General features: G+C 66.8%; 51 protein-coding genes and 1 pseudogene (2 of these 52 running past the window's edge). 12 read left to right on the top strand and 40 right to left on the bottom strand.

Annotated features, from left to right (window positions below):
- A protein-coding gene (locus K4043_RS08285) for a family 20 glycosylhydrolase (protein ID WP_265308918.1) crosses the window boundary here: on the top strand, nt 1–1,031 show its 3' end. Its footprint begins 1,306 nt before the window's first position; the window shows 1,031 of its 2,337 coding nt (coding positions 1,307–2,337); the start codon falls outside the window, past its left edge; the stop codon is at nt 1,029–1,031.
- 65 nt (nt 1,032–1,096) lie between these two features.
- Here the strand turns inward: K4043_RS08285 and K4043_RS08280 are convergent, their stop codons facing one another.
- Both K4043_RS08280 and K4043_RS08275 read right to left on the bottom strand, forming a co-directional pair.
- Nucleotides 1,097–1,486: a VanZ family protein gene (locus K4043_RS08280; RefSeq protein WP_265308916.1), complete on the bottom strand. Its 390-nt coding sequence runs from the start codon at nt 1,484–1,486 to the stop codon at nt 1,097–1,099.
- Nucleotide 1,487: 1 nt separating this feature from the next.
- The gene (locus tag K4043_RS08275) at nt 1,488–2,672 is read right to left on the bottom strand and encodes a class I SAM-dependent methyltransferase (RefSeq protein WP_265308915.1); all 1,185 of its coding nucleotides are present in this window, start codon (nt 2,670–2,672) and stop codon (nt 1,488–1,490) included.
- Nucleotides 2,673–2,728: 56 nt separating this feature from the next.
- Here K4043_RS08275 and K4043_RS08270 point away from each other — a divergent pair, with 56 nt between their 5' ends.
- A complete protein-coding gene (locus K4043_RS08270; protein WP_265308913.1) occupies nt 2,729–3,466 on the top strand; it encodes a pteridine reductase in 738 nt (245 codons plus the stop codon).
- 31 nt (nt 3,467–3,497) lie between these two features.
- Here K4043_RS08270 and folK read toward each other — a convergent pair whose 3' ends face one another.
- Nucleotides 3,498–3,989, bottom strand: coding sequence for a 2-amino-4-hydroxy-6-hydroxymethyldihydropteridine diphosphokinase (gene folK, locus K4043_RS08265; protein WP_123730177.1), 492 nt, complete (start codon nt 3,987–3,989; stop codon nt 3,498–3,500).
- 84 nt (nt 3,990–4,073) lie between these two features.
- Between folK and K4043_RS08260 the strand changes: the two genes are divergently transcribed.
- Nucleotides 4,074–4,808 (top strand): 20S proteasome subunit A/B, encoded by a 735-nt coding sequence (locus K4043_RS08260; protein WP_265308912.1) that lies wholly within the window; start codon nt 4,074–4,076, stop codon nt 4,806–4,808.
- Here K4043_RS08260 and K4043_RS08255 read toward each other — a convergent pair whose 3' ends face one another.
- From K4043_RS08255 to K4043_RS08240, 4 genes are all read right to left on the bottom strand, one after another.
- Nucleotides 4,809–6,323 carry an ATP-binding protein gene (locus tag K4043_RS08255; RefSeq protein WP_123730175.1) on the bottom strand — a complete coding sequence of 505 codons (1,515 nt, stop codon included), beginning with the start codon at nt 6,321–6,323 and terminating at the stop codon, nt 4,809–4,811.
- A gap of 4 nt (nt 6,324–6,327) precedes the next feature.
- On the bottom strand, nt 6,328–6,768 hold the full coding sequence (locus K4043_RS08250; RefSeq protein ID WP_121039864.1) for a response regulator: 441 nt from the start codon (nt 6,766–6,768) through the stop codon (nt 6,328–6,330).
- Nucleotides 6,765–8,585, bottom strand: coding sequence for an ATP-binding protein (locus K4043_RS08245; RefSeq protein ID WP_265308910.1), 1,821 nt, complete (start codon nt 8,583–8,585; stop codon nt 6,765–6,767). The genes K4043_RS08250 and K4043_RS08245 overlap by 4 nt, the downstream gene beginning before the upstream one ends.
- 174 nt (nt 8,586–8,759) lie before the next feature.
- On the bottom strand, nt 8,760–9,134 hold the full coding sequence (locus tag K4043_RS08240) for a BON domain-containing protein (protein WP_121039870.1): 375 nt from the start codon (nt 9,132–9,134) through the stop codon (nt 8,760–8,762).
- Between the two features lie 171 nt (nt 9,135–9,305).
- On the opposite strand from K4043_RS08240, the gene K4043_RS08235 reads away from it, so the two are divergent.
- Entirely contained in the window at nt 9,306–10,346 is a 1,041-nt protein-coding gene (locus tag K4043_RS08235; protein WP_265308908.1) for an oxidoreductase, read from the top strand.
- Between the two features lie 5 nt (nt 10,347–10,351).
- On the opposite strand, the gene gnd is transcribed toward K4043_RS08235, so the two are convergent.
- From gnd to K4043_RS08200, 7 genes are all read right to left on the bottom strand, one after another.
- On the bottom strand, nt 10,352–11,254 hold the full coding sequence (gene gnd, locus K4043_RS08230) for a phosphogluconate dehydrogenase (NAD(+)-dependent, decarboxylating) (protein ID WP_265308907.1): 903 nt from the start codon (nt 11,252–11,254) through the stop codon (nt 10,352–10,354).
- A gap of 9 nt (nt 11,255–11,263) precedes the next feature.
- Complete coding sequence (locus tag K4043_RS08225) at nt 11,264–12,538, bottom strand: hypothetical protein (RefSeq protein ID WP_265308905.1); 1,275 nt, start codon at nt 12,536–12,538, stop codon at nt 11,264–11,266.
- A 22-nt stretch (nt 12,539–12,560) separates the two neighbouring features.
- Nucleotides 12,561–13,181 (bottom strand): DUF2242 domain-containing protein, encoded by a 621-nt coding sequence (locus tag K4043_RS08220; protein WP_265308904.1) that lies wholly within the window; start codon nt 13,179–13,181, stop codon nt 12,561–12,563.
- Between the two features lie 129 nt (nt 13,182–13,310).
- Nucleotides 13,311–15,488: a carboxy terminal-processing peptidase gene (locus K4043_RS08215; protein ID WP_123730170.1), complete on the bottom strand. Its 2,178-nt coding sequence runs from the start codon at nt 15,486–15,488 to the stop codon at nt 13,311–13,313.
- 238 nt (nt 15,489–15,726) lie between these two features.
- Nucleotides 15,727–16,740, bottom strand: a complete 1,014-nt coding sequence (gene lipA / locus K4043_RS08210; protein WP_123730169.1) for a lipoyl synthase — start codon at nt 16,738–16,740, stop codon at nt 15,727–15,729.
- 18 nt (nt 16,741–16,758) lie between these two features.
- Nucleotides 16,759–17,466, bottom strand: coding sequence for a lipoyl(octanoyl) transferase LipB (gene lipB / locus K4043_RS08205; RefSeq protein WP_265308903.1), 708 nt, complete (start codon nt 17,464–17,466; stop codon nt 16,759–16,761).
- On the bottom strand, nt 17,454–17,732 hold the full coding sequence (locus K4043_RS08200; RefSeq protein ID WP_123730167.1) for a DUF493 family protein: 279 nt from the start codon (nt 17,730–17,732) through the stop codon (nt 17,454–17,456). The genes lipB and K4043_RS08200 overlap by 13 nt, the downstream gene beginning before the upstream one ends.
- Before the next feature lie 193 nt (nt 17,733–17,925).
- Between K4043_RS08200 and K4043_RS08195 the strand changes: the two genes are divergently transcribed.
- Nucleotides 17,926–18,990 carry a lipid A deacylase LpxR family protein gene (locus K4043_RS08195; protein ID WP_123730166.1) on the top strand — a complete coding sequence of 355 codons (1,065 nt, stop codon included), beginning with the start codon at nt 17,926–17,928 and terminating at the stop codon, nt 18,988–18,990.
- 110 nt (nt 18,991–19,100) lie between these two features.
- Here the strand turns inward: K4043_RS08195 and K4043_RS08190 are convergent, their stop codons facing one another.
- The 9 genes from K4043_RS08190 to K4043_RS08150 form a co-directional block, all read right to left on the bottom strand.
- The gene (locus K4043_RS08190; RefSeq protein WP_265308901.1) at nt 19,101–20,321 is read right to left on the bottom strand and encodes a D-alanyl-D-alanine carboxypeptidase family protein; all 1,221 of its coding nucleotides are present in this window, start codon (nt 20,319–20,321) and stop codon (nt 19,101–19,103) included.
- A 105-nt stretch (nt 20,322–20,426) separates the two neighbouring features.
- Nucleotides 20,427–21,740 (bottom strand): septal ring lytic transglycosylase RlpA family protein, encoded by a 1,314-nt coding sequence (locus tag K4043_RS08185; RefSeq protein WP_123730164.1) that lies wholly within the window; start codon nt 21,738–21,740, stop codon nt 20,427–20,429.
- Nucleotides 21,737–22,882 (bottom strand): lytic murein transglycosylase B, encoded by a 1,146-nt coding sequence (gene mltB / locus K4043_RS08180; RefSeq protein ID WP_265308899.1) that lies wholly within the window; start codon nt 22,880–22,882, stop codon nt 21,737–21,739. Before mltB ends, K4043_RS08185 begins: the two co-directional genes overlap by 4 nt.
- A 600-nt stretch (nt 22,883–23,482) precedes the next feature.
- Entirely contained in the window at nt 23,483–24,583 is a 1,101-nt protein-coding gene (gene rodA / locus K4043_RS08175) for a rod shape-determining protein RodA (protein WP_265308898.1), read from the bottom strand.
- Nucleotides 24,584–24,748: 165 nt separating this feature from the next.
- Complete coding sequence (gene rodA, locus K4043_RS08170) at nt 24,749–25,861, bottom strand: rod shape-determining protein RodA (RefSeq protein WP_123730161.1); 1,113 nt, start codon at nt 25,859–25,861, stop codon at nt 24,749–24,751.
- The gene (mrdA, locus tag K4043_RS08165; protein WP_265308896.1) at nt 25,858–27,921 is read right to left on the bottom strand and encodes a penicillin-binding protein 2; all 2,064 of its coding nucleotides are present in this window, start codon (nt 27,919–27,921) and stop codon (nt 25,858–25,860) included. The genes rodA (K4043_RS08170) and mrdA overlap by 4 nt, the downstream gene beginning before the upstream one ends.
- Nucleotide 27,922: 1 nt before the next feature.
- Nucleotides 27,923–28,408, bottom strand: a complete 486-nt coding sequence (mreD, locus tag K4043_RS08160) for a rod shape-determining protein MreD (RefSeq protein ID WP_019186042.1) — start codon at nt 28,406–28,408, stop codon at nt 27,923–27,925.
- Nucleotides 28,405–29,532 carry a rod shape-determining protein MreC gene (gene mreC / locus K4043_RS08155; protein ID WP_265308895.1) on the bottom strand — a complete coding sequence of 376 codons (1,128 nt, stop codon included), beginning with the start codon at nt 29,530–29,532 and terminating at the stop codon, nt 28,405–28,407. Before mreC ends, mreD begins: the two co-directional genes overlap by 4 nt.
- Before the next feature lie 156 nt (nt 29,533–29,688).
- Nucleotides 29,689–30,735: a rod shape-determining protein gene (locus tag K4043_RS08150; protein ID WP_019186044.1), complete on the bottom strand. Its 1,047-nt coding sequence runs from the start codon at nt 30,733–30,735 to the stop codon at nt 29,689–29,691.
- 275 nt (nt 30,736–31,010) lie between these two features.
- Here K4043_RS08150 and K4043_RS08145 point away from each other — a divergent pair, with 275 nt between their 5' ends.
- A complete protein-coding gene (locus tag K4043_RS08145) occupies nt 31,011–31,949 on the top strand; it encodes a carbohydrate kinase family protein (RefSeq protein ID WP_123730158.1) in 939 nt (312 codons plus the stop codon).
- A gap of 258 nt (nt 31,950–32,207) precedes the next feature.
- On the opposite strand, the pseudogene K4043_RS08140 reads toward K4043_RS08145, so the two are convergent.
- The 3 genes and pseudogenes from K4043_RS08140 to K4043_RS08130 all read right to left on the bottom strand — a co-directional run bounded on the left by K4043_RS08140 (nt 32,208) and on the right by K4043_RS08130 (nt 34,672).
- Nucleotides 32,208–32,764, bottom strand: a pseudogene (locus tag K4043_RS08140) (HAD-IA family hydrolase).
- 35 nt (nt 32,765–32,799) lie between these two features.
- Nucleotides 32,800–33,531, bottom strand: a complete 732-nt coding sequence (locus K4043_RS08135) for a hypothetical protein (RefSeq protein ID WP_265308893.1) — start codon at nt 33,529–33,531, stop codon at nt 32,800–32,802.
- Between the two features lie 94 nt (nt 33,532–33,625).
- Nucleotides 33,626–34,672: an MBL fold metallo-hydrolase gene (locus K4043_RS08130; protein ID WP_265308892.1), complete on the bottom strand. Its 1,047-nt coding sequence runs from the start codon at nt 34,670–34,672 to the stop codon at nt 33,626–33,628.
- A gap of 130 nt (nt 34,673–34,802) precedes the next feature.
- On the opposite strand from K4043_RS08130, the gene K4043_RS08125 reads away from it, so the two are divergent.
- Complete coding sequence (locus K4043_RS08125) at nt 34,803–35,423, top strand: TetR/AcrR family transcriptional regulator (protein WP_265308890.1); 621 nt, start codon at nt 34,803–34,805, stop codon at nt 35,421–35,423.
- A 148-nt stretch (nt 35,424–35,571) separates the two neighbouring features.
- Here K4043_RS08125 and K4043_RS08120 read toward each other — a convergent pair whose 3' ends face one another.
- A complete protein-coding gene (locus K4043_RS08120) occupies nt 35,572–37,512 on the bottom strand; it encodes a M1 family metallopeptidase (RefSeq protein WP_265308889.1) in 1,941 nt (646 codons plus the stop codon).
- Nucleotides 37,513–37,674: 162 nt separating this feature from the next.
- Nucleotides 37,675–38,436: a bifunctional demethylmenaquinone methyltransferase/2-methoxy-6-polyprenyl-1,4-benzoquinol methylase UbiE gene (ubiE, locus tag K4043_RS08115; protein WP_070471930.1), complete on the bottom strand. Its 762-nt coding sequence runs from the start codon at nt 38,434–38,436 to the stop codon at nt 37,675–37,677.
- 78 nt (nt 38,437–38,514) lie between these two features.
- Between ubiE and K4043_RS08110 the strand changes: the two genes are divergently transcribed.
- The 3 genes from K4043_RS08110 (at nt 38,515) to K4043_RS08100 (ending at nt 39,895) form a co-directional block, all read left to right on the top strand.
- A complete protein-coding gene (locus K4043_RS08110; RefSeq protein ID WP_019186053.1) occupies nt 38,515–38,967 on the top strand; it encodes a nucleoside deaminase in 453 nt (150 codons plus the stop codon).
- 254 nt (nt 38,968–39,221) lie between these two features.
- Nucleotides 39,222–39,500 (top strand): hypothetical protein, encoded by a 279-nt coding sequence (locus K4043_RS08105; RefSeq protein ID WP_123730152.1) that lies wholly within the window; start codon nt 39,222–39,224, stop codon nt 39,498–39,500.
- A 62-nt stretch (nt 39,501–39,562) separates the two neighbouring features.
- Complete coding sequence (locus tag K4043_RS08100) at nt 39,563–39,895, top strand: hypothetical protein (RefSeq protein ID WP_123730151.1); 333 nt, start codon at nt 39,563–39,565, stop codon at nt 39,893–39,895.
- Nucleotides 39,896–40,063: 168 nt separating this feature from the next.
- Here K4043_RS08100 and K4043_RS08095 read toward each other — a convergent pair whose 3' ends face one another.
- The 3 genes from K4043_RS08095 to smeD are packed head-to-tail and all read right to left on the bottom strand — an operon-like array spanning nt 40,064 to nt 45,794.
- Complete coding sequence (locus tag K4043_RS08095) at nt 40,064–41,464, bottom strand: efflux transporter outer membrane subunit (protein ID WP_184997208.1); 1,401 nt, start codon at nt 41,462–41,464, stop codon at nt 40,064–40,066.
- On the bottom strand, nt 41,457–44,603 hold the full coding sequence (gene smeE / locus K4043_RS08090) for a multidrug efflux RND transporter permease subunit SmeE (protein ID WP_123730149.1): 3,147 nt from the start codon (nt 44,601–44,603) through the stop codon (nt 41,457–41,459). Before smeE ends, K4043_RS08095 begins: the two co-directional genes overlap by 8 nt.
- A 12-nt stretch (nt 44,604–44,615) precedes the next feature.
- Nucleotides 44,616–45,794, bottom strand: a complete 1,179-nt coding sequence (smeD, locus tag K4043_RS08085; protein WP_265308884.1) for a multidrug efflux RND transporter periplasmic adaptor subunit SmeD — start codon at nt 45,792–45,794, stop codon at nt 44,616–44,618.
- A gap of 231 nt (nt 45,795–46,025) precedes the next feature.
- Between smeD and K4043_RS08080 the strand changes: the two genes are divergently transcribed.
- A complete protein-coding gene (locus K4043_RS08080) occupies nt 46,026–46,694 on the top strand; it encodes a TetR family transcriptional regulator (protein ID WP_123730147.1) in 669 nt (222 codons plus the stop codon).
- A gap of 455 nt (nt 46,695–47,149) precedes the next feature.
- On the opposite strand, the gene hslU is transcribed toward K4043_RS08080, so the two are convergent.
- The 8 genes from hslU to K4043_RS08040 all read right to left on the bottom strand — a co-directional run bounded on the left by hslU (nt 47,150) and on the right by K4043_RS08040 (nt 54,777).
- A complete protein-coding gene (gene hslU / locus K4043_RS08075; RefSeq protein WP_121039962.1) occupies nt 47,150–48,523 on the bottom strand; it encodes an ATP-dependent protease ATPase subunit HslU in 1,374 nt (457 codons plus the stop codon).
- A gap of 148 nt (nt 48,524–48,671) precedes the next feature.
- Entirely contained in the window at nt 48,672–49,223 is a 552-nt protein-coding gene (gene hslV / locus K4043_RS08070) for an ATP-dependent protease subunit HslV (protein WP_019183676.1), read from the bottom strand.
- Nucleotides 49,224–49,314: 91 nt separating this feature from the next.
- A complete protein-coding gene (xerC, locus tag K4043_RS08065; RefSeq protein WP_265308883.1) occupies nt 49,315–50,205 on the bottom strand; it encodes a tyrosine recombinase XerC in 891 nt (296 codons plus the stop codon).
- Between the two features lie 22 nt (nt 50,206–50,227).
- Nucleotides 50,228–50,905, bottom strand: a complete 678-nt coding sequence (locus K4043_RS08060; RefSeq protein WP_265308882.1) for a DUF484 family protein — start codon at nt 50,903–50,905, stop codon at nt 50,228–50,230.
- The gene (dapF, locus tag K4043_RS08055) at nt 50,902–51,756 is read right to left on the bottom strand and encodes a diaminopimelate epimerase (protein WP_265308880.1); all 855 of its coding nucleotides are present in this window, start codon (nt 51,754–51,756) and stop codon (nt 50,902–50,904) included. Before dapF ends, K4043_RS08060 begins: the two co-directional genes overlap by 4 nt.
- Nucleotides 51,749–51,994: a lipoprotein gene (locus tag K4043_RS08050; RefSeq protein ID WP_265308879.1), complete on the bottom strand. Its 246-nt coding sequence runs from the start codon at nt 51,992–51,994 to the stop codon at nt 51,749–51,751. Before K4043_RS08050 ends, dapF begins: the two co-directional genes overlap by 8 nt.
- Before the next feature lie 110 nt (nt 51,995–52,104).
- Nucleotides 52,105–52,536 carry a YbaN family protein gene (locus K4043_RS08045; protein WP_265308877.1) on the bottom strand — a complete coding sequence of 144 codons (432 nt, stop codon included), beginning with the start codon at nt 52,534–52,536 and terminating at the stop codon, nt 52,105–52,107.
- A gap of 123 nt (nt 52,537–52,659) precedes the next feature.
- Nucleotides 52,660–54,777: a S9 family peptidase gene (locus tag K4043_RS08040; protein ID WP_265308876.1), complete on the bottom strand. Its 2,118-nt coding sequence runs from the start codon at nt 54,775–54,777 to the stop codon at nt 52,660–52,662.
- A 111-nt stretch (nt 54,778–54,888) separates the two neighbouring features.
- On the opposite strand from K4043_RS08040, the gene K4043_RS08035 reads away from it, so the two are divergent.
- A complete protein-coding gene (locus K4043_RS08035; protein WP_265308875.1) occupies nt 54,889–56,085 on the top strand; it encodes a pyridoxal phosphate-dependent aminotransferase in 1,197 nt (398 codons plus the stop codon).
- Nucleotides 56,086–56,251: 166 nt separating this feature from the next.
- On the opposite strand, the gene K4043_RS08030 is transcribed toward K4043_RS08035, so the two are convergent.
- A protein-coding gene (locus tag K4043_RS08030) for a prolyl oligopeptidase family serine peptidase (protein WP_265308873.1) crosses the window boundary here: on the bottom strand, nt 56,252–57,123 show its end. It continues 1,225 nt past the right edge of the window; only the last 872 of its 2,097 coding nucleotides appear in the window; the start codon falls outside the window, past its right edge; it ends in the stop codon at nt 56,252–56,254.

The raw sequence follows: 57,123 nt of genomic DNA, 5'->3' as shown, positions 1-57,123 counted from the left end.
ACTACCTGCAGACCAACTCGCCGAACGAACCGCCGGGCCGCCCGGCGACGATTCCGCTGGCGCGCGTGTACGGCTTCGAGCCGGTGCCGGACGCACTGGCCAGGGACAAGCAGCATCACATCCTCGGCCTGCAGGCCAACATGTTCACCGAGCACACGCGCAGCTACGCACGCCTGCAGCACAACCTGTTCCCGCGCCTGGCCGCCGTGGCCGAGACCGGCTGGTCGCCGCGCGAGCGCCGCGACTATGCGGATTTTCTGGCGCGCCTGCCGGCGCAGCTGCAGCGCTACCAGGCCATGGGCATCGCGTATGCGCAGACGCCATTCCAGGTGGAACTGGACAGCACGGACGACCGTGCCACCGGCACCGCGACGCTGGCCCTGCGTACCCCGCTCGGCTACGACATCCACTACAGCGTGGATGGCAGCGCGGTCACCGCACAGTCGCCACGCTACACCGCCCCGCTGCAGCAACCGCTGCCGGTGGCGCTGCAGGCGGCAACGTTCTTCAACGGCCAGGCGTTGGCCAAGGCGGCCAGCCGCTTCGACATCACCGCCGCATCGCTGCTGTCGCGGACCGACGAACATCTCGCGCAGTGCCCGGGCGAAGGCCAGCTGCTGCTGCGCCTGGAAGATGACGGCCCCGCCGATGGCGAGCGCGCGATCTTCAACGTGGACATCTTCAATCCGTGCTGGTTGTGGAAGGACGCGGATGTGGATGGCATCGCCACACTGCGCGTGCGGGCCGGGCAGATCCCGTACTACTTCCAGTTGGCCCACGACGAGCCGAACCGGCGCTTCGCGCCCAAGCGCAGCGCACACGGAGAAATGGACATCCTCGGCGGCCAGTGCGATGGCAAGCCGCTGGCCAGCGTGCCACTGCCGGCCGCGCCGGGCGCCGATGGCTTCATCACGCTGGAGGCGGCGCTGCCGCGCTCGTTCAAGGGCACCCAGAGTCTCTGCGTGCGCTTCACCGGCGATACCCGGCCGACGATGTGGGTGCTGGATGAGATCACGCTGTTGCCGCGGTAGTTCGGGCACCGGGGTGCCGGCCAGCGGCCGGCACTACCCGTCATGCGTGGCCGGCGTCACACCCATCAACCGCGCAGGCGTACCAGTAGATCATGCAGGGGGGTGAACACGATCGCCATGCCGGCCAGCACGCCCATGCTGTTGGCCAGCGCATCCATGGGATCGGCCATGCGGTTGACGGTCAAGGCGCCCTGCGCGAATTCGATGCCGATGCCCAGCGCGACCAGGGCGACTGCGGCCCAGATCAGCGCCGCACGCCGCTGGTAGATCTGCACGGCGGCTGAGGCCAGCAGGAAATACGCGAGGAAATGCTCGACCTTGTCGCTGTTCTCCGGCAACGGGATCGGCGGCGGCGGGATCAGGCAGACCACGATGGTCCCCAGCACCGCCAGCCACCACAACGCCAGCCAGAACCGCGGCCAGCGCAGCGGCTTCAACACCGGTGTCGCCGCCACCTTACAGACGCCAGGTCAGATCGCCGAGTTCGAAGGCGGCTTCGAAATCGACATCGCGCTGGAAGCCCATCACCTGGAAGCGCTCGCCCATCTCGGTCGGCAGCGTCAGCTTTTTCACCTGATCGCGCAGGCGCACGCGGCCGATCTCGTCGGTGCGCGCATCGGCTTTTTCCAGCAGCGCATCCAGTCCGTTGCCGAGCAGGAAGCTGGCCTGCGTGCAGTAACCGGCCAGTTCGAATCCGGCACCGGTGCCCGACTCGGCCAACGCGGTGAAGTCCACCGAGGCGGTCAGGTCCTGCAGGCCCGGCCAGCGGTACAGATCGTTGTGCACGTGGTGGCGGTAGAACGCGCGCACCGTGCCGTCGTCGCGGTCGTCCTGGTAATACTCGTTGCGCGGGTAGCCGTAATCGACGAACAGCATCGCGCCGCGCTTCAGGCCGCCGGCGATCGCCTGGATCCAGTACGGCAACTGCGGCAGCAGTTCGGAGCGGTAGCCATCGGCGAAGGGCTTTTCACGGTAGCGCTCGACGTGCCGCACCGCCGCCGAGAGCATCGCATCGGCCGGCTGCGCGCCACGCACGAACGCGCCCTGCGCATCCAGCTCGACGGTTTCCTCATAAACCATGCCGTCACGGGCGAGGAAGCGCGGCGTCGGCAAGGCATCGATCACTTCATTGGCGAAGACCATGCCATCCCAGTCGTCGTCGAACGGGCGGTCCAGCCACTCCACCAGGGCGAACACCGGCGGGATCAGCGCCTTTTCCAGGCGCTCGCGCTGGCGCTCGCGCAGGTCCGCGCTGGGCTCCAGGATCGCGTAGCGCTCGGGCAGCGCGTCCAGTTCCAGCATGCGCTTGAGCAGCACTTCGGCGAACGCGCCGCTGCCGCCGCCGACCTCCATGAACCGCGCTTCCGGGCCGAGCTGCTGCATCACCGGGGCGATCGCGTTGGCCAGGGTCGCGGCGAACAGCGCGCCGATTTCCGGCGAGGTGGTGAAATCGCCGGCGGCACCGAACTTGCTGGCACCGGCGCTGTAATAGCCCCAACCGGGCGCGTACAGGCTCAGCTCCATGAAGCGGGAGAACGGCATCGCGCCGCCGTTGGCGAGGATTTCAGCACGCAGCGCCGCAGCCAGCTCGTCGCTGTGGGCCAGGGCGTCGGATTCAGGGGTGGGCAGTGGGGAATGCATGGCGCGGGCGATTGCGGTGACAATGCACAGCATAGCCTGAGCAGGGAGTACCCCCGATGACCGATACCGCCCCCGTGGCGCTGATCACCGGTAGCGCGCGCCGGATCGGCGCGGCCATCGCCCGCCAGTTCCACGCCTGTGGCTGGTCGGTGGTGCTGCACGCCCACACCTCCACCACCGAGCTGCAGCAGATGGCCTTCGACATGGACATGCTGCGGCCGGGCAGCGTGCTGGCCCTGCAGGCCGACCTGCGCGATGCCGATGCCCTGCCCGATCTGATCGACCAGACCGTGGCCCAGTTCGGGCGGCTGGACACGCTGGTCAACAACGCCTCCAACTTCTACCCCACCCTGCTCGGCCAGATCACCGCCGCGCAGTGGGACGACCTGTTCGCGGTCAACGCGCGCGCGCCGCTGCTGCTGGCCCAGGCCGCCGCGCCGCACCTGCGCCGCCAGCAGGGCAGCATCGTCAACCTGACCGATCTGCACGGCACCCAGCCGATGCGGGACCACCCGGTGTACGCGGCCGCCAAGGCAGCCCTGGAAATGGTCACCCGCTCACTGGCGCTGGAGCTGGCGCCCAAGGTGCGGGTCAACGCGGTCGCCCCCGGGGCCATCCTGTGGCCGGAACAGGGCAAGGACGATTTCGCCCGGCAGGCGTTGCTGGCGCGCACGCCGCTGGCCCGCACCGGCACGGTGGAGGAGATCGCCGAGGCGGTGTACTGGCTGGCCACCGAGGCCGCGTTCGTCACCGGGCACACGCTGCGCGTGGATGGTGGGCGGACGTTGTCGTAAACGCCGATTGCACCGCCCCGGTAGTGCCTGATTACCCGGGCCCCAGCTCCATCGTGTCGAATGGCTCGCCGAACTGCCGATGGGCGCGCCACAGCGCCTCCAGGGTCAGTCCGCTGACGGGGTCGCGGAAGTCCGGCGCGATATCGGCCAGCGGCTTGAGCACGAACGCGTGCTTGAGCTCCGGGCGCGGGATGCGCAGATGGCCGGGGCCTTCCACGATCAGGTCGCCGTAGAACACCACATCGATATCCAGGGTGCGGTCGCTGAAGCGCGGGCCGCTGCGGTCACGCCCGTGGGCATCCTCCAGCGCGTGCAGCCAGTCATCCAGCGTCTGCAGCGGCAGATCGGTCTCGATCGCCACGGCGTTGTTGAGGAAATCCGGGCCGTCGAAGCCGACCGCAGCAGTGCGGTAGGCCGGCGAGACCGCGATCGTGCCGAAGCGCGCGCGCAGCGCCTCCACCGCGGCGTGAAGGTGCTGTTGCGGCTGCAGGTTGCTGCCCAGGCTCAGGAGCGCAGTGGTCATGGTATTCAGCGTACGTGGGGCGAATCCACACGGGGCCAACAGGGCCAGCGCATAGAATCGGGGTGCACATCATAGGACACCGACATGACCTATTGCGTCGGCATCGAGGTGGACGAAGGCCTGGTCTTCGCCGCCGACACCCGCACCAACGCCTCGCTGGACGATGTCCGCGTGCACCGCAAGCTGCACGAGTTCGAATTTCCCGGTGAAGCCGCCTTCGTCATCATGGCCGCAGGCAATCTTGCGACCACCCAGCTGCTGATCTCGCGCCTGCGCCGCGATGTGGAGGAACACCGCCCGGAGAACCTCCGCGCCTACCGGCATCTGTTCGAGGTGGCCGAGTACGTGGGCCGGGTGCTGCTCGACAGCCAGGTCAAATCCAGCACCCATGAGGCGGGCCAGGATGGCATCGTGACCCAGGCCACGTTGATCCTGGGCGGTCAGATCGGCGGCGAGCATCCGGGGCTGTACATGATCTATCCGCTCGGCAATGCGATCGCGGCCTCGCCGGAGACCCCGTTCCTTCAGATCGGCGAGTCCAAGTACGGCAAGCCGATCCTGGACCGCATCCTGCGCCCGCAGACCCGACTGGAAGACGCGGCGCGCACCGCCATCGTGTCCTTGGATTCCACCATCCGCTCCAACCTGTCGGTGGGGCTGCCGGTGGATCTGGTGCTGATCCGCAGGGATGACCTGCAGATCACCCAGCGCATGCGCCTGGCCGGTGACAGCCCGTTGTACGCCGAGATCCACGGCAGCTGGTCGCACAAGCTCGAACAGGCTGTCGCCAGCCTGCCGCCGTTCCCGTGGGAAGCCTGATCAGGCGGTCTGCAGCGCTTCGGCGACCGAACGGAACACCTGCTGCATCTCCAGCGGCTTGCGCAGCACATGCACGTTGATGCCGGGCGGAAACACCGCCAGCGGCACGGTGACGTCGGCTTCTTCCAGCACCAGGGCCGGGCCGCGGTAGCCCAGCGTGGCCATCTCACCCAGCAGATGGCTGGCCGAGAGCAGCTTGGAGCCGGCATCGGCGATCACCAGTGCCGGCATGCTCTCCTGCTGCATCCAGCGCAGCGCCGCGGCGCCATCGGAGGCCAGCTGCAGGTGATAGCCCTGGCTGGACAGGGCATTTCCCAGCAGCGACAGCCGCGTGGCTTCGCCATCCACCACCAGGATCGACTGCCCGGCACCGGCGATGGTCGGCGCGTCCACGGTGTCGGCTGCATCGGCCGCCGCCTGCATCGGCAGCAGCACCTCGAAGCGCGTGCCCACCCCTGGCGTACTGTCCACCTGGATGGTGCCGTGCGCACCTTCGACGATGCGCTTGCAGGAAATCAGGCCGAGCCCGGTGCCGGTCGCCTTGGTGGTGAAGAACGGATTGAAGAGATTGGAGAGCGTCTGCGCATCCATGCCGATGCCTTCGTCGGACACCGTGATCTGCAGCCAGTCCTCGCCCTGGGTATCGGCGGCAGCCGCCGCGCGCAGCGTCAGCCGGCCACCATCGGGCATCGCCTGGATGCCGTTCAAGGACAGATTGAGCAGGACCTGCTGCAGCTCGGTGTAGTTGGCATCCACCGCCAGGCCTTCGGCCACCTCCAGGTGCAGGGTGACCTTGGCCGGCAGGTTGCTGCGCAGGAGCAGCTCCACGCCTTCGAACAGATGGACCAGGCAGATGTGTTCGCTCGTATTGCGCGAGCCGCGCACGAAGGACAGCATCGACTCGGCCATCTCATGGCCGCGTCGACCGCACTCGGCGATGATGTCGGCCAGATGGTGCAGTTGCGGATCGTCGGTCCGGGCCTTGAGCAGGTCCGGCATGATCAGCAGCGGTTGCAGGATGTTGCGCAGGTCGTGGCTCAGGCCGGCCGCCAGCAGCGACAGGCTTTCCAGGCGCTGCGCGCGCATCAGCTCGGCTTCCACCCGCTGGCGGTCGATCGCGCTGCGCGCTTCGCGCACCGCACGCGCCACCGCCGAGGGCAGGCGCGCCGGCTGGTGCTTGATGATGTAATCGTTGGCGCCCTGGTGCAGGGCGGCCACGGCGTTTTCCTCACCCATCGTGCCGGACACGAAGATGAAGGGCACCTCCGGCAACGCCGCGCGCACGATCTGCAGCGCCTCATTGCCGGAGAAGCCGGGCATGCTCAGGTCCGACAGCACGATGTCCGGCGCGGCGCGCTCCAACGCCTCCCGCAGTTCCTGCGCGCTCTCGACCCGCTCGAAGCTGGCCTCAAGACCAGCGTCGAGCATCTGCTCGCACATCAGTTCGGCGTCTTCCGGCGAATCCTCGATCAGCAGGATCCGCAGGGCACCCAACGCAGGGCCGGTCAGCGGCATGGGCTTACTCGACCTCCGGTGCCTGGTTGATCAGACCCCAGAACTTGCCCAGGGTCTGCACCGCACCGAAGAACTGGTCCACGTCCACCGGCTTGACGACATAGGCGTTGACGCCCATGTCCCAGCTGCGCGCCAGATCGCTCTCCTCGCGCGAGGAGGACAGGATCACCACCGGCAGCCGCTTGAGCTCTTCGGTGTTGCGGATTTCCTTGAGCACTTCCAGGCCGTCCATGCGCGGCATCTTGATGTCCAGCAGCAACACGGCCGGCAGGCCTTCATCGCGGTTGGCGAACGCGCCACGACGCAGCAGGTAATCCATCGCTTCCACGCCATCTTCAACGTGCACGATCGGATTGGCCAGGCGGGCTTCCTTCAGGGCGTCGATCGCCATCTCGGCGTCGGCAGGGCTGTCCTCGGCGAGGAGGATGGTACGGAGAGCGGTCATGCGGCGGAGCCCTTGTTGATTGCGTCGAGCGCGGGGGGAAGTACGAAGTGGAACGTGGCGCCCTGGTCGACCGCCGACTCGGCCCAGATACGGCCGCCGTGGCGGGTCAACACGCGGCGGACACTGGCCAGGCCGATGCCCGTTCCCGGGTAATCGCTGGCTTTGTGCAGCCGCTGGAACACCCCGAACAACTTGCCGGCGTAGGCCATGTCGAAGCCTGCGCCGTTGTCGCGGACGGTGAACAGGTGGCTGCCGTCGGGCTGCAGTTTGTAGTCCACCTCGATCCGGGCCGGCTTGCGGTTGGAAGAATACTTGATCGCGTTGCCGAGCAGATTCAGCCAGACCTGGCGCATCATGTTTTCGTCGGAGACGATGATCGGCAGTGGCGCGATCTTCCAGTCCACGTGGTGCGGCACGCCGCTGCCCTCGGACTCGCTCTGCTGGTTGGCATCGAGCATGGCGCGGGTATCGGCCACCAGCGACTGCATGTCCACCGCCTGCAGCCGCATGGCGGCCCGGCCAAGCCGCGAATAGACCAGCAGGTCGTCGATCAGGGCGGCCATGCGTCGGGCGGAATTGGAGATGACCCCCAGGTAATGCAGGGATTTTTCGTCCGCATCCTCGCCCAGGTGACGGGTCAGCTTGTCCGAGAAACCCGCCACATGGCGCAGCGGCGCGCGCAGGTCGTGCGAGACCGAGTAGCTGAAGGCTTCCAGTTCGCGGTTGACCTCGGAGACCTGCTCGACCTTGCCTTCCAGCTGACGGTTCAGCTCTTCCACCCGCAGCTGCACGGCGCGCTGGACGGTGACGTCGCTGACCGTCATCAGCACGACCTCGTCGTCCTTGTCCGGCAGCGGCATGCGCCGCGCATTGATCAGCATGATCCGCACGACATCATCGGCGGTGCGCTGTTCGTGTTCGTAATCCCACAGTTCGCGGCCGCGCAGCAGCACATCGGTCAGGCGCTGGCGGACCACCGCATCGGCCCAGGCACCCTCGCCGATGCTGTCCAGCGCCAGGCCTTCAGCCGAGGCGTCTTCGTCCAGGCCGTACAGTTCGGCGAACGCCGGGTTGTGCATCTGCACGCGCAGGCTGCGATCGAGCAGTACGATCGGCTCGCGCACGGTATGCAGCACCGAGGCGGCGCGGCCGGCCGAGCGCAGGGAGGCACGTTCGGCCGTCTCGCGATGGCCGATCTGACGGTGCAGCAGCCACAGCACCAGGCCCAGCAGCAGCAGCTGCACCACCAGCGCCGACCAGGACACCAGTTCGCCCTGCCGCTGCTGTGCGGCGAACAACGCCGAGCGCTTCTTGAGCAGGCGCTCTTCGCTGGCCTGGAGGTCTTCCACCAGGTTGCGGATCGGGTAGCGGGAGGTCAGATCGGCCACCAGCTGGCGCTGATCTTCCGTCGGCGACGAACGTGCAAGTTGCTTGGCCAGTTCAATCCGGCGCTCCAGCATGGACTGGATGCGGCCGATCCTGAGCAGCTGCTCAGGATTGTCGCGGGTGAGTTCGGCGAGCCGTTCAAGCCGGGCAGGCAGCTGGTCGCCACGGGCGACGCGCTCGCGCAGCCCTGGCGAATCGATGCCCTTGGACATCGTCAACGCCGCCGACTCCACATCCAGCACATCGGCCTGGAGCTGGTACACCGCTACACCGACCTCCTGGGTGTGGGTGACCCAATTCATGGCATCGACGTTGTCGTCGGCCAATTTGCGCAGGGTCAGCCAAGGCACCACGATGATGGCCACGGCCGCCAGGGCCAATGCCGGCAATCGCCAGCGGTCCCAGATTTGATCACTGAACACCAGCGCCATAGTCCCTCTTCAGCTCGGTGCCATCGACGACCCGACGCACCCGGGAGGTCCGGCAGTGCGCTGCCCACCGGCGATGGCGAAGCGGTGAATATACTCCACCCGTTTGTGAATACGGGGCAGAACAAAAAAAGCGCGCCCGAAGGCGCGCTTTGTTCAGCGATGCAGCGTGTGGGCTCAGCGTGCAGCGGTCGCAGCAACCTTGAGGTTGGCAGCGTCGACGCGCTTCACACCCTTGATCTGCTGGGTCACGCGCACGGCCTTGTCGTGCTCGGCCTGGCTGGCCACGGTGCCGGTGAGGGTGACCACGCCATTGACGGTCTCCACCTTCACTTCGGTACCCGGGACGTTCTTGCTGGTCAGCAGGTCGGTCTTGACCTTGGTGGTGATCCAGCTGTCGGTGACCGGCTCGGCCGAGTCGTGCTTGTCGGCATGGGTCATCGCGGCATGATCGGTGGTCTTCGGCGGATCCTTGGCCATGGCAGTCGAGGTGCCCAGCACCATGCCCAGGGCCAGCGAAGCAGCAAGCAGATTACGGGTCGTGTTGGTCATGTTCGAATTCCTTTGCGGAGAGTGGGGCCAGTGTCGGTGCAGGGCCGTGGACAGGACGTGGGCGCCACATAACGCTGCCGTGAACCACTCAGGTTGATGCGGAATGGTTCAGATTTCCGCCCCGCAGGCACAACCGTTACGCTGTCCAGCCTCGATATGTTGGAGCGCACCATGGCCGCTGAACTGCAGGTGGGACTGATCGGCTATGGCTTGGCCGGCAGCGTTTTCCACGCACCACTGATCATGCATACGCCGGGCCTTGCGCTGCACAGCATCGTCAGCTCGCAGCGTGATCGGCTGCTGCGCAGCTTCACCGATGTGCGCATCTGCGACGACCCGCAGTTGCTGTTCGACGATCCCGCGCTCGATGCGGTGGTGATCGCCACGCCCAACGACGCGCATGCCCCGTTGGCACGCGCCGCGCTGGCCGCCGGCAAGCACGTACTGGTGGATAAACCGTTCGCCCTGAGCGTAGCCGAAGCCGAATCCGTGGTGCGGGCCGCGCAGGAGGCCGAACGGGTCGTCACCGTGTTCCAGAACCGTCGCCATGACGCCGACTTCCTCACCCTCAAGCAGGTGATCGACGAGGGCAGCATCGGCCGCGTCGCCGAATGCCATTCCCATTTCGACCGGTTCCGCCCGCAGGTTCGCGACCGTTGGCGCGAAAGCGATGCGCCTGGCAGCGGGTTGTGGATGGATCTGGGGCCGCACCTGCTCGACCAGATGCTGCAGTTGTTTGGTTGGCCCGATGCCATCAGCGCAGATCTGATGGCGCAGCGCGAGCATGCGCTCGGCACTGACTATTTCCATGCGGTGCTGCACTACCCGCGCCATCGCGCGATCCTGCATGCCGGCTCGCTGGTCGCCGCGTCCGGTCCGCGATTCATCGTGCATGGTGACGCCGGCAGCTACCTCAAGGACGGGCTGGACGTGCAGGAAGATCAGCTGCGCCGCGGCATTGCCCCGGGCGCGCCGGGCTGGGGACTGGATCCGCAGCACGGTCACTTGGTGCGGATCGATGCCGACGGACACACCCAACGCAGCACCGTGGACAACGTGCCCGGCGATTACCGGGCGTTCTATGCGGCCTTCCGCGATGCGGTGCTCGGCGTGGGCGCGGCCCCCGTCAGCACCGCGCAGGCGCTGCAGCTGATGCGCCTGCTCGAGGCCGGGGCAGAGAGTGCACGCAGCGGGCGGCGTGTCGCGCTCTGACGCGGTCAGGTCGTCTTGATCGCGTGACCACCGAACTCGTTGCGCATCGCGGCCAGCAGGCGGTCGCTGAAGGAGTTCTTCTCGCGCGAGCGCAGGCGTTCGAGCAGTGACAGCGTGATCACCGGGGCCGGCACGTCCAGGTCGATCGCCTCGGCGACGGTCCAACGGCCCTCGCCGGAGTCTTCGACGTACGGCGCGATGCCATCCAGCTGCGGGTTGCGGGCCAGTGCATCGGCACTGAGATCGAGCAGCCACGAACGCACCACGCTGCCGTGCTGCCAGGCCTTGGCCACCTGCGCCAGATCGAGATTGAAATCGGTCTTGTGCTGCATCAACGCGAAGCCTTCCGCGTAGGCCTGCATCATCCCGTACTCGATGCCGTTGTGGACCATCTTGCAGAAGTGCCCTGCCCCGCTCGGCCCCACATGCGCCCAGCCACGGTCCTCAGCCGGCGCCAGCGTGCGGAAGATCGCCCCGATCCGTTCGACCGCCGCCTGGTCACCGCCGATCATCAGGCTGTAGCCCTCCTGCAGGCCCCACACGCCACCGCTGGTGCCACAGTCGATGTAGGTGACGTCCTCGCCCTGCAGCTGTTCGCTGCGGCGCATGGAGTCCTTGTAGTACGAATTGCCGCCGTCGATCACCACATCGCCCTCGGACAGATGCGGCGAGAGGGAGGCCAGGGTCTGGTCGACCACACCGGCCGGCACCATCAGCCAGACCACGCGAGGGACCGGCAGCGCGGCGAGCGTCGCGGCGATCGAGGCGCTGACCTCGAAACCGCGTTCGGCCGCCGCGGTACGTGCCGCCTCACCGGGATCGACACCGATCACGCGGTGCCCGCCGCGATGCAGGCGCTCGGCCATGTTGGCGCCCATGCGGCCCAGCCCGATCATTGCGATATCCATCAATCACCTCTACTCCGTTGTCGTGTTGTCTTGCAGGAAGGCTGTCGGCGGGGAATCGCACTGGCGAAGGCGTGCGTCGATCCAGCGCCGATACAGCGTGGTATGCAGGTTGTGCAGGGCCAGCTCGATCGCGAACGGTGTCCGCGGATTGCGATCGAGCAGGCGGGCGATGTGATACCCGATAGGACGTATACCCCGAGGATGCACGTAAATCAGGAACCCCTGGTAGAACGGATCGTCCAGCAACGCATCCAGTTCCTTCAGCAGCGGTTGCTGCTCGGCCGGAACCTCGCGCCGCCAGATCGGATCGCGCTCGATCAACAGCCGCTCGAACCGGCGCGGCCCCGGGCCCGGCATGCGTTGGGCCAGCGCCCAGATGCGCCGGTTGATCTGGTCGTAATAGGCGAATCCCTCGTGCTCGCGCAGCGCGCGTGCCGCCGCATCGCTGACATCCACCACCACGAAGTTCTCGGCCTGGTTGTTGATGTCGTCCAGGTACTTGCGCTCGAACACGTGCTCGATGAAGCCGGGCGTGCCGACGAAGGCCTGCCGCCCGCGCAGGGCGGTCTTCTTCGCCTTGCCATCGGCCAGGAACTCACCGGCGTGTCGGCCGAGCAGGATGCTGTCGGTCTCGTGCAGGGTCAGAAAGGTGCCGATGGAGAGCTCATCGGCGGAGAACTCGCGATCAAACGCGGCATCGCCGTAGAGCTCGCGCTGGGTCGCCAGTTGCGCGACCTGGCGGCCAACTCCGCATTCGGCCCGCACAAGCCCCTCGTAGAAGGTCTGCAGTGCCGCACTGTTTGCACCGGCCGGCTGATAGCCGCGGCCGAAGCTGCGAAACCGCTCCCAGCCCTTGGCCTGAGCGCCGCCGGCACCGAAGCCGATCCAGCCCAGCTGCAGCGCGGAGAAGCGGAAGCCGTCGTTGTCCTGCAGCGCGGTGGTAGCGCGGCGGGTGGCAGCGCCGAGCGTGAAGGCATACGCACAGACCGTGGCCGGGTCATCGAACAACGTGGGCAGCCACGCCTGCCGCTGGTCCGCCGACCACTGGCGCGGCAGCTGCACGCGCAGGTCGCCGGCGCGGTGCGCCTGGCGCAGATCGGCGCGTTCGCAGACCGGACCACCGTGCACGACCGGCGCGGCGATATCAGCGGCTTCGATCTGCCATCCCAGGTCCGTGAGCACGCCCTGCGCGCAGGACGCCGCGCTCCACGCGCTGCCCGCCGGGATCAGCCCCAGCAGCGCCGCGAGCGCACAGCGACGCCAGCGCCGCGATCCTGCTGCCATGACCTGCCGCACCGCCGCCCGCTCAGTGGAGGGAGGCCGGGGTATCGCTCACCACCGTAGCAGGCGTCGCCTCGACCGCGGCGGCAGGCGCCGGTGCCACCGCTGGTGCAGGCTCGGGCACTGCAGCGGCCGGCAGATACTGCTGCAGGCGTTCGAAGAAGCGACGGTAGAAGCTCGCATCCTGCACCGTGCTGCTGGCCACCTTCACCAGCGAATCGTCATTGCTGCCAAACGGCAGCGACACCGAGCCGAGCGCCCCCACGCCGACACTGGCCGAGGTCGGGCTCTTCTTGAGGGCGTAACGGTCCTGCACCGCGCTGACGAACACCAGTGCCTGGTCCCCGCGCGGCGCGCAGGAGATGCGCAGCACCAGTTGCTCGTGCTCGTCGTCCTTGGGCTGGAAATTCTTGTTGCCTTCCACCGCATCATCGCCGGCACGGGCAATCGCGTAGCCCTGGCTGAGCAGCGTCCGGCGCGCGGCTTCGCAGGCCTGGCCCGGTGCGCCGGGCACGGTACGCGAGTAGGTATCCCCGGAGTCGAACGACTCGCGGATCAGGGTGCTGTCAGCGGCGCGACCGCCACAGGCAGTCAAGGCGGCGACCACCGCCAGCAGCGGGATCGAACGTACACGACGAAAGCGCATGGCCGCTCCTGCGGAAATCCAGCCTCCAAGGATAGACCTGTGTGCGTTGGCGGGAGGTGGATACGCACAGGCCGCCCCGAAGGGCGGCCTGTGGAGTTGTCATCGGTTCAGCTGGCGGCTGCGGGGCGGTCAGTCCGCCCAGCGGCCCACCGCCGTCGACTGCGGCAGCACCTGGGCCGACAGCGGGCGGTCGGTTTCCAGCAGATTCACCGCATCGGCGAGGATCGCGGCCGATTCACGCAGCAGCGGATCCGGACGCTTCTCGGCGGCCTTCTCGCGGGCGGCATCCTTGACGATGTCGCGCTCGTTGCCGGTCAGGCCGTCGTCATTGCTGTCATCGGCCAGCGGATCCAGATCCAGACCCAGTTCCTTGCGGATGGCCTGGCGGTCGGTGCGCTGCTTGTCCTGCTTCTCACGCTCGGCGCGGCGCTCGGCCTCGTTGAGCGAGATGTACTTCTTGGCCTTCTCGGCACGGAACTGCTCGACGTCCTCGTTCCACCACTGGAACTCCTTGTCGGCGGCGATGCGCGTGTCGTGGCGACTCTCCAGCTTGGGCAGCAGCGGGCCGAAATTGCCGTACTGGGTGTGCGGCACGGCGGCGATGCGGGTCCACGGCAGGGCATTGTCGTAGGTGCTTTCACCGTACTCGCTGGCGTCCACGCTGGCCGGGAAGGCCAGATCCGGGACCACACCCTTGTGCTGGGTGCTGCTGCCGCTGACGCGGAAGAACTGGGCGATGGTCAGCTTGACCTGGCCGAAGCGCTGGGTCTCGCCACTCGGCCAACGGTCGAGGTCGACGATGTTCTGCACGGTGCCCTTGCCGAAGGTGGTCTCACCGATCACCAGGCCACGGCCGTAATCCTGGATGGCGCCGGCGAAAATTTCCGACGCCGAGGCCGAGCCACGGTTGATCAGCACGGCCAGCGGGCCGTCCCACGCCACCACTTCGCTGCGGTCACTGTTGACGGTGACGCGGCCACCGGACTCACGCACCTGGACCACCGGGCCCTGTTCGATGAACAGACCGGTCAGCTCAATGGCTTCATCCAGCGAACCACCGCCGTTGTTGCGCAGATCCAGCACCACGCCATCGAGCTTGTCGGCCTTGAAGCCGGCCAGCAGTTTGGCCACGTCGCGGGTCGCAGACGCGTAGTCGGCGGCGTTGCGGCGGCGGCCTTCGAAATCCTGGTAGAAGGTCGGCAGTTTGATCACGCCGACCTTGCGGGCCGGCTCCCCGTCCTTGGCCGGGATGGTCAGGGTCTCGCCCTTGGCGGCCTGTTCGGCCAGACGCACCTTCTGGCGGGTCAGCACCAGGGTGTGGTGCTTGCCGTCGACGCCTTCTTCGGCCGGAATGAACTCCAGACGGACCTGGGTATCGCTCTTGCCGCGGATCTTGGCCACCACATCATCGATGCGCCAGCCGATCACGTCTTCCAGCGGACCGGACTTGCCCTGGCCCACGCCGACGATGCGGTCGCCCGGCTTCAGCGTGCCGTTGACGGCCGCCGGACCACCGGCGATGACCTCGCGGATCACCACCATGTCGTCCTGCCGCTGCAGCTGCGCGCCGATGCCTTCCAGCGACAGCGACATCGCCTGGTTGAAGTTCTCGGCGGTGCGCGGGGTGAAGTAATCGGTGTGCGGATCCACGGCGCTGGTGTAGGCGTTGAGGAAGAACTGGAACACGTCCTCGCCCTTGAGCTCATTGACCGACTTTTCCAGCGTGGCGTAACGCTTGTCCAGCGTCTTGCGGATCTCGGCCGGCTGCTTGCCGGCCAGCTTCAGGCGCAGCCAATCGTTCTTGACCGACTTGCGCCACAGATCGTCCAGTTCGGCGCTGCTCGCGGCCCACGGCACGTCCTTGCGGTCGTACTCGAACTTTTCATCGGTGCTGAAATCGAAATCGGTCTTGAGCAGCTTGCGCGCATAGCCGACACGCTCACCCACGCGCTGCTTGTAGACCGCGAACACCTGGAACGCCGGCTCCAGCTCACCGCCGCGGATGGCCGTGGCGATGTTGGCTTCGAACGGGGCGAAACGGGTGATGTCGGCCTGGGTGAAGAACTGCTTGCTGCTGTCGAGCGACTCCAGGTAGCGCTTGAAGACGTCCTTGGAGGTCGCCGCATCCAGTGCGCGCGGCCGGTAGGCGTATCGGCTGTCCGAGAGCAGTCCGTAGACCAGCTTGGAGGTGGTCACCTGGTCGGCCGTGGCAGCCGAAGGCAGCGCGGGCGAATCGGCGTAGGCGGCCAGTGCCATCGGCGCGGTGAGCGCCAGGGCCATCAGGAATGCGGGGGCTTTGAATTTCATGGACTAGCTCGTGGCACCTTGCCAAGGGAGAGACTGCGTGCATTACAGACACCACGACAGTGCCGAAAGTTGCCGCGTTTGTCACCGGGGCCTTCAGCCTACCGAGGCCGTTGGAGAAATTTGTGAATACCGGCGGGATCAGCAGGCAGGCACAGGCCTGCGGCCATCCGCGGTTCAGGGCCGCGGCCGGGGAAAGACGTGTGGGATTGGCAGAACGGGCCCCGAAGGGCCCGTGGGATCAACCGGCGACGCCGGCGTCGGCCGCCTGGCGGTCGGCGTGGTAGGACGAGCGCACCATTGGACCGGAGGCAACGTGGCTGAAGCCCAGCGCATTGCCGTACTCCTCCAGTGCCTTGTATTCCTCGGGGGTCCAGTAACGCAGCACCGGGTGGTGATGCGCGGTCGGCTGCAGGTACTGGCCGATCGTGATCATGTCCACGTCATGCTCGCGCAGGTCGCGCAGCGTGGCCTGGACCTGCTCCAGGGTCTCGCCGAGGCCGAGCATGATGCCGGACTTGGTGGCGATCTCCGGGTGCTGGGCCTTGAACTTCTTGAGCAGGGTCAGCGACCACTGGTAGTCCGCGCCCGGCCGCACATTGCGGTACAGGTCCGGCACGGTTTCGATGTTGTGGTTGAACACATCCGGCGGGTTGGTCGCCAGGATCTCCAGCGCGCGCTCCATGCGGCCCTTGCCACGGAAATCCGGGGTCAGCACTTCGATCTTGGTCCTGGGCGACTTGGCACGGATGGCACCGATGCAGTCGGCGAAGTGCTGGGCACCGCCGTCGCGCAGGTCATCGCGATCCACGCTGGTCACCACCACATACTTCAGGCCCATGTCGGCCACGGTCTGGGACAGGCTGGCCGGCTCGTTGGCGTCCGGCGGCTTGGGCCGGCCGTGGGCGACGTCGCAGAACGAGCAACGGCGGGTGCAGACCTCGCCTAGGATCATGAAGGTCGCGGTGCCGTGGCTGAAGCACTCGTGGATATTGGGGCAGCTGGCTTCCTCGCAGACCGTGACCAGGCGGTTCTCGCGAAGCTTGGCCTTGAGGTTCTGCACGGCGTTGCCGGAGGGAATCCGCACGCGGATCCACGACGGCTTGCGCAGCACCGGCACGTCGGCGAACTGCACCGGCGAGCGGCCGATCTTGTCACCGCCGATCTGTTTGACGCCCGTCTGCAACGGGGCGGCGGACGGCGTGTCGCCCTGCACGACCTGCAGGGGAATGAGGCGAGCGGTGGTTTCAGTCATGGCCTTGGTCGGCGGCGTTCATGCCGCGTCAGTCAAATCGGGTAATTCAGCGGCCGGCTCGAGGGCCAGGCCGAACTGGCGGGCCAGATGGCCCAGCAGCACAGGCGTGACGGCCGCCATGCCGGACGGTCCCCCCAAGTCTACCACCGAGGTCACCTGCAGCCCTTGATAGCCACAGGGGTTGATCCGGCGGAACGGTTCCAGGTCCATGGCCACATTGAAGGCCAGGCCATGGAAGGTGCAGCCGCGGCGGACGCGGATGCCCAGCGCAGCGATCTTGGCACCGCCCACATAGACGCCCGGGGCGCCATCAAGGCGCTCGGCGCCGATGTTCCACTCGTCCAGGGTATCGATGAGGGCCTGCTCGATCCGGCAGACGTAGTCGCGCACGCCGATCCCCAGCCGCCGCAGCTGCAGCAGCGGGTAGACCACGATCTGGCCGGGGCCGTGATACGTCACCTGGCCGCCACGGTCCACATGCAGCACGGGAATATCGCCCGGGGCGAGCACGTGCTCGTCCTTGCCGGCCTGGCCCAGGGTGAACACGGGATCGTGCTCGACCACCCACAGCTCGTCCGGGGTGTGTTCGGTCCGGGCATCGGTGAAGCGCTGCATGGCGTGCCACACCGGGGCATACGGCTGGCGGCCGAGGTCGCGGACAATGGCAGGCTGCGGGGCCCGGTCGCCCGGGGCCGCCGCGGTGGCGCAGCTGGTTACAGCGTCCACTTCACTTCCGGGTGGTCACGCAGCGCGGTGTGCGCGGCGTCGTACTGGTCGCGGTTGTCGGCCTTGAACACCAGTCGCACCGACACATACTTGCCGTTGGACGAGTGTTTCCAGCTGATGCGTTCGCTCAGCACGTCGACGCCGGCCAGCTCGAGCAGGCGCGGCAGTTCGCGTTCCAGGTCCTTGCCGGCCGCGCCCATGGCGCTGAGTTCGAACTGGCCGGGGAACTGGAAGCCGTGGTCGGGGTTGTCAGACTTGATCTCCATGACCGGGATTATGGGGATGCCTGCGCCCGAACCCAAGCGCTGCTTGATCGTGCGCACACTGGCGCCCAACGGTCTGTGAAAAGACCTGCATCGTGTTTAAAACGCAGCAGTGCGTGCGCAGCGCTGTTCACGGCATCACGCTCTGACTACGCTGTATCGGCTTAAGAAAGCATAAATCCCCGTCTGGTATCCCATGTCCCTGAAGCCCTTCGCGCTGCCGGCCGCCCTTGCCGGTCTCCTGGCCTTGGCTGCCCCTGCCGCCCATGCCGCGTCTCAATGCGGGCCCGATGCGATGCGCGAGCATCCGCCCCAGGTCAACTTCCGCGTCGACAACGATCTGTTCGGCGGCAAGGATCAGGATCAGGGCTATACCAATGGCGCCCAGATCACCCTGGTCTCGCCAAACCTGGTCGATTACACCGACGATCCCTGCCTGCCGCGCCTGGCACGCTGGGTCAACAGCCATCTGGAGCGGCTGCACCCGGGCGAGTTCGAGCAGCAGAACATGATCTTCAGCCTGGCCCAGGGCATTTTCACCCCGACCGATTTCACCCGGAAGGATCTGATCGAGGACGATCGCCCGTATGCGGGCGTGCTGATCGCCAGCTTCGGCTACAACGCGCGCCGCGGCGACCGCCTGCAGACGACGCAGCTGGCGGTGGGCGTGGTGGGGCCGTGGGCGCTTGGCGAGGAGGTGCAGAACGCGGTGCACGAGCTGCTGGGCGACGAGAAGTTCCAGGGCTGGGACAACCAGCTGCACAACGAACCGGTGTTCATGCTGACGCATGAGCGGATGCGCCGTTGGCCGGCCGATGCCAGTGAGAACCTGGGCGGCTGGGGCTGGGATGCGATCAGCCATTACGGCGGCGCGGTGGGCAACCTGGCCACGCACGTCAATGCCGGGGGCGAGGTGCGCTTTGGCTGGAAGCTGCCGGACGATTTCGGCAGTACGCCGCTGCGCCCCGCCGGTGAGAACACGGCGCCGACGCGCGGTGGCAAGCCGAGCGGGTGGTCGTGGCATCTGTTCGGCACCACGGATGCGGCATGGGTGATCCGGGATATCACGCTGGACGGCAATACGTTCCGCAACAGCCACAGTGTGGACAAGCGCCCTGTGGTGGCCCAGGCCGGCTACGGGCTGGCGGTGATGCGCGGGCGCTGGAAGTTCGCGTTGGCCCGTTACCACAGCACGCGGGAGTTCGATGGGCAGCGCGAGGCGCCGGTGTTCGGCAGCTTTACCATCAGCCGCTCGCTGTAACGCCGCCCGGACCAGAAGCCGGCCAGCAGCCGGCACTACCGGGCAGCCGGAAGGGACGCGCAAAAAAAGACCGGCTTTCGCCGGTCTTTTTTCAGTGCGGTAGAACCGGATTATTCCGATTCCCACCACATCCAGAAGCTGTCCCACAGGCGCTTGAAGAAGCCGGCTTCTTCCACGGCGGCCACAGCCACCAGCGGCGCCTGGGCGACGACCTGGTTGTCCAGCATCACCTTCAGGGTGCCGACCTGTTGGCCGGCGGTGAACGGGGCTTCGAGGGTCTTGGGCACATCGATGCTCGGCTTGAGATCGTTGTAACGGCCGCGCGGGACGCTGACCAGCATCGGCTGGGCGACGCCCAGCTGCAGCGTGGCGGTCTTGCCCTTCCACACCTTGTGCTCGGCCACGACCTTGCCCGGCTCGTACATGCGGTGGGTTTCGAAGAAGCGGAAGCCCCAGTTGAGCAGGGCCAGGCTGTCATCGGCGCGCTGCTTTTCCGAGCCGCCACCGAGGACCACGGCCACGAGACGCTGGTCGCCGCGCTGGGCCGAACTCATCAGGCAGTAGCCGGCTTCGGAGGTGTGACCGGTCTTGATACCGTCCACGCTCTGGTCGCGCCACAGCAGCAGGTTGCGGTTGGGCTGGGTGATGCTGCCCACGGTGAATTCCTTCACCTTGTTGTAGGCGTAGGTTTCCGGGTAGTCGCGCACCATCGCACGGCCGAGCAGGGCCAGATCGTAGGCGGTGGTGTGGTGGCCCGGCGCGCTCAGACCGTGCGCGTTGACGAAGTGGGAGTCCTTCATGCCGATCTTGGCGGCGTAGCTGTTCATCAGCGAGGCGAAGGCTTCTTCGCTGCCGGCGACGTGCTCGGCCAGAGCGATCGCGGCATCGTTGCCGGACTGGATCGCCATGCCCTTTTCCATGTCTTCCAGACGCGCGGTCTGGTTGACCGGGAAGCCACTGTAGCTGCCATCAGTGCCGGCGCCGCCCTCGCGCCAGGCGCGCTCGCTCATCATCACCTGGTCGTCGGTACGGACCTTGCCGTTCTTGACCTCGGCGGCCACGACGTACGAGGTCATCACCTTGGTGATGCTGGCCGGAGCCAGTTGTTCGTGCACGTTTTCACCGGCCAGGACCTGCCCGGTGGCGTAATCCATCAGGATCCAGGCCTTGGAGATGCTGGGCTTGGGCGCCGGCGGGGTCGCGACGGTGGCTGGGGCGGCGGCGGCGGCGGGAGCAGGCGCCGGTGCCGGGGTCGGCATTGGGGTCTGGGCGGAAACCATGCCCACGAACAGGGTCGTGGCCATGGCAGCGGCGGCAAAGCGGAATTTCATCGGACAGCAAGCTCCTGGAGGGCGCCAAGGGGGGATGAGGGATAACGGGCATTGTAGGCCCAAGGAGCGGCGGCACGCGCTGGCGTGCCGCGTGCGATGGAAGGCTCAGTCCTTCACGATCTGCGGCGCCCCGAAGCCCAGACCGGCGATCCGGCCGGCAAGTTCCGAGGCACTGGCATGGTCGGGCGCCGGGACGCGCAGGCGCCACAGGGTACGCCCGCCACTGACGATGTCGCTGATGCTGGCCCCGGCGATACCGGCCGAGGACAACTGCCCGAGCGCGCGGGTGGCGTTGTCGCGGCTGGCAAAGCTGGCGACCTGCAGCAGCACGCTGCCCAGGACCTGCTGGGAGAGCGTTGCGCCGGAGGGCGGTGCCGGGCGCGCCGCAGGGGCGGCGGCGGGCAATGCGGCCACCGCCACCGGGGCGGTGTTGATGCTGGCGGCCTGGGTGGTGGCCGGCTTGCCGGTGGCCACGCGCACGCCGTTGTCGCGCATCCAGTGATCAAAGTTGTCGGCGTTGCCCGGCTTGGCCGAGTCGGCGACGCGGTAACGGTACTGCTCGCCGGCCGGCTTGGCGGCAGCGGTCGCCGTGGCAGCCGGCAGCTTGCCGACCAGGGCGTCCAACTCGCTGGCGCTGCGTGCGCCCGCGGCCGGGGTGCTCGCGGCCGCCGCAGCGGCAGCGACCTCGCGGCGCTCGCGGCGACTGGGTTTGTCGGCCAGCAGGTTGTCATCGCCCGGGGCCAGCGCGCGGACTTCGACGTTGCCGGTGCCGCGCTGGGTGATGCCCAGGCGCACCGCGGCGGCGTAGCTGAGATCGACCACGCGGCCATCGTGGAACGGGCCACGATCGTTGACCCGCACGATCACCGATTCGCCGTTGTCCAGGTTGGTCACCCGGGCGAAGCTGGGCAACGGCAGGGTCTTGTGTGCGGCGGTGAAGGCGTACATGTCGTACACCTCACGGTTGGACGTCAGGCGGCCATGGAACTTGGCGCCGTAGTATGAAGCGGTGCCCTTTTCGGCATACCCGCGGGTCTTGTCCATCACCTGGTACTGCTTGCCCAGCACCACGTACGGCGATTTGTTGCCGACCGGCGAACGCGGCAGGTCCACGACCTCCGGCTCCGGGATGCAGGCCACATTGGGAATGTAGGTCGGGGTGCTGTCATTCACGCCCGGCTTGTACAGCCCGCCAGCGCGATAGTCGCCGCGCGTGCTCGGGTCTTCCGACGCGGCCTTGTAAGGCGAGCCTTCAGGGCAATGCGCCGGACGCCCGCCTTTGCCCTGCACCACCGCGCCGGACGGCTTGCTGCTGCCGGCGGTGCTGCCAGCGGGCTTCTTAGGCGCACTGCTGCAGGCGGCCAGTGCCAGTATCAAACAACCCGGGATCAGCCATCTGGAGCGTGCGATCGTGATCATGCCGGCGGCAACTCCTGTCCGGCGATGGCCTGGGACAACTGGTACACAGCCATCGCATACATTTTCGAGAGGTTGTAGCGGGTAATGGCGTAGTAGTTCTGAAAGCCCAGCCAGTACTGCTTGCCGGTACTGCCTTCCAGCGTGATCGGCGTGGCGGTCAGGCCGGCCGCGACCGGGACGCTGGGCTGGTAACCGCGCTGGGCCAGCTCGGACAGGGTCCAGGTCGGCGCCCATTCGGTCGGATTGAACTCTTCACGACCGGCCTGCAGCGTGGCCGGCACGGCGACCGGGCCACCGCGGACCCAACCGCCCTTCTTGACGAAGTAATTGGCGATCGAGGAGAAGACGTCGTCATAGCTGTTGAACAGGTCGCGACGGCCATCGCCGTTGCCGTCCACCGCATAGTCCAGATAGCTGGAGGGCATGAACTGGCCCATGCCCATCGCGCCGGCGTAGCTGCCCTTGATCGCGGTGATGTCCAGCTTCTCGTCGCGGGTCAGTGCGAACAGGCGCGCCAGTTCGTCGCGGAAGAACAGCTCGCGGCGCACTTCGCGTTCGAGCTTGGCCGGATCGCCACTGCGCGGGTACTTGAAGGCCAGCGTGTACAGCGCATCGAGCACCCGGTAGCTGCCGGTGTTGCCGCCGTAGCTGGTTTCCACGCCGATGATCGCCACGATCACCTCGGCCGGCACACCGGTGCGCTGCTGCACCCGCATCAGTTCATCGCGATGCTGGGCGAGGAACTTCTTGCCGCCCTCGATCCGCGCCTGGCTGATGAACATCGGCCGGTATTCGTTCCACGGTTTGACCCGCTCGGCCGGACGCGACATCGCCGCGATGATCGGGTCGCGGATCTGCGCCTGGGCCAGGGTTGCTTCGATCTGGCCGGCAGGAATGCCGTAGCGGGCGGCGGTATCACGGACGAAGTTGGCGCGGGCCACCTCGAACGGGACCGGGGTCAGATCGACCGGGGCCGCAGTGGCGGCCGCCGCCTCCGGGGCCGCTTCTGCTGGGCCCTTGCTGCCGGGAGGCGGGGAAACGGGAACACCCGAGGCCTGCGGCGACGGTGAAGGAGTCTGCGGCTGGGTCGCACAAGCGACCAAACCGAGCGTGAGCATGCAGGCCAGGGAGCGTCGGATCATCGCGGCAGGTTAGCAGGTCATGGATGAATTAAAACCCCTAAGACCATGAATCTCAACGGATTGCGCAAGTTTGCCGGAGGCCGTTAAGGCCGCGTGTAGACAGGCACGCAGGCGTTCCCCATTCATGTTCCGCCGATGGCCAGCGCGGATCGGAGGATCGCGACGGATCATCGCAGCGCGGAGAACGGTCCCGCCGTGATCGATGCACGATGGGCAGGGTGGCAACGCAGGTCTCACTTTTCCGGGTGGCGCCGGCGTGCCAAGAGGTCCGCCGGCTGCGTCCCCATCCCCGCGGACGCAACCGGCCAAACCGGACCCGATCGGCAGCGGCGCGGCGCGCATCTCCCCAGCGCGCGCCTCGCCCTCTCTACCTGTGAGGTCAACTACTCCCCGCCAGACTCCCCCTTCGCGATGCTTGGCTCAGCGCGTCGTTGTTGGCGGGCCGCCATTGTGCAGGCCGTTTGCGACATGTCCATTGATCGAGATCAAGTCACTTCATATCTGTGCGCCACTTCTCACTTTTGCCGCAGCACCTTGACCGTGCCTGCACCTGAAAGCGTTTACGCGTCTCGAGCCCGCGCAAATCGCCACCGCCATCGCTTACGTGGGATGCACCGGCTGATGCTGCCGCGCCGCCATCACCAGCCCGAAACTGGCGAGCAGCGATACCGCCGAGGTACCGCCATAGCTGATCAGCGGCATCGGGACGCCCACGACCGGCAGCACGCCGGAAATCATGCCGCCGTTGACCAGCACATAGACGAAGAACACCAGGCCAGTGGTGCCCACCAGCAGACGCGAGTAGCCGCAGCGCGAGTGGCTGGCGATCCACAGGCAGCGCGCGGTCACGAACAGGAACAGGCTGAGCACCACCGCCACGCCGACCCAGCCGAATTCCTCGGCCAGCACCGAGAAGGCGAAATCGGTGGTGTACTCGGGCAGGAAATCCAGCGTGGCCTGGGTGCCCTGCCCCCAGCCTTTGCCGTGCATGCCGCCCGAGCCGATTGCGATCTTGGACTGGATGATGTTCCAGCCGGTGCCCAGCGGATCGTTCTCCGGATACAGGAAAGTCAGCACGCGATCCTTCTGGTACTGCCGCAGCAGCCCGAACCACGCCAGCGGTGCGGCCACCGACAATCCCCCCAGCGCGACGGCCATCCACCACCAGCGCAGGCCGGCCAGCAGCAGCGCGAATACCCCGCTGGCGGTCACCAGCGTGGCCGTGCCCAGGTTGGGCTGCAGCAGGATCAGCACCGCCGGCCCACCGATCAGCAACGCGGCGGTCAGCACCGCGCGCGGCCGTGGTGGCAACGGCTGCTTGTGCAGGTACCAGGCCATCATCATCGGCAGGCTGAGCTTGAGCAGCTCGGAAGGCTGCAGGTAGAACACGCCCAGGTTCAACCAGCGCTGGCCGTACTTGCCGGTGCCGACCACATACACGGCCAGCAGCGGCAACAAGGACAGCGTGTAGATCCAGGGCGACCACGCGCGCAGCGTCATCACCGGCAGCCGCGACAGCCCCCACAGCGCGGCGAGCCCGGCGCCGTAGCGCATCGCCTGCGCATGCACGGGCCCGTCCACGCTGTGCAGCACGGCCAGCCCGGCCACCATCAGCAGGCACAGCGCGCCCAGCAGGGGCAGATCCAGCGTGCGGAAGAAGAAATGGAACGCGGCGCGTGCGCGCTGCAGTAGTTCGACCATGCGGACGACTCCTGTGGATGACGCGACGCACAGCAGGAGGCGACACGCGAACAGAAAGCGGACCCGCTGCGCGGGCCGGCGCGAGCGCAGGACCGTAACACGCGTGGACACCGCAAACCTTAGCCGACCCGTACCGCAACGCCACGGCACAGGCGGCACGCACGCTCAGCCGTAGCCGCCGTGCACCGGATTGTGGCGACGCACCGCCATCACCAGACCGAAACCGGCCAACAGCGACACCGCAGACGTACCGCCATAACTGATCAGCGGCATCGGCACGCCGACCACCGGCAGCAGGCCGGAGATCATGCCGCCGTTGACCAGCACATAGACGAAGAACGCCAGCCCCGTCGCGCCAGCGAGCAGGCGCGAATAAGAGTCGCGCGACTGCGAGGCGATCCACAGGCAGCGCCCGATCACCACCAGGTACAGCGCCAGCACGATGGCCACACCGATCCACCCGAACTCCTCGCTGAGCACGGAGAACGCGAAGTCGGTGGTCTGCTCGGGAATGAAGTTCAGGTGCGACTGCGAGCCCTGCCCCCAGCCCTTGCCATCCAGGCCACCCGAGCCGATCGCGATCTTGGACTGGATGATGTTCCAGCCCGCGCCGAGCGCGTCGCTCTCCGGGTCCATGAACATCATGATGCGGTCCTTCTGGTATGGCCGCAGCAGCCAGAACCAGGCCACGGGTGCGGCCGCGGCGACACCACCGACCGCCACGCCGACCCACCACCACGGCAGGCCGGCCAGCAGCAGCACGAACGCACCGCTGGCGGCGATCAGCACGCCGGTGCCGAAGTCCGGCTGCAGCATCACCAGCCCGGTCGGCACACCGATGATCACCGCACTGGTCAGCACCGTGGAGAAGCGCGGCGGCAACGGCATGCGATGCAGGTACCAGGCCACCATCATCGGCAGGCTGACTTTGAGCAGCTCGGCCGGCTGCAGGTAGAACAGCTTCAGATCCAGCCATTGCCGGCCGTACTTGCCGGTGCCGAGCACGAACACGGCCAGCAGCGGAATCATCGAGATCGCGTAGATCAACGGCGTGGCCGAGCGGATGCGCAGAATCGACACGCGCGAGATCGCCCACATCGCGGCCAGGCCGACCGCGAAACGCGCACCCTGGGCGAACACCAGCCCATCGCCGCCGGCACTCTTGAGCACCGCCAGGCCGATCAGCATCAGCGCGCCCAGCGCCAGGCACAGTACCCAGTCCAGCGAGCTGCTGAAGCGGACGGCCATGTCGACCGACCAGCGCAGGAAGACCTTCATCGTGGCCGCTCCGGTGCGGTCGGGGGCGGGGTGGCACTGGGCACGGGTGCACCGGGTGCCGGAGCAGGCGCCGGCGCGGCAGGCACACCCACCGCCACCGGCAACAGTTCCAGTGCCGCCACTGCGGCATCGCCCGCGTCGCGCGCGGTGGCACCGCCGCCGTCGAACGCGGTGATGCCGATCGCGGTGGTGCCGCGCTCGCTGTCCAGCGGTTCCAGGCCGTCGGGCATCTTGCCCAGCAGCCAGGCATCGAAAATCTTGCGTGCGATCGGTGCGGCGGCAGAGCCACCGTAACCACCGCCTTCCACCGCGATCGCCACGGCGATGACCGGATTGTCAGCCGGCGCGAAGCCGACGAACAGCGCGCGGTGGCGCAGGTGCATCGGCAGGCTGCGCGGGTTCACCGCCGCGGTACCACGGCGGCTGATCACCTGCGCGGTACCGGTCTTGCCGGCCATGACGTAAGGCGCACCCGCAGCCGCCCGGGCGCCACTGCCGCCGGGCTGCATGGTGCCCATCATGCCCTCGCGCACCGCCTGCAGATTGCTCGGCGTGGGGCTGATCGGCTTGCTCTCGCCCGCCGGCGTCGCGGTCCAGTCCGCATCGAATCCCGCGCGCTGCTGCATCACCAGGTGCGGCTGGCGCAGCTGACCATCTGCGATGCCGGCCACCCCATGCACCAGCTGCAGCGGAGTGACCTTCCAGTCACCCTGCCCGATGCTGACGTTGACCGTATCGCCGGGGTACCAGCGTTCCTTGCGCGATTTGTACTTCGCTGCCGGCGAGGGCAGGATGCCGCCGATCTCGCCGGTCAGGTCGATCCCGGTCGGCGCACCGAACCCGTAATAGCCCATGTAATGGTCGAAGCGATCGATGCCCAGATCCAGCGCGAGCTTGTAGTAATACGTATTCACCGACTGGGTGATCGACTTGCGCAGATCGGTCCAGCCATGGCCGCCACGGTTGGCATCGCCCCAGCCGCGCGAGGTGCCCGGCAGATAGAACATGCCGGTGGACAGGATCTTGTCTTCGGGCCTGCGCACGCCGCTGTCCAGACCGGCCAGGCCGATCAGCGGCTTGATCGTCGAACCCGGTGCGACGCCGCCCAGCACCAGGCGGTTGAACTGCGGCCGCGAGGGGTTGTCGTTGAGCGCCTTGAAATCGGCATGCGAGATGCCGTTGACGAACAGGTTGGGGTCGTAGGACGGCAGGCTCACCATCGCCAGCACTTCGCCGGTGCGCGGGTCCATCGCCACCGCCGCACCTTCGAACTCGCCGAAGGCGGCGACCATCGCGCGCTGCAGATCGGCATCGATGGACAGCCGCAGATCGCTGCCCGACTGCGCCGCGACCCGGCCGATGGTGCGGATCGCGCGGCCCTGCACGTTGGTCTCGACCTGCTCGTAGCCGACCTTGCCGCGCAGCTGCTGCTCGTAATAGCGCTCCAGCCCGGACTTGCCGATGTGGGTCAACGCGGCATTGCCCTCGCCCAGCATCTCCAGGTCCTTGTCATCGACCCGGCCGACGTAGCCGATGATGTGCGCGAACAGATCGCCGTACGGGTAACGACGGGTCAGGTACGGCTCCAGCTCCACGCCCGGGAAGCGCCAGCGGTCCACCGCGAAGCGCGCCATCTCTTCATCGGTGACACGCAGCTTGAGCGTGACCGGCAGGAAGCTGCGACGCGCCTTGCGCGACTTGTTGAAGGTCTCGATGTCTTCCGGGCTGAGCGCGAGGATCTTCGACAGGCCCGCCAGGGTGGCGTCCATGTCCTTGACCTTGTCCGGGGTGATGTCCAGGCGGAACGCCGGCACGTTCTCGGCCAGCAGCCGGCCGTTGCGGTCGTAGATCATCCCGCGCCCCGGCACCACCGGCCGCGGCTTGATCCGGTTGGCCTCCGAGCGCGTGGCGTAGATGTCGTGGTCCATCACCTGCAGCTTGAAGTACCAGCCGCCCAGGCCGAACAGGCACACCAGCACGCCGAGGAAGCCCAGCGCGGCACGGCGCCGGAACTGTTCTGCCTCGGCATGCGGATTCTTGGCCTGGCGGCGCATGTACATGTCAGCGCCCGCGTCGCCCGAAGCGCAGCGCGTCCAGCAGTACGAACACCAGCGGCCACAGCGCCATGCCCAGCAGCGGCGCCCACCAGTACGACCACGGCAGGGTCGGCTCGCCGACCACGATGTGCACCACCGCGCTGACGATGCGGTCGTTGAACAGCAGGCCGCCGATCGCCAGGATCTGCTGGGACATCGGGAAGAAGCGGATCCGCGCGCGGAAGCGCTGCAGGATGAAGGTCAGGATCACCAGCCGCAGCGCCTGCTCGCCCAGCACGCCGCCATAGAGTAGATCGGCGATGACGCCGCTGGCGAAGGCGATGCCCAGCCCGACCCGGTCCGGTGTTTCGATCACCCAGTAGGCCAGCACCAGTGCCAGCCAGTACGGACGCAGCGGCTGCAGCAGCGCCGGCAGGGGCAGCAGGCCGAGCAGCAGGGCCACTACCAGACTGACCGGCAGCACCCAGGGTTTGTCGCGCAGGCGGCTCATGGCCGGTTCTCCACGGGTTCGGCCTGCCGAGCATGGCTCGGCACTACCGTGGATTCGGCTGCGGCACGGCGCGGAGCGGTCACCGGTACCGGTGCGGCCGGACCGGGCCGGTTGGCCTGTGGTGCATTGGCGGGCGCCGCCGCAGGTGCCGTCGTGGCCGGGGATGAACCCGCCGGGGTGGTACTGGCCGGCGCTGCGGTCCCGGCCGGCGTGCCCTCCTGCAGCGGCGCAGCGGCCGGTCCACCGGCTTCGCTGGCATCACGGCGCAGGTTCGGCGGGATGCGGATCGCCTCGCCCGGGCGCAGCAGCAGCACGTCGCGGCCACGGTCGAGCTGGGCGGCCGGCTTCAGCACACCGACCAGGAAGGCATGGGTGTCATCCGGGCGCAGCGCGGTGATGCTGCCGACCGGGAACCCGGCCGGGAAGCGCCCGCCCAGGCCGGAGGTCACGATCTCGTCGCCCACTTCCACCCCGGCGCTGAGCGGGATGTCGCGCAGCTCCAGGGTGTCGCCGCGACCATAGACAATCAGGCGCACGCCGTTGCGGGCCACGGTGACCGGCACGGCATGGTCGGGATCGGTGAGCAGCAGGACGGTCGCGCTGTTGCCGGTGGTGGCGATCACCTGGCCCATCAGGCCACCGGCATCGATCACCGCCTGGCCGACATGCACGCCATCGCGGGTGCCGGCGGCCAGTACCAGGCGCTGGCGCACCGGGTCCAGGTCGATATCCAGGATCGGGGCGAGCTGTACGTCCAGTCCGCTGCGTTCGGCCACGTTGAGCAGCTCGCGCAGCTGGGCGTTGTCCAGCGCGGCGGTCTGCAGGCGCGTCAACCGCGCATTGGCGATGAGCAACTGGTTGCGCAGTTCACGGTTCTCGGTGACGAGCTGACCGTGGCTGGCGGCGTTGTCCTTGACCTGCGTGCCCAGGCGCCCGGGCAGGCCGGCCAGCGCCCATACCGGCTGCACCAGCACGTTGGCCTGCGCGCGCAGGCGCGACAGCCAGCCAGCCTGATCATCGAGCACGATCAGGGTGATGGCCAACGCCAGGTAAGCGAGCAGGCGCAGCGGACTGGCGGCATCGCCCTGACGGGAGGCTACGGGAGGACCGGCGTAAGGCGGCACAGGCGTCGACTGGAAAAGGTGTGGATGAAGCGCGCGGAACAAGAGCGCAGCGGGAACAGCATGCGACAGCGCCCCGGCGAGGTGACGCCCGGCAAGCGAAGCTTGCCGGAGGCATCACGCCGCAGAGGCGCGTCTACGATACACGGCCGGTACGGCTCACTCCGGCGCAAAGAACTCGTTGCCGTGCATGTCCACCAGCTCCAGCGCACGACCACCACCGCGGGCCACACAGGTCAGCGGGTCATCGGCCACCTGCACGTGCAGGCCGGTTTCCTCGGAGATCAGGCGGTCCATGTCACGCAGCAGGGCGCCGCCACCGGTCAGCACGATGCCGCGCTCGGCGACGTCGGCGCACAGTTCCGGCGGGGTCTGCTCCAGCGCCAGCTTGACCGCGCTGACGATGCCCGACAGCGGCTCGTGCAGGGCTTCAAGCACTTCGTTGGAGTTGATCTTGATCATCTTCGGCACGCCCTCGGCGAGGTTGCGGCCGGAGATTTCCATCTCGATCACTTCCGCCTGCGGGTAGGCGCAGCCCAGCTCGACCTTGATCCGCTCGGCGGTCGCTTCACCGATCAGCATGCCGTGGTTGCGGCGCACGTAGTTGGTGATCGATTCGTCGAAGCGGTCGCCGCCGATACGCACGGAGGCCGAGTAGACGATGCCGTTGAGCGAGATCACGGCCACTTCGGTGGTGCCACCGCCGATGTCGATGACCATCGAGCCGCGTGCCTCGGTGACCGGCATGCCGGCGCCGATCGCAGCGGCCATGGGCTCTTCGATCAGGAACACATCACGCGCACCGGCCTCCTCGGCCGATTCCTTGATCGCACGGCGCTCGACCTGGGTCGAACCGGCCGGCACGCAGACCAGCACGCGCGGGCTCGGGCGCAGGAAGCGCGACTTGTGGACCTTCTTGATGAAGTGCTTGAGCATCGCCTCGGTGTAGGTGAAGTCGGCGATGACGCCGTCCTTCATCGGGCGGATGGTGGTGATGTGGCCCGGGGTACGGCCGAGCATCTGCTTGGCCTCGGCGCCCACGGCAGCCACGGAACGGGTACCACCGATGGCACGGTCCTGGCGCACGGCCACGACCGACGGCTCGTTCAGCACGATCCCCTGCCCACGCACGTAGATGAGGGTGTTGGCCGTGCCCAGGTCGATGGACAGGTCATTGGAGAACATGCCACGCAGTTTCTTGAACATCTGGGAGTTGATCCTGAGGGGTGTCGCGCCCAACGCGGGATGGCGAAAAAATGGGCAGAATTCGAGGTCGACAAGCCTAGCAATCCCCCTGTGCGCGAGCAAGGACAAATCTGGCCGAAAGCCAGCCTTCACGGCCATTCAGGCCAATCCGGACAGCCCGGGTTCTGGCCCAAAGCCGCCCTACCCGTTAACCTTTGCGCCGCAGGGCGCCGCAGGGCGCCGTTTCGTTGCCCGCCCAACGGGCCTCAAACCCCCTTCCGCATAGGCCTTACTCGATGTCCGCTTTGATCTGTGGTTCTCTTGCCTTCGACACCATCATGGTGTTCCCGGACCAGTTCAAGAATCACATCCTGCCGGACAAGGTGCACATCCTGAATGTGTCGTTCCTGGTGCCGCGGATGCGTCGTGAATTCGGCGGTTGCGCCGGCAACATCGCCTACAACCTGTACCTGCTGGGTGGCGAACCGATCCCGATGGGCACGGTGGGCTCGGATTTCGGCCCGTACCGCGAGTACTTCCAGGGCCTGGGCATCGACCTGAGCCGGGTCAAGGTGATCGATGAGCTGTTCACCCCGCAGGCGTTCATCACCACCGATCATGACAACAACCAGATCACCGCCTTCCACCCGGGCGCGATGATGCGGTCCTACGAGAACCACGTGAAAGACGTGCCGGGCGTGACCCTGGGCCTGGTCGGCCCGGACGGGCGCGAAGGCATGATCCAGAACTCGCAGGAATTCTTCGACGCCGGCGTGCCGTTCATCTTCGACCCGGGCCAGGCCATGCCGCTGTTCAACGGCCCGGAGCTGCGCACCTTCATCGAGCAGGCCGACTACGTCGTCGTCAACGACTACGAGTCCAACCTGCTGCAGGAGCGCACCGGCTGGGATGAAAAGGCGATCGTGAGCCGGGTCAAGGCCTACATCACCACCCGTGGCCCCAAGGGCGCGGTCATCCACACGCCGGAAAAGACCTATGACATCCCGCCGGCGCACGAGCGCCGCGTGGTCGATCCGACCGGCTGTGGCGATGCGTTCCGCGCCGGCCTGATCTACGGCATCGAGAAGGGCTACGACTGGCTGACCATCGGCCGCATGGGCAACCTGATGGGCGCGCTGAAGGTCGAGCACCCGGGCACCCAGAACCAGCGCTTCACGTTCGATGAGTTCAATGAGCAGTTCAAGCAGCAATTCGGCTACGCGCTGACCGTTTGATCGCAATGCGATCAAACGCGGCCCACGATTCGCCATAGCGAATCGCGGGTCCCAATTGCATGCCACCTGATCCCCGCGCCTTCGGCGCGCCCCCTTGAGACGACTGCGCCTCCGGCGCAACCGTCCCGCGCATTCCGCCTGATCCCCGCGCCTTCGGCGCGCCCCCTTGAACACCAAGGGGGCTTTCCACCAGAGGGGAATCGGGGGTGATGAGGGTAGAGCCAGGCCATGCCTGGCTGCTTTTCAGGTTCGGCGCGGTCAGGCCGACATCTGCTTGCCTTCCCATGCCGCCTGCACCTCGCCGCAGTTGGCCAGGTGCCAGCAGGCCATGCCCGGCCAGGGGTTGTCCGGGGTGTTGACCAGCACGGTGCGGGTGCCGGCGGCACGGCCGCATTCCAGGTCGAAGCGATGGTCGCCGACCATCACCATCCGGGCGGGGACGGCCTGCCAGCGCGCAACGAAGTACTCCAGCCCGGCCGGTGATGGCTTGGGCTCGGCTTCGTCGCGGCCGATGATGTCATCGGGGGCGAACATGTCCCCCACACCGATTGCCTGCAGCGTCACCTGGGCGAGTTCGCGCGCATTGCGGGTGAGGATGCCCAGCCGGCAGCCCGCGGCGTGAAGGGTGCGTACCAGGGCCACTGCGCCTGCTCGGCGAGTGCGCGTTCGTGCGCGAGCAGCCAGTCGTGCTTGGCCGCCGCCACCTCGGCTGGCAACGCGGCGAGGTGGCTGAGGATGTCGTCATCAGGCGGTATCGCAAGTTCGCGTTTGATGCGCTGGAAATCATGCACGGCCACGGTCAGCGTGCCGTCCATGTCGAACACCCAGTGACGGATCGCCGGCAGGTCGCTCACTGCCACCACTGCGGCATCTGGCTGGCGTCCACGCCACCGGTCTCGAACACTGCGGTACGTGTTCCGCCCGCCTTGACCGGGAACTCGATGCTGATCACCTTGGCCTTGCGCGCCAGGTTCCACAGCGCCTTCTGGTCGGTGATGAACATCGCGATGGCTTCATCGGTATCCGGACGCCAGGCGGCCATCGAGACCGGCTTGCCATCGTCGACGGTCACCTTGACCTGGCATTTCGGGCAGCGGAAATCCCCGGCCTGCAGCACCAGATAGGCGTGGCGCTTCCACTCGGGATGGTCGCGGAAGACCAGCTGCACCGGCTTGGCGCCACTGCCGTCCACATCCACGCGCTCCTTGCTGTAGATCTGCGCGGAGGCCTGGATGCCCTTGGTGCCGATCGGAATCTTGTTGTATTGCCACAGTGCCTGCAGGCGCCGCGTTTCGCGCGCGGCCTCGGCCTTGGTCTTGACCTCGGCGTAGCCTGGTTCAATCCGGGCGGCCACGTCGGTGTCCTTGTACTGATCCAGCAGCGAACCCCCGTGGATGCGCGCGCGCTCCCAATCCTGCGAGGCGACGGCCATGTCGTACTGCTTGGCCACGCCTTCGGCCTTCTCTTCCTGCTGCGCCTTGGCGGCGGCCGCGGCGGCTTCCTGCGCCTGGCGTTCGGCCTCGGGGCTGCTGCAGGCCGCCAGCGCGAAGGCGCAGGCCGCTACCAGGATCAGTCGTTTCATTGCGTGCTCCGTGTTGGACGATGACGCGCCGGGCGCCTGAGCCTACTTTATCGCCAAGCGCGTCATGCCGGTGCGGAGCCGCACGCGGCCGATCTCACTTCGTCGCCGGCTGTCCTTCGCGCCACCACTGCGTGGACGGTGCCGGTGCCCGGATATCCAGACGTTCGCCCATATGCGGCGCAGTCAGCGCCACGCCCTGTTCCTGCGCCAGCGCGGTGATGCGTTCGAACGGTTCTGTCCACGGATGCAACGCGAGGTCGAAGGTACCGTTGTGGATCGGCATCATTACCGTGCCACGCACGTCCAGATGTGCCTGCAGGCTCTGTTCGGGCTGCATGTGCACATCCGGCCACTGCGCATCGTAGGCGCCGGTCTCGATCATGGTCAGGTCGAACGGGCCGTAGCGCTCGCCGATGCGGGCAAAGCCGTCGAAGTAGCCGGTGTCGCCGCTGAAGAAGATCCGGGTGTTTCCGGTGTCGATCACCCACGACGCCCACAACGTGCGGTTGCCGTCGGCCAGGGTGCGGCCGGAGAAGTGCTGGGCCGGGGTCGCGACGATCTTCACGCCCTCCACGCGGGTGTCCTGCCACCAGTCCAGCTGCACGACCTTCGCGGCAGGCACGCCCCACCCGATCAAGCGGTCGCCCACGCCGAGCGCGGTGACGAAGTGCTGCACCTTGGGCGCGAGCGCGAGGATGGCCGCGTGGTCGAGGTGATCGTAGTGGTCGTGGGAGATGATCACGCCGGTGATCGGCGGCAGTTCGTCGATGCTCAACGGCGGTGCATGGAACCGCTTGGGCCCCATGAACGACATCGGCGAGGCACGTTCGGCGAAGACCGGGTCGGTCAGCCAGAAATGGCCGTCCAGCTTCATCAGCATCGTCGAGTGACCCAATCGCCACAGGCTGTCGTCGGGCGCGTCGAGCAGGGCCTGGCGGCTCAGCGCCTGTACCGGAATCGGGGCCAGCGGAGTGGCGTCGGCGGGCTTTTCAAACAGCATTTTCCACATCACGCCCAGCGTGCCGACGAAGCCCAGCGCGCTCTTGCCGACGGGATTGTGGAAGCGCCCGTCGCCGAACTGCGGCGACTGGTCATAGGCGGCAGCCGGGCGGGCACCGCAGGTCAACAGGCCAATGGACATGGCGATCAACACCGTCAGAAGGAGGAGGAATCGAGGCAGGCGACGCGTCATCGGGGCTTGCCCTGTAAAGTACACCAGCGAGTGTACTTGTCCTTTCTGAAAAGTAAACTGAACGGTGTAAAATAATCCCATGAACACTTCCGACCGCCCCACCCGCCTGACCGACCGCAAGCGCGCGGCCATCCTCCAAGCGGCGGTGGCCGAGTTCCGGGAATTCGGTTTCGCGGGCACCAGCATGGACCGCATCGCGGCCACGGCCGAGGTCTCCAAGCGCACCGTGTACAACCACTTCGCCAGCAAGGACGAGCTGTTTACCGCCATCCTGTGGCAACTGTTCGAGGCCAGCCAGGCGCTGGCTGTCGTGCCCTACGACCCGGCACGGCCGTTGCGCGATCAACTGTTGCTGTTCGCGGCGCGCAAGATGCACCTGCTTGATGACCCCGGCTTCATCGATCTGTCCCGGGTGGCGATGGCCGAGCTGGTGCACGCGCCCGAACGGGCGCGCGCGATGATGGACAAGCTGGCCGAGAAGGAAGAAGGCCTGACCGGCTGGATCCGCGCCGCCCAGGCCGACGGCCGGCTGCGCCTGGACATGCCACCGGCCGAGGCGGCGCATCAGTTGCAGGCGATGCTCAAGGCCTTCGCGTTCTGGCCGCAGATCACCTTCGGCCAGCCACCGCTCACGCCGGCACAGCAGCAGCAGGTGATGCACGACTGCGTGGACATGTTCCTGGCGGTACGCGCGGTGTGACATAGGCTTCCATGTAAAGAAGCAGGCCTTATCCAGTCGCCGCGGCTCGTTGGTCGGCCCCTAGGGGGCTCGGCTCGCGGTACAAGAGCGGGCATAAAAAAACGGCGGGTTTCCCCGCCGTTTTTCGTTCAACCGATACGTCTGGCGATTACGGCTTGGCCGTGCCCGCCTCGGCCTTGTCCAGCATGTCCTGGACCGAGCCGGTGGTGATCGGGTGGTAGCCCGGCTTGGCCTTGGCGAAGGCCGCCTTGGCGAACGCCAGGCCTTCCGGCGTCTTCACCAGTTCGGCGTAGATCGGCATGATCAGCTTGCGGCGACCGACGCGCTCGATGAACGCACCGGCGGCTTCGTTGGCTTCGCTGTAGCCGCTGCGGATCGTCAGAGGGTACCAGCGCATCGCGATCTCGCCGTTGGCCGTACCGGTGAAGTGGTAAGCCTTGTCCAGCGCAGCCAGCTTCTCGACCGGCAGGGTCTTGCCCAGGCCGTCGATGAAGTGCACCCACTCCTGGGTGCCCCACTCGCCGGTGATCTGCGCCGTCGGCAGCGTGTTGCTGCCCTGCCAGGCGATGCGCGCGGTATCGACGATGGAGAAGTTGCGCGAGCGGGCCTTGGTCGCGAAGGCCGGAATACCCGGCTCATCCAGCCACGCCTTCAGCTCGGCGTCGCTGACGGCGCCCGGCTTCTTGGACAGCAGATTCTTCTTCAGGTATTCGACGAACTGGTCGGTGTTCGCGCTCTGGAAGGCGTGGTCATCGAACCAGCCGCGCAGGAACGGATCGAACGTCTCGCGGCCGAAGCGCTGTTCCAGGAACTGCAGGAACCATGCGCCCTTGACGTAGGCGACCTGGCTCAATGCCTCGTCCGGGTCACGCTCGCTCAGCGGCGGCAGGGCGAGGGCCTGGTCGGCCGCGCTCATGTCCTTCACTTCGGCGAGCAGATCGTTCTGGTCGATCTCGCGCTCCATCTCGGCCATCTCCTGGCCGTACAGCGCCTCGGTGATGCGGCCCTGCACGTAGGTGGTGAAGCCTTCGTTGAGCCAGATGTCCTTCCAGCTGGCGTTGGTCACCAGGTTGCCCGACCAGCTGTGCGCCAGTTCGTGGGCGACCAGCGAGACCAGCGACTTGTCGCCGACGATCACGGTCGGGGTGGCGAACGTCAGACGCGGGTTTTCCATGCCACCGAACGGGAACGACGGCGGCAGCACCAGCATGTCGTAGCGGCCCCAGCGGTATTCGCCGAAGAGCTTCTCGGCGGTGCCGATCATCTTCTCGGTGTCTTCGAATTCCTTGGCGGCCTTGCCGACCATGGTCGGTTCGGCCCAGACGCCGGAGCGGCCGGAAATCGGTTCGAACACCAGATCGCCAGCGGCGATGGCCAGCAGGTAGGACGGGATCGGCTGCGGCATCTTGAAGGTGTAATCACCATCACGCGCGGCCTTGGGATCGTTGTCGGCGCTCATCAGCACCATCACGTCCGGGCGCGAGACCACGTGCGCGCTGTAGGTGAAGCGCACGCTCGGGGTGTCCTGCAGCGGCACCCAGGAACGGGCGTGGATCGCCTGCGACTGGCTGAACATGAAGGGCAGCTGCTTGCCCTCCGTCATCGACGGCTCCAGCCACTGCAGGCCCGAGGCGGTCGGTGCGGTGTGATACGTGATCACGACCTTGGCCGGCTGGTCCGGCGTCTCGATGCTCAGCTTGCTGCCGAACACCTTGTCGGCCGGGGCCAGCACGAAGGGCAGCGGCGCGGTCTTGCCGTCGGCGGCGATCGCCTCGACCTTCTCCACGGTCAGCTCGCGGGTGTCCAGCACCAGCTGCTTGGCGGCCTTGTCCTTCCACTCCAGGGTGTAGGTCGCAGTGCCACCGATCTGCTTGCTGTCGAAATCCAGCTTCAGATCCAGCGCGAGATCCTTGACGACCACCTTGTCCGGCTCGGCGTACGAGCTTTCATCGTGGCTGCGGCTGTCCGCTTTCATGGCAGTGCTCGCCGGCGCGTTGGCAGTGGGATCGACGGTCGGAGCCGCCGGTTCTTTGGAGCAGCCGGACGCCAGGGCGACGGCCAGGGGAATCAACAGGAACGGAGATCGCATGAACGGGACCGATCAGGGTGAAACGACCAGTTTACCCCCTGTCCCGGACCCCGCGCAGGCCGTGTGTGGCGGTTTGCGCATTCAGTCGGCCGCGCGTGGCAGGCCCGCGCGGTGCGCCGCCCGGCCGCGGGCCCGCGGCCCCGCAGACCCCGGGCCGCTCACTCAGAGCTTGTAGCCCGAGTGGATCGAGACGATGCCGCCGGTCAGGTTCTTGTAGTGGCAACGCTCGAAACCGGCCTCGGCCATCATGGTCTTGAGCTGCTCCTGCGGCGGATGCTTGCGGATGCTCTCGGCCAGGTACTGGTAGCTGTCGCCATCACGTGCGAACAGCTGACCCAGCTTGGGCAGGATCTTGAACGAGTGGAAATCGTAGATCGGCTTGAACCAGTCGGCGGTGACTTCGGAGAACTCCAGCACGCGCGCCTGCCCACCCACCTTGAGCACGCGGTGCATCTCGCGCAGGCCGGCCTCTTTATCGGTGACGTTGCGCAGGCCGAAGGCGATCGTGACCAGATCGAAGCTCGCGTCCGGGAACGGCAGCGCCTCGGCGTTGCACTGCACGTAGTTCAGGCCCGCGACCAGGCCGCGGTTGGTCAGCCGGTCACGGCCGACCGAGAGCATGCCGGCGTTGATGTCGCCCAGCACCACTTCACCCTCGTCACCCACCCGCTCCTTGATCAGCGCGGCGATATCGCCGGTGCCGCCGGCCAGATCCAGCACGCGGTCGCCCGGCTTCACCTGCGCCGTGGCGACGTAGTAGCGCTTCCACGCCCGGTGGATGCCCAGGCTCATCAGATCGTTCATCAGGTCGTAGCTGCGCGCGACCGAGGTGAACACTTCGCCCACCAGCTTCTGCTTGTCCTTCGCAGCGACATCGCGGAAGCCGAAATGGGTGGTGCCAGTCTTGTAGGGGGATTCGCTCATGGGACGATTATCGCACCGCCGGCGCCGTTGCGGCAGGCTGCCTACTATCATGGAGGCCTTCACGTTCCTGGATTGCGCATGATCACCACCCCCGACTACGCCGCCCTGCTCGAAACCGCCATCGCCGAAGCCCGCCAGGGCCTGGCCGAGGGCGGCATCCCGATCGGCGCCGCGCTGTACCACAACGACGGCCGCCTGCTCGGCTGCGGCCACAATCGCCGCGTGCAGGAGGGCGATCCGTCGGTGCACGGCGAGACCGATGCCTTCCGCAAGGCCGGCCGCCAGCGCCGCTACCAGGACACCATCATGGTGACCACCCTGGCCCCGTGCTGGTACTGCAGCGGGCTGGTGCGCCAGTTCAACATCGGCACGGTGGTGGTGGGCGAGTCGGTCACCTTCCAGGGCGGCATCGAGTGGCTGCGCGAGAACGGCGTCAAGGTGATCGACATGCAGAGCCAGGCATGCATCGATCTGCTCGGCGGCTTCATCAGCGCCCATCCCGAGGTCTGGAACGAAGACATCGGCGAGTAACAGCCGACGATTCCGCGCGGATGCCCCCTCCGGGTGCCCGCGCAGTCGCCACATACCCTGCGCGTGCGCGGCAGCGTTCTGAATGCTTCAGTGAGTCATCCTGGCCTGAACACCCTGTGCCGTGGGTATCTGCACGACGTGCCGTCACGCGTCGTCGACCGGTGCCGGACGCCGCGAACACGCGGTACTAACAACCGCGCTGCATGAACGTCTTAAGGTAGTTGCACAGGGGGCACCATCGTCGAGGAGACGTCATGCATGCCCAAACCCGCCGCACCTCCTCCGTCGAACCTGCGTTGATTGATGCGTGGGAGAGACTGCAGGTGCACTACGCACGCCACCGCAACGCCGCGCCTTTCTGGGATGCCTACCAGGCCATCCAGGATGAGTTGACGCGGTCCCATCCCGACCATCGCGTTGTGGTCTGCAACCGGCTGGCAACGCTGGCCGAACGCCTCGGCGTTGTCCACCACGCGCAACTGCTGGGCGAGAGCCGTGGCGAACGTCGCCACACCGGCTCCACATCGCCATGACACCGCTTGCACCGCGCCCTACGCCATCATCCAGATTCCCTTCTTCCCATATTGAAGTGACCATGTCTTCCGCCCAGATCTCCATCCCTGCCGTCATCGATGTCGACGCCGAAGTGAGCCACTGGCGCCAGCGTCATGCCGACGGCAACCTCGGGACGGGCTCCTTCGGCCACTACGTGCCGTGGATCAAATTCGCCTGCGATTCACTGATCACGCAACCGCGCGCCAGTGATGAGGAGCGCGATGAAATGTTCCAGACCCATTACGCGCTGCAGATCATGCCGCGCCTGTCCGAAGACCAGGCACGCCAGTTCGTCGATCAATGCTGGGAACACGTCTACCTCGCCGGTCGCCAGGACCAGGCATCGCGCCCGCGGCTGCACGCACGCGCCTGACGCGCACCCGCTGGACAGCGCCTGCTCGGCGCCCTGTCCATGATGCAGGCACCCCGGCCCCCGCCGGTCGTGCCTGATGAAACCGCACAGCCTCACACATCGTGTCGCCAAGACACCCTTGCGCAGTGACGGGCACAGGTGCGGCCCCGTGGCCGCACCTGTGATCCCTCACCCGCGCTCGTGCCAACCGCCCCCGAGCACCTTGTACAACGCCACCTGATTGGACTGCTGGGCCAGCTGCGTGCTGACCAGCGACTGCCGTGCGGTGTACGCCGTGCGCCGCGCATCCAGCAGGGTCAGGAAGCTGTCCAGGCCGGCGTCATAGCGGGCCTGCGACAACCGCTGCGCCTGCTCCGCCGCCGCCACCAACGCCTGCTGCGACGACAGCTGCGCATCCAGGCTCTCGTTGAGGGCCAGCGCATCGGCCGCCTCACGGAAGCCGGACTGGATCGCCCTCTCGTACTGCGCCAGCGCGATGTCGCGATCGGCGGTGGCCATGCCCAGATTGGCGCGCAGCTTGCCCCCCTGGAAGATCGGCAGGTTGAGCTTTGGAATGAAACTCCACACGCGCGTGCCACTGTCGAACAGACCCGACAGCTCCGACGAAGCCGACCCGATGTTGCCGGTCAGGCTGATCGACGGGAAGAATGCCGCGCGCGCGGCGCCGATGTTGGCATTGGCCGAGAGCAGCACGTGCTCGGCGGCCATCACGTCCGGCCGCCGCAGCAGTACATCGCCCGGGACGCCGGCCGGCAGCGGCCGAACGCTGGCGACGTCGGTCACCTCGGCCTGCGGCAGCAGCGCGGCATCGACCGGCCCACCGGCCAGCAGCACCAGTGCATTGCGGTCCTGCGCGACCTGCCCGGCAAAGCGCGCCACGTCGGTACGCGCGGTTTCCACCAGGGTGCGGGTCTGGCTCAGTTCCAGCGCGGAGGCGCCACCGAGCTGACGGCGGGCCTCGGTCAGGCGCAGCGAATCTTCATAGGTGGCCAGCGTCGCTTGGGCGATCCGCAGCTGCTCGCTGTCCGCGCCGAGGGTCAGCCACGCGTTGGCGACCTCGGCCACCAGCGACAGCTGCGCACTGCGGCGATTGGCCGCTTCGGCGAAGTACTGCTGCAGCGCCGCCTGGCTGAGATTGCGCACGCGGCCGAACAGATCCAGTTCGAACTCGACCACGCCGAGGTTGGCACTGAACTGCTCGGTCACCGGGGCATCGCCGCCACTGCGGGTCATCTGGCCCTGCACACCGATCGCCGGCACGCGGTCAGCGCGCTGGATCCGGTACTGCGCGCGGGCACGCTCGACATTGAGCACGGCCACGCGCAGGTCGCGGTTGTTCTCCAGCGACTGGGTGATCACCGCCTGCAGGCGCGGGTCGACGAAGAAATCGCGCCAGCCGATGTCGGCGACATCCGCCGGTGCGGCGCCCTGCGCGCCTGCGGTGGCCGCCACCGGCCACTGCGAGGGAATCGCCGGGGCGACTTCGGTGCTGCGCGGCTCCAGCGTCGAGCAGCCGGACAGCACCAGGCTCACCGCCAGCGCCAGGCTGGCCATCATGGGCTTACGCATCGGAACCTCCGGCGTTCTTGCCGTACTTCTTGCGATTGAACACGCGCTGCACCACCACGAAGAACAGCGGGATGAAGAACACACCCAGCACCGTGCCGACCAGCATGCCGCCGAGCACACCGGTACCGATGGCCTGCTGTGCGCCGGAACCGGCACCGGAGGCGATCGCCAGCGGCAGCACGCCCAGGCCGAAGGCCAGCGAGGTCATGATGATCGGGCGCAGACGGTCACGCACAGCGTGCATCGTCGCCTCGATCAGGCCGGCGCCCTTCTCCAGGTTTTCCTTGGCGAACTCCACGATCAGGATCGCGTTTTTACTGGTCAGACCCACCGTGGTCAGCATCGCCACCTGGAAGTAGATGTCGCGCTCCATGCCACGCATGGTGTTGGCCAGCACCGCACCGAGGATGCCCAGCGGCGCCACCAGCAGCACCGAGGTCGGCACGCTCCAGCTTTCGTACAGCGCGGCCAGGCACAGGAACACGATCAGCAGCGACAGCGTGTACAGCAGCGGCGTCTGCGAGCCCGCCTGGCGTTCCTGGTAGGACAGCGCGGTCCACTCGATATCGAAACCGGCCGGCAACTGCTTGGCCAGTTTCTCCACTTCGTTCATCGCATCGCCCGAGGCCACGCCCTGCGCCGGCTCGCCCTGGATTTCCATCGCGGACACGCCGTTGTAGCGCTCCAGACGCGGCGAACCGTAATCCCAGCGCTGGCTGGCGAAGGCCGAGAACGGCACCATCTCACCGGCCGTGTTCTTCACCGACCACAGGTTGAAGTCTTCCGGATTCATGCGGAACGGCGCATCGGACTGCACATACACGCGCTTGACCCGGCCACGGTCGATGAAGTCATCGATGTAGCTGCTGCCCCAGGCCGCGGCGAGGGTGGTGTTGACCGCCTCCAGCGACAGGCCGAGCGCACTGGCCTTGCCGACGTCGATGTCGATGCGCAGCTGCGGGGTGTCTTCCTGGCCGTTGGGGCGCACGTTGGCCAGCAGCTTGCTCTGCCCGGCCATGCCGAGCAGCTGGTTGCGTGCATCCAGCAGCGCCTGGTGACCGGCACCACTGGTGTCTTTCAGGAAGAACGTGTACCCCGAGCCGATGCCCAGCTCCGGCATCGCCGGCGGCGGGAAGGCGAAGATGAAGGCATCCTTGATTCCGCCCAGCGCCGCCATCGCGCGACCGGTGACCGGCATTGCGCCCTGATCGGCATCGCGGTCCTTCCAGTCCTTGAGCTTGACGAAGGCCATGCCCGCGTTCTGGCCCATGCCGGCGAAGCTGAAGCCCTGCACCGAGAAGATCGACTCGATCGCGTCGGCCTCGTTCTCCATGAAGTGCTTTTCGAGCTTGTCGATCGATTCCAGGGTGCGCTCCTGGGTGGCACCGACCGGGGTCTGCACCAGCGCCATCAGGATGCCCTGGTCTTCGTTGGGCAGGAACGAGCTGGGCAGGCGCATGAACAGCAGGCCCATCACCAGCGCCAGCGCGGCGAACACGCCCATGAAACGCCACGGACGGCCGAGAATGCCGCGCACGCCACGCTGATAGCCATTGCTGGAACGGTCGAAACCGCGGTTGAACGCGTTGAAGAAACGCCCCGACCAGCCCTTGTGGGCCACGTGGTGCTCGCCCTTCTTGAGCGGCTTGAGCATCGTGGCGCACAGCGCCGGGGTCAGTACGATCGCGACCAGCACCGACAGCGCCATCGCCGAGACGATCGTGGCCGAGAACTGGCGGTAGATGACGCCGGTGGCGCCGCTCATGAAGGCCATCGGCACGAACACCGCCGACAGCACCAGGCCGATGCCGACCAGTGCGCCGGTGATCTGGGTCATCGATTTGCGTGTCGCTTCCAGCGGTGACAGGCCCTCTTCGGACATGATCCGCTCGACGTTCTCCACCACGACGATCGCGTCATCGACCAGCAGGCCAATCGCCAGCACCATCGCGAACATGGTCAACATGTTCACCGAGAAGCCCAGCGCGGCCAGGATGCCGAACGTGCCCAGCAGCACCACCGGCACCGCGATCGTGGGGATCAGGGTCGCGCGGAAGTTCTGCAGGAACAGGTACATCACCAGGAACACCAGTACGATGGCTTCGATCAGGGTCTTGATGACGCCCTTGATCGAGACCTGTACGAACGGCGTGGTGTCATACGGCACCACGGCCTTCAGGCCGGCCGGGAAGTTCGGCTCCATCTCATCCAGCGCCGCACGCACGCCATTGGCGGTGTCCAGCGCGTTGGCGCCGGTCGCCAGCGTGATCGCGATACCCGACGACGGCTTGCCGTTGTAACGGGTCACGAAGTCGTACGACTCAGCACCCAGCTCGACGCGGGCAACATCTGAGAGGCGCAGTTCGGCACCGTCCTGCGCGCTGCGCACGATGATGTTGCGGAACTGCTCCGGCGTCTGCAGGCGGTCCTGCGCGTTGATGGTCGCGTTGAGCTGCTGGCCTTTGATCGACGGCGCGCCGCCGAGCTGACCGATGGCGACCTGCGCGTTCTGCGCGGTGATCGCGGCGATCACTTCGGCAGTGGACAGCTTGTAGGTGTGCAGCTTGTTGGGGTCCAGCCAGATGCGCATGGCGTACTTGCCACCGAACACCTGGATGTTGCCCACGCCTGGCACGCGGCTCAGCGGATCGACGATGTTGGAGCCGACGTAATCGGAGATGTCGTTGGCATCCATGCTGCCGTCTTCAGAGACGAAGCCGAGCACCTGCAGGAAGCCGCTGCTCGACTTGGCGACGTTGATGCCCTGCCGCTGCACTTCCTGCGGCAGCAGCGGCATGGCCAGCTGCAGCTTGTTCTGCACCTGCACCTGCGCGATATCCGGGTTGGTCCCGCTCTCGAAGGTGAGGGTGATGGTCGCCTGGCCGTTGGCCGAGCTGTTGGACGAGAAGTAGATCAGGCCATCCAGGCCTTTCATGTTCTGCTCGATGATCTGCGTCACCGAGTCCTCGACCACCTTGGCCGATGCACCCGGGTAGCTGGCGCTGATCTCGACGGCCGGCGGTGCCACTTCCGGGTACATCGACACCGGCAGCTTGAGCACCGCCAGGCCACCGGCGAGCATGATGATGATCGCAATCACCCACGCGAAGATGGGGCGATCAATGAAGAAACGTGCCATGGAATTCTCCGGTTACTGCTGGGCGGCGGGAGCCGCCGGCGCGGCGGCCGGCTTGGCCGGGGCCGCGCCCATTTCGGTGGCCTGCACGGGCATGCCCGGCTGGATCTTCTGCAGGCCTTCGACGATGACCTTGTCACCCGCCTTCAGCCCGTCTTCGACCAGCCACTTGTCGCCGAGCGAACGGCTGACCTTGACCTGCCGCACTTCGACCTTGTCGTCCTTGCCGACCACCATGGCGCTGGTATCGCCCTTGGGATCGCGGGCGATGCCCTGCATCGGCACCAGGATCGCGTTGTCGCGCACACCGCTGCCGACCTGGGCGCGCACGTACATGCCCGGCATCAGCACCTGGTCCGGGTTCTCGACCTTGACCCGCAGCGCGTAGCTGCCGGTGGTCGGATCCACGCTGACTTCAGAGAATTCCAGCGTGCCCTTGTGATCGAACTCGGTGCCGTCATCGAGCAGGATCGTCACCGGCAGGGTCTGGTTGTCCTGCAGACGGCCGCTGGCCAGTTCGCGGCGCAGCTGCAGCAGCTCACTGGCGGACTGGGTCAGGTCGACATAGATCGGGTTCAACTGCTGCACTGTGGCCAGCGCTTCGGCCTGGCCGGCGCTGACCAGCGCGCCCTGGGTCACCGAGGACTTGCCGATGCGGCCGCTGATCGGCGCGGTGATGCGCGCATAACCCAGCGTCACATTGGCGGCGTCCAGCGAGGCACGCGCGGCGCCGACATCGGCTTCGGCCTGCTTGAGCGCAGCGATCGCGTTTTCGTTGTCCTGGGTGCTGACCGCCTCGACCTTGGCCAGCTCGCCGATGCGCTTGGCGCTCAGGCGGGCGGCATTGGCGGTGGCTTCGGCGCGGGCCAGCTGGGCACGGGCGCTGTTGGCCTGGGCGCGATAGCTGGCGTCATCGAGCTGATACAGCGGCTGCCCGGCCGTGACCAGGCCGCCTTCGGTGAACAGCCGCTTGGCCACGATGCCGTTGACCTGCGGGCGCACTTCGGCGACCAGGAAGGCATTGGTGCGGCCCGGCAGCTCGCGGGTCAGCCCGACCTTCTCGGCCTTGAGGGTGGCCACGGTCACCTGGCCGGGTCCGCCCTGCGGACCCTCCTGCTCACCACCGCCACAGGCGGACACGGTCAGGGCGATCGCGAGGGACAGCGCGAGAAGACGGTACGGGGTTCTGGACATGGCGGTAGGGGCTCGCAGACGGAAAAGGGCGCGCCTGCAGCCCAACTTCCGATAAAAGCGAAGAATGACGACAAACAGGCAGCAAATGACGACAAATATCCGAAACGAGACCCGCCGGCTTTCACAGGCAGTCCTCGCTGAGGATCAGTGGGGCGCAAATATACATACATGCATGTTTGTTTGTAAAGCGGTACAATTCAGGCCGGTTTCATCCAGCAACTGCACAGCGCAATGGCCAGAAAAACCAAAGAAGAGGCGCAGGCCACCCGCGAGGGCATCCTCGACGCGGCTCAGCTCTGTTTCCATGAATACGGGGTCGCCGGCACCAGCCTGGCGATGATCGGTGCGCGCGCCGGATTCACCCGCGGCGCGGTGTACTGGCACTTCAAGAACAAGACCGAAGTGCTGACCGCGATGATCGATCGCGAGCGCGTGCCGTTCATCGAGCGGCTGCGACGCACCACCTCGGCCAAGCGCACCACACCGATCCTGGACCTGCGCTCGGCACTGCTGGTGTCATTCCAGGAGTTGTCCGAGGACGAGCGTCTGCGCAACATGATGGAAATCATGCTGCGCAACGATCTGTCTGTGGAAAGCCAGGCAATGCAGGCGCTGCAGCTGGAGGCATCGCGCGAAGAGCTGGGCATCTTCGCGGCCGCGTTCCAGCGCGCGCGGGAGTTGGGGCAGCTGCGCGAGGGGGTGGACGTGGACACGGTGGCGCGCATCGTGAGCACCAGCCTGACCGGGGTGCTGTATAGCGCGATGCTGGAACCTGAGCTGTTCGAGATCCAGCGCGATGGCGCGCAGACGCTGGATGCGATCCTCAGCGCATTCGTGCAGCCGGGTGTATTCACCCCGGGCGCCCCGCCAACCGCCCTGCCAACCGACGACGACGCCTGAGGTAGAAAACGGCGACACCGTCGTGGCATGCGCCATGCGCGCCTGAATCTTTGCGGGCAAGGTCGGTGAGCTGGTCGGGCGCTGGGCCACGACGCCCTTGTCGGCGAATGTCCCCCGGCGTCGGCCTTCGGCCGCCGCCTCCTCCTTTATTTCGCCCACAAGGGCGTCGCGACCCACGTGTCCAGCGCTCTGGCGTCCACCGGAAGGTCTGCTTTGTCGCACGCGGACAGCACGCTTAGCCCCGTAGCGGCCGGCAGGTCCCTGGGCAAAATCAAGGAGGAGGCCGTCGCCTGACGGCGGCGGCCGGGGGACATTTGCCGAGGGGCCTGCCGGTCGCTGCGGGGCCCTCACGCTCGCGGCAGTCCCAAACGGAGACAGCCTTTGACAGAAGAAGCAAAAAAAACGGCGACACCGAAGTGCCGCCGTTCTTCCTACCACCCGATCGTTGCGCGCCGTTACAGGATGTAGCGGCTCAAGTCCGGATCCTGCACCAGCTCACCCAGGTGCGCGTCGACGTAGGCCTGATCGATGCTGATGGTCTCGCCATCGCGGTCCGGGGCTTCATAGCTCAGCGTATCCAGCAGGCGCTCCAGCACCGTGTGCAGGCGGCGCGCGCCGATGTTTTCCTGACGCTCGTTCACCTGGAAGGCGATCTCGGCCAGGCGGTCCACCGCATCGACGGTGAACTTCATCGAGACACCTTCGGTCTGCAGCAGCGCTTCGTACTGTTTGGTCAGCGCGGCCTTCGGCTCGGTCAGGATGCGCACGAAGTCCTGCTTGCTCAGCGCGCCCAGTTCCACGCGGATCGGGAAACGACCCTGCAGCTCCGGGATCAGATCGCTGGGCTTGGCCAGGTGGAACGCACCGGAGGCGATGAACAGGATGTGGTCGGTCTTGATCGTGCCGTACTTGGTGGACACGTTGGAGCCTTCCACCAGCGGCAGCAGATCGCGCTGCACGCCCTCGCGCGACACATCGCCGCCACCGACGTTGTCACCGCGCTTGGCGACCTTGTCGATCTCATCGATGAACACGATGCCGTGCTGCTCGCAGGCTTCGATCGCCGCGCTGCGGATATCGTCTTCGTTGACCAGCTTGCCGGCCTCTTCCTCGATCAACAGCGGACGCGCGGCCTTGATCGACAGCGTGCGCTTCTGTGCCTTCGCACCGCCCATGCTGGAGAACATCTGGCGCAGCTGCTGCCCCATTTCCTCCATGCCCGGCGGGGTCATGATGTCCATGCTGACGTTGGCCGACACTTCCAGTTCGATCTCGCGCTCGTCCAGCTCACCGTTGCGCAGCATGCGGCGGAACTTGATGCGGGTCTCGTTGTCCTGCGCGGACGGCTCGTTGCGCGCGGCCTCGGCATCAAAGCCGATACCGGTGCTGCGGCGCGGGAGCAATGCATCCAGGATGCGGTCTTCGGCGCGCTCTTCGGCCTGGGTGCGCACGCGGACCTTGGCCTGCTCGCGATACAGCTTGACCGCGGTGTCGGCCAGGTCGCGGATGATCTGCTCCACGTCCTTGCCGACATAGCCGACCTCGGTGAAACGGGTGGCTTCCACCTTGACGAACGGCGCATTGGCCAGCGTGGCCAGGCGACGCGCGATCTCGGTCTTGCCGACGCCGGTCGGGCCGATCATCAGGATGTTCTTGGGCATGACTTCGTTGCGCAGCTCGGCCGGCAGCTGCATGCGGCGCCAGCGGTTGCGCAGCGCGATGGCGACCGCGCGCTTGGCGTCGTGCTGGCCGACGATGTGCCGGTCCAGTTCCTGCACGATCTCGCGCGGGGTCATGGTGGCGGACGAAACTTCAATCTTGTGCGGCATGGGTGTGCTCACGAGGATATGGGGTGGAATGTCGTATCACCGGCCTGCCTGGCAGCGACGTAACGCTGATGTGGAGCCACGCCATGCGTGGCTGACCGGATACCGCAGCCACGCATGGCGTGGCTCTACCGAGCGTTGACCCTTCGGGTCAAAGCTCCTCGACCACCACGTTGCGATTGGTGTAGATGCAGATGTCGCCGGCGATGTTGATCGACTCGGTGGCAATCGTGCGGGCGTCCAGTTCGGTATGCGCCATCAGCGCGCGGGCGGCCGACAGGGCGTAGGAGCCACCGGAACCGATCGCGATGATGCCGTCTTCCGGTTCGATCACATCACCGGTGCCGCTGATGATCAGCGAGGTGTCCTTGTCGGCGACGGCGAGCAGCGCTTCGAGCTTGCCCAGGCGGCGCTCGGTGCGCCAATCCTTGGCCAGTTCCACTGCAGCACGCTGCAGCTGGCCGTGCTTTTCCAGCTTGGCCTCGAACAGCTCGAACAGGGTGAAGGCATCGGCGGCAGCGCCGGCGAAACCGGCCAGCACCTGGCCCTCGCGACCCAGACGGCGCACCTTGCGGGCGTTGCCCTTCATCACCGTGTGGCCGAGCGTGACCTGGCCATCGCCGGCGACGGCGACATGCCCGTTGCGCCGCACCGAGATGATGGTGGTGGCATGAAATACGTTGGGGTTCTGACTGGGGTCCATGGAGCCTCCGGGGTGACAAAGACTGAGGTGGGGTCTCTGCCCGACGCTTCAACCCGCCCTGCCCTGCGCCCGGATGCCGCAGCGGATCGATTCAGCTTTCGTTGCCGCTCTTGCGGCGCTTGGCACGCGGGTGCGCGGCATCGTAGACCTTGGCCAGATGCTGGAAATCCAGGTGGGTATAGATCTGCGTGGTGGCGATATCGGCATGGCCGAGCAGCTCCTGCACACCGCGCAGATCACCGGAGGACTCCAGGATGTGGCTGGCGAAGCTGTGCCGCAGCATATGCGGGTGTACGTGTTTGAACAGGCCCTGGCGCTGGGCCAGCTGGCGGATGCGGATCTGCACGGCGCGCTGGGTGATGGGCCCGCCCTTGCGCCCGGGAAATACCGGTGCGGTTGCCGCGCCGCCGCTGTCGGCCCGCCAGCCCTGCAGTGCGGTGCGCGCATGCGAACCGAACGGCACGCGGCGCTCGCGGTTGCCCTTGCCCAGTACGTTGACCAGCCCGGTATCGAAATCCAGGTCGCGCCAGATCAGCGCGCACAGTTCGCTCAGGCGCAGCCCGGAGGAATAGAACAGCTCCAGCAGCGCGCGATCGCGAAGGCCGAGCGGCGCATCGGTGGGCAGTTCGACCAGCTGCACCGCTTCATCGGCATCGAGCACCTGCGGCAGTTTGCGCGGCGCCTTGGGCGCTTTCAGGCCCGTGGCCGGATTGGCGGCGATGCGGTGGTGCTTGAGCAGCCACGCGTAGAAACTGCGGCACGCCGAAAGCCGGCGCTGCAGCGAGGTGGGCGACAGCCCACGGCGGTGTTCGGCAGCGATGAACTGGCGCAGCTGCGCACTATCCAGCGTATCGATCACCGCACCCTGACCATCCGACCACGCCGCGAGTGCATCGAGATCGCGACGGTAGGCATCCAGCGTGTGCGCCGACATGCGGCGCTCCACTTGAAGGTGCGACAGGAAGTCCTGCGCGGTACTCACGGCGACTCCGCTCGAAGGAACGTTATGGCGAGGAGAAGCGCTGCAGCGCGACGACCAGCGATTCGCCCATCATGCGCAGGAACAGCGTGCCCATGCCCGGGTAGAACCGATTGCCATCATGGCTGCCGACCGCGATCAGGCCAACACCTGGCAGCGGCAGCAGCGCGCTGGACTGCACTTCCTCGGCGCGCCCGGCGTACAGCACGGTGTTCTTCTCCGCCTGCAGGCGGCCACAGATCGGCTCGCCATCCTTGAGGCAATCGCGGAACACACCGAGCAGCGGGCTGCTTTCTTCGATCACCTGCAGCCACGGCGCCTGTTCCAGCCCGGCGACGGGATGCAGCACGATCAAGCGGACCAGATCTCCGGCGAAATCCTCTTCCAGCGAGGCGGCCATGGCCCGCAGGGTGTCTGCCGCCGAGTCCTGTTTCATCAGTGCCAGGGTCAGCTGGTGCGTGCGGACCGCCAAGCGCTCGTTGATCTGTGCATTGGCGGCCAGATCGGCCAGCCGTCGCGACAGCTCACGGTTCTTGTCGCGCAGCACGTCCAGCTGGTAGCTCGCCAGTGACGCGGTGGGGCCGTCATCGCGCGGCACCACCAGGGTCAGGGCCAGGTCCGGGAACTGCTTCAGGAAGGTCGGATGCCGACGCAGCCAGGCGGCTACTTCGTGCGACCCGATTTTCTCGGCGGTCTCGCTCATGCGTTCCACTCTCCATCAAAGACGAAGGCTGCGGGGCCAGACATCACGATCTGTGCATCGTCGGCCGGCCAGCGGATGCGCAGATCGCCGCCGGGCAGCGACATCGTGGCATCGCGCTGCAGGCGACCGCGCTGCATCATCACCACGGCCGCGGCGCAGGCACCACTGCCGCAGGCCAGGGTTTCTCCGGCGCCACGCTCATAAACGCGCAGGCGCGCGTGCTGCGGGCTGAGCACCTGCACGAAACCGACGTTGACCGATTTCGGGAACGAGGCGTGCTGCTGCAGCAGCGGCCCCAAACGCTCGACCGGAGCGGCATCGACCAGGCCCACTTCGATCACGGCATGCGGGTTGCCCATCGAGACCGCGCCGAAGCGCACCGTGTCGCCCTGCAGCGGCAGCAGGTATTCCTCGCGGGCGCGGGCGAAGCCGATCAGCGGCACGTTCTCCGGCTCGAAACGCGGCACACCCATTGCCACCGCGTACTGGTCTTCGCCCAGCCGTTCGACTGCATGGGTGGTGACCGGGCTGTCGATCGCGAAGGTGCTGCCGGCAGCCGCGCCATCACGCACCAGCCAGGCCGCGACGCAGCGCGCGCCGTTGCCGCATTGCTCGGACATGCTGCCATCGGCATTCCAGATCCGGTACGAGGCGACCGAGCCTTCTGCCTTGGGCGGCTCGATGGTCAGGATCTGGTCGCAGCCCACGCCGGTGTGGCGATCGGCCAGACGCGCGGCCAGCGCAGCATCCGGCGGCGCGCCGCCATCGCGCAGGTCCAACACCACGAAATCATTGCCGGCGCCATGCATCTTGGTGAAGCGCAGCGCCGCGGAGGTGTTCGGCTTACTCATTCCCGTCATCGACCTTCAGCGCCGGGGCTTCCACGGGATCAGGAACCACCGGGGAATCGGTATCGGCATCGGCAGCCGGCGGCGTGGCGTCGTCGGCGGCCGGTTCAACCAGCTGTTCTTCGACCGGGACCGGCTTCTGCGGCAGGACCAACGGGCCCTTGTTGCCACAGGCCGACAGCACCAGCAGCGCCGAGGCGGCCAGCGTCAGGGAGATGAGGGTACGGGGGGATGTCTTCATCCTCCGAGTATAGCCGCGGTGTTTGAGCGCTTGGGTGCTGGCAGGATGAACGGGCAACGCAGCAATCACGCCCTTGGAGGCACACCGGTATTGCCGCCCGCTGGCCGGCACTACCGGAGCCCATCCTCCGGCGGCAGCGGCCGGGACCACAGCCACAGCGCCACGCAGGTCATGCTGCCGATGGAGAGCCACTTGACCCAGGCGATCGGCACGCACCACAGCATGATGCCCGCGCACACTGCCATGGTCAGGGTCGCCATCCATTTGCCGCGACGGCTGACCGCGCCGTGCGCCTGCCAGTTGCGGATCGCCGGGCCGAACTGCGGGTGCGCCAGCAGACGGTTGTGCAGGCGCTCGGAGCCGCGCGAGGCGGCCCAGGCCGAGATCAGGATGAACACGCTGGTGGGCAGACCCGGCACGAAGATGCCGACGATGCCGGTGCCCAGGCTGACATAGGCCAGCAGCCACCACGCCCAGCGGAAACGCACCCGTCGCCGCTCAGCTGGCGCTTCGGAAACCACGGGGCGTTCGGGCCGGGACATGGTGTCAGCATAGCGACCCGGACGGGCCGCCGCGATGGCGGCCTCACTGCAGTGGCCGACGACACGAGGTCGTCGGCCAATGGAAATCGCCGACCCACCGAGGTTGCCGGCCGCCGGCCGGCATTACCGGGACGTGGTCACGCCAAGCTGGTCGAGCACGAACGCGTACGACTCGGCCAGCTCGTGGTAACGCTGGAAGCGGCCGGACTTGCCACCGTGGCCGGCTTCCATGTTGGTGCGGAACACGATCGGGAAGTGGCCGGTGTTGTCATCGCGCAGTTTGGCCACCCACTTGGCCGGCTCCCAGTACTGCACCTGCGAATCCCACAGGCCAGTGCCGACGAACAGGGCCGGGTACGCCTGCTTGCTGACGTTGTCGTAGGGCGAGTACGTGAGCATGTAGTCGTAATACTCGCGCTGCTCCGGGTTGCCCCACTCGTCATACTCGTTGGTGGTCAGCGGGATGCTGGCGTCGAGCATGGTGGTGACCACATCGACGAACGGCACCTGGGCGACCATCACGCGATAGTCCTGCGGCGCCTGGTTGGCCACCGCGCCCATCAACAGACCACCGGCGCTGCCACCGGAGGCGGCGACACGATCCTTGGCGGCATAGCCCTGACGGACCAGCTCGCGGGTGACATCGACGAAATCGTTGAAGGTGTTCTGCTTCTTGAGCAGCTTGCCGTCCTCATACCACGCACGGCCCATTTCCTGGCCGCCGCGGATGTGGGCGATGGCATACACCACGCCGCGATCGAGCAGGCTGACCACGGTCTGGTTGAAACCCGGATCCATCGACATGCCGTAGCTGCCGTAGGCGTACTGGTACAGCGCGCCGGTGCCGTCCTTCTTGAAACCGTTGCGGTAGACCAGCGACACCGGCACCTTGACGCCATCGCGGGCCGTCACCCACACGCGCTCGGTGGTGTACTGCGACGGGTCATAGCCGATCACCGGCTGCTGCTTGAGCTGGCGGCGTTCACCGGTGACGGTGTTGAGCTCGTAGGTGGTGGTCGGCGTGGTCAGCGAGGTGTAGGCGTAACGCAGCCACGGGGTGTCGTGCTCGCTGTTGGCGGCCAACCCCATCGAATAGGCCGGCTCATCCGCCTTGACATAATCCTGGCGGCCATCCGGGAACAGCAGGCGCACGCGTTCCAGGCCGTTGGAACGCTCGGCGATCGCGGTGAAGCCGTCGAACAGTTCGAAGCCTTCGATCAGCACGGCGTCATCGTGCGCGACCCAGTCCTTCCACTGGCTGCGCGCGGTGGCATCGCTGGGTGCGGTGACGATCTTGAAGTTCTTCGCATCCGCAGCGTTGGTGCGGATCACCCAGCGACCATTGAAGTGGTCGGCGTCGTATTCCACATCGCGCGCACGCGGCGCCAGCACCGTGAACGTCTGCGGGTCGGCAGCCGGGGCGTAGCGGGTTTCCGAGCTCACCGTGCTGTGCAGCTCGATGGTCAGGAAACGATCATCGCGGGTGCGGCCGACGCCCATGTAGAAGCTGTCGTCCTTCTCTTCATACACGAGCACGTCGCTGCTGGCCGGGGTGCCCAGTACATGCTTTTTGACGCGCACGGTGAGCAGGGTGTCCGGATCATTCTCGACGTAGAACAGGGTGCGGTTGTCATCGGCCCAGACAACGTTGGGCGAGACGTTCTCGATGCGATCCGGCAGCACCTCACCGGTGCGCAGGTCCTTGAAACGGATCACGTACTGGCGGCGGCCGACATCGTCCTCGGCCCAGGCCAACAGGTGGTTGTCCTGGCTGACATCGGCATCGCCCACGTTGAAGTAGCCCTTGCCCTCGGCCATCGTGTTGATGTCGAGCAGGATCTCTTCCGGCGCCTCCATGCTGCCCTTGCGGCGCGCCTGGATCGGGTAGTCCTTGCCGGTTTCGAAGCGGGTGTAATACCAGTAGCCGCGGTCACGCGAGGGCACGCTGGCATCGTCCTGCTTGATGCGGGCGACGATCTCCTTGTACAGGGTGTCTTCCAGTGGCTTGAGCGGGGCCACCACCTGATCGGTGTAGGCGTTCTCCGCATTCAGGTAGGCCAGCATCTTCGTGTCTTCGCGCTTGTCGTCGCGCAGCCAGTAGTAATCGTCGCTGCGGGTCGCGCCAAAGGGAGCCTTCACCGTGTGCGGGTGCTTCTCGGCGTCGGGCGGGGTCAGCGCGGGGGCGGCGTGCACGTTGGAGGTCATGAGGCTGGCAACCAGTAAACAAAGGGCGGGTTTCACGAGATAAGGTTCCTGGCGGGGGAATGCAATGGCGTCCGTGTCCGTGCAGTCTGTGCTGGCGGGTGGTCCAGCAGCAAGCCTGTCGTTGGTCACTGCGCCTATCATCAGGCCATGGATACTTCCCGCACGCCCCCGACCGGCACCGGCTACAGCCGCCGCAGCCAGGACATCGAACCCTTCCACGTCATGTCGCTGCTGGCCCGCGCGCAGGCGCTGGAGCAGGCTGGCCACGATGTGATCCACCTGGAGATCGGCGAGCCGGACTTCACCACCGCCGCACCGATCGTGCGCGCCGGCCAGGCCGCGCTCGCGGCCGGCCACACCCGCTACACCGCGGCCCGCGGCCTGCCCGCGCTGCGCGAGGCGATTGCGGGCTTCTATAAGGATCGCTACCAGGTACACATCGACCCCGAGCGGATCCTGGTCACGCCGGGTGGCTCGGGCGCGCTGTTGCTGGCCAGCAGTCTGCTGGTCGATCCCGGCAAGCACTGGTTGCTGGCCGATCCCGGCTACCCGTGCAACCGGCACTTCCTGCGGTTGGTGGAAGGGGCCGCGCAGCTGGTGCCGGTCGGGCCGGAGACGGCCTACCAGCTGACGCCGGAGCTGGTGGCACGGCAGTGGAACGCGGACAGCGTGGGTGCGCTGGTCGCCTCCCCGGCCAATCCGACCGGCACCGTGCTCTCGGCGGCGCAGCTCGCGGCGCTGTCGCAGTCCCTGAAGGCACGCGGCGGGCATCTGGTGGTGGATGAGATCTACCACGGCCTCACCTACGGCATGGACGCCGCCAGCGTGCTGCAGGTCGATGATGAAGCGTTCGTTCTCAACAGTTTCTCCAAGTACTACGGGATGACCGGCTGGCGCCTGGGCTGGCTGGTGGCGCCGCCGCAGGCGGTGCGTGAGCTGGAGAAGCTCGCGCAGAATCTGTACATCAGCGCCTCGAGCATCGCCCAGCATGCGGCGCTGGCGTGTTTCGAGCCGGACGCGACCGCGATCTTCGAGCAGCGGCGCGCGGCGTTCCGCGAGCGTCGCGATTACCTGCTGCCAGCGCTGCGTGCGCTGGGCTTCCGCATCGCAGTGGAGCCGGAAGGCGCGTTCTATCTGTACGCCGACGTGAGTGCCTTCACCGATGACGCGCAGGCGTTCTGCGCGCATTTCCTGGAAACGGAGCATGTGGCCTTCACGCCGGGCCTGGACTTTGGCCACCACCGCGCCAACGCGCATGTGCGGCTGGCCTACACGCAGGACGTGCCTCGCCTGGAAGAAGCGGTACGCCGCATCGCGCGCGGGCTGGAAACATGGGTGCGGTGAGCGGCCCATAAAAAAAACGCCACGCATCGCTGCGTGGCGCTGAACATGGGGTGGAGCCAACCTGACGCCCCACCACCCGGAGTCTTCTCCAGGGGGCTACAACGTCTGCGGCAGGCTCACTCCCTGCCGGCTGCTCGACCGCCCCTGGCCGTCGAGCACCCCGAGCTTACTTGGAGAGCTGCTCCCACAGGAAGCTATAGGCCAAAGCCGACATATGCGCGGCCTGCGCATTGTTCGCCGCACCGCCGTGACCGCCTTCGATGTTCTCGTAGTAAGTCACGTTCTTGCCGGCGTCGATCATCTTGGCCGCCATCTTGCGGGCATGCGCCGGATGCACACGGTCATCGCGGGTGGAGGTGGTGAACAGCACCGGCGGGTAAGTCTTGCTGGCATCGAACAGGTGGTACGGCGAGAAGGTCTTGATGAACGCCCAATCGGCCGTATCCGGATTGCCGTATTCGGCCATCCACGACGCGCCGGCCAGCAGGTGGCTGTAACGCTTCATGTCCAGCAGCGGAACCTGCACCACCACCGCACCGAACAGCTCCGGGTACTGGGTCAGCATGTTGCCGGTGAGCAGGCCACCGTTGCTGCCACCCTGCACGCCCAGGTGCTTGGCCGAGGTGATCTTGCGGCTGACCAGATCGCGTGCGACCGCGGCCATGTCTTCATACGCCTTGTGACGGTTCTGCTTGAGCGCCGCCTGGTGCCAGCGCGGGCCATACTCGCCACCGCCGCGGATATTGGCGACCACGTACACGCCGCCCTTCTCCAGCCACGCGCGCCCCATGCCACCGGAGTAGGACGGGGTCAGCGATATCTCGAAGCCACCGTAGCCGTACAGCAGCGTCGGGTTGGAGCCGTCCAGCTTCATGTCCTTGCGATGCACCACGAAGTACGGCACGCGGGTGCCATCCTTGCTGGTGGCGAAGTGCTGCTCGATCACCTTGCCATCGGCATTGAAGAACGCCGGCATGGTCTTGAGCACTTCAGGCTGCTTGCCGATCTCGGCAATGGCCAAAGTGGTTGGGGTCAGGT

Source organism: Stenotrophomonas sp. SRS1 (assembly GCF_026130205.1).
In the GTDB taxonomy this organism is placed as follows: domain Bacteria; phylum Pseudomonadota; class Gammaproteobacteria; order Xanthomonadales; family Xanthomonadaceae; genus Stenotrophomonas; species Stenotrophomonas rhizophila_B.
The sequence above is the reverse complement of the archived record's forward strand: the minus strand, read 5'-3'. Positions and strand labels throughout refer to the sequence as shown.

Bases quoted from the DNA above. Each gene is read 5' to 3' on its own strand.
- K4043_RS08275 (WP_265308915.1), bottom strand. From the start codon at position 2,672: ATGCATTCCCCACTGCCCACCCCTGAATCCGACGCCCTGGCCCACAGC.
- K4043_RS08270 (WP_265308913.1), top strand. From the start codon at position 2,729: ATGACCGATACCGCCCCCGTGGCGCTGATCACCGGTAGCGCGCGCCGG.
- folK (WP_123730177.1), bottom strand. From the start codon at position 3,989: ATGACCACTGCGCTCCTGAGCCTGGGCAGCAACCTGCAGCCGCAACAG.
- K4043_RS08260 (WP_265308912.1), top strand. From the start codon at position 4,074: ATGACCTATTGCGTCGGCATCGAGGTGGACGAAGGCCTGGTCTTCGCC.
- K4043_RS08255 (WP_123730175.1), bottom strand. From the start codon at position 6,323: ATGCCGCTGACCGGCCCTGCGTTGGGTGCCCTGCGGATCCTGCTGATC.
- K4043_RS08250 (WP_121039864.1), bottom strand. From the start codon at position 6,768: ATGACCGCTCTCCGTACCATCCTCCTCGCCGAGGACAGCCCTGCCGAC.
- K4043_RS08245 (WP_265308910.1), bottom strand. From the start codon at position 8,585: ATGGCGCTGGTGTTCAGTGATCAAATCTGGGACCGCTGGCGATTGCCG.
- K4043_RS08240 (WP_121039870.1), bottom strand. From the start codon at position 9,134: ATGACCAACACGACCCGTAATCTGCTTGCTGCTTCGCTGGCCCTGGGC.
- K4043_RS08235 (WP_265308908.1), top strand. From the start codon at position 9,306: ATGGCCGCTGAACTGCAGGTGGGACTGATCGGCTATGGCTTGGCCGGC.
- gnd (WP_265308907.1), bottom strand. From the start codon at position 11,254: ATGGATATCGCAATGATCGGGCTGGGCCGCATGGGCGCCAACATGGCC.
- K4043_RS08225 (WP_265308905.1), bottom strand. From the start codon at position 12,538: ATGGCAGCAGGATCGCGGCGCTGGCGTCGCTGTGCGCTCGCGGCGCTG.
- K4043_RS08220 (WP_265308904.1), bottom strand. From the start codon at position 13,181: ATGCGCTTTCGTCGTGTACGTTCGATCCCGCTGCTGGCGGTGGTCGCC.
- K4043_RS08215 (WP_123730170.1), bottom strand. From the start codon at position 15,488: ATGAAATTCAAAGCCCCCGCATTCCTGATGGCCCTGGCGCTCACCGCG.
- lipA (WP_123730169.1), bottom strand. From the start codon at position 16,740: ATGACTGAAACCACCGCTCGCCTCATTCCCCTGCAGGTCGTGCAGGGC.
- K4043_RS08200 (WP_123730167.1), bottom strand. From the start codon at position 17,732: ATGGAGATCAAGTCTGACAACCCCGACCACGGCTTCCAGTTCCCCGGC.
- K4043_RS08195 (WP_123730166.1), top strand. From the start codon at position 17,926: ATGTCCCTGAAGCCCTTCGCGCTGCCGGCCGCCCTTGCCGGTCTCCTG.
- K4043_RS08190 (WP_265308901.1), bottom strand. From the start codon at position 20,321: ATGAAATTCCGCTTTGCCGCCGCTGCCATGGCCACGACCCTGTTCGTG.
- K4043_RS08185 (WP_123730164.1), bottom strand. From the start codon at position 21,740: ATGATCACGATCGCACGCTCCAGATGGCTGATCCCGGGTTGTTTGATA.
- mltB (WP_265308899.1), bottom strand. From the start codon at position 22,882: ATGATCCGACGCTCCCTGGCCTGCATGCTCACGCTCGGTTTGGTCGCT.
- rodA (WP_265308898.1), bottom strand. From the start codon at position 24,583: ATGGTCGAACTACTGCAGCGCGCACGCGCCGCGTTCCATTTCTTCTTC.
- rodA (WP_123730161.1), bottom strand. From the start codon at position 25,861: ATGAAGGTCTTCCTGCGCTGGTCGGTCGACATGGCCGTCCGCTTCAGC.
- mrdA (WP_265308896.1), bottom strand. From the start codon at position 27,921: ATGTACATGCGCCGCCAGGCCAAGAATCCGCATGCCGAGGCAGAACAG.
- mreD (WP_019186042.1), bottom strand. From the start codon at position 28,408: ATGAGCCGCCTGCGCGACAAACCCTGGGTGCTGCCGGTCAGTCTGGTA.
- K4043_RS08150 (WP_019186044.1), bottom strand. From the start codon at position 30,735: ATGTTCAAGAAACTGCGTGGCATGTTCTCCAATGACCTGTCCATCGAC.
- K4043_RS08145 (WP_123730158.1), top strand. From the start codon at position 31,011: ATGTCCGCTTTGATCTGTGGTTCTCTTGCCTTCGACACCATCATGGTG.
- K4043_RS08135 (WP_265308893.1), bottom strand. From the start codon at position 33,531: ATGAAACGACTGATCCTGGTAGCGGCCTGCGCCTTCGCGCTGGCGGCC.
- K4043_RS08130 (WP_265308892.1), bottom strand. From the start codon at position 34,672: ATGTCCATTGGCCTGTTGACCTGCGGTGCCCGCCCGGCTGCCGCCTAT.
- K4043_RS08125 (WP_265308890.1), top strand. From the start codon at position 34,803: ATGAACACTTCCGACCGCCCCACCCGCCTGACCGACCGCAAGCGCGCG.
- K4043_RS08120 (WP_265308889.1), bottom strand. From the start codon at position 37,512: ATGCGATCTCCGTTCCTGTTGATTCCCCTGGCCGTCGCCCTGGCGTCC.
- ubiE (WP_070471930.1), bottom strand. From the start codon at position 38,436: ATGAGCGAATCCCCCTACAAGACTGGCACCACCCATTTCGGCTTCCGC.
- K4043_RS08110 (WP_019186053.1), top strand. From the start codon at position 38,515: ATGATCACCACCCCCGACTACGCCGCCCTGCTCGAAACCGCCATCGCC.
- K4043_RS08105 (WP_123730152.1), top strand. From the start codon at position 39,222: ATGCATGCCCAAACCCGCCGCACCTCCTCCGTCGAACCTGCGTTGATT.
- K4043_RS08100 (WP_123730151.1), top strand. From the start codon at position 39,563: ATGTCTTCCGCCCAGATCTCCATCCCTGCCGTCATCGATGTCGACGCC.
- K4043_RS08095 (WP_184997208.1), bottom strand. From the start codon at position 41,464: ATGCGTAAGCCCATGATGGCCAGCCTGGCGCTGGCGGTGAGCCTGGTG.
- smeE (WP_123730149.1), bottom strand. From the start codon at position 44,603: ATGGCACGTTTCTTCATTGATCGCCCCATCTTCGCGTGGGTGATTGCG.
- smeD (WP_265308884.1), bottom strand. From the start codon at position 45,794: ATGTCCAGAACCCCGTACCGTCTTCTCGCGCTGTCCCTCGCGATCGCC.
- K4043_RS08080 (WP_123730147.1), top strand. From the start codon at position 46,026: ATGGCCAGAAAAACCAAAGAAGAGGCGCAGGCCACCCGCGAGGGCATC.
- hslU (WP_121039962.1), bottom strand. From the start codon at position 48,523: ATGCCGCACAAGATTGAAGTTTCGTCCGCCACCATGACCCCGCGCGAG.
- hslV (WP_019183676.1), bottom strand. From the start codon at position 49,223: ATGGACCCCAGTCAGAACCCCAACGTATTTCATGCCACCACCATCATC.
- K4043_RS08060 (WP_265308882.1), bottom strand. From the start codon at position 50,905: ATGAGCGAGACCGCCGAGAAAATCGGGTCGCACGAAGTAGCCGCCTGG.
- dapF (WP_265308880.1), bottom strand. From the start codon at position 51,756: ATGAGTAAGCCGAACACCTCCGCGGCGCTGCGCTTCACCAAGATGCAT.
- K4043_RS08050 (WP_265308879.1), bottom strand. From the start codon at position 51,994: ATGAAGACATCCCCCCGTACCCTCATCTCCCTGACGCTGGCCGCCTCG.
- K4043_RS08045 (WP_265308877.1), bottom strand. From the start codon at position 52,536: ATGTCCCGGCCCGAACGCCCCGTGGTTTCCGAAGCGCCAGCTGAGCGG.
- K4043_RS08035 (WP_265308875.1), top strand. From the start codon at position 54,889: ATGGATACTTCCCGCACGCCCCCGACCGGCACCGGCTACAGCCGCCGC.